This window comes from Rhodobacteraceae bacterium S2214, assembly GCA_025141675.1.
GTDB lineage: Bacteria > Pseudomonadota > Alphaproteobacteria > Rhodobacterales > Rhodobacteraceae > Yoonia.
Genome location: CP081161.1, coordinates 2,668,415 through 2,726,085 on the forward strand (window position 1 = coordinate 2,668,415; position 57,671 = coordinate 2,726,085).

The following is a 57,671-nucleotide window of genomic DNA, read 5'->3' on the forward strand; positions in this document are numbered from 1 at the left end:
TTTTGGCGAACCACGCATCCAATTGGTCGACGAGACATCATTGATCCACTTCTCAATGGTTGGCGCGTCACCCGAGGAAGCACAGCTCCGCGCGAAAACGCTGCTAGATGTCTTCATGGACGAAATCGAAATTCTTCGTTTGGATGAGCTGCACAGCCGCGAGGAATCCGCCCAGAACGCACTTTCAGGATACGAGGCTGCGGTAGATGATCTGCGTAATCAGATCGCCAAGCTACAAACCGAAAGTGGGTTGGTGTCATTTGCACACTACGAAGATCTTGTAAAAGAACGCGATACGCTGGCCCTGAAGGTGGATGACACCATTGCACGGCGTCGCGGGATTGACGCGCAGATGATATCGCTGTCCGAAAAACTCGGCGTGTCACCACAAATGGCTGCGACGAACCTGCGGCTGCATGCTGATCCTGAATTCCAGGAACTGGCGCGAACACTATCGGAAAACCGCGCGACGCTCGCTTTAGCCCGTGGCCGGTTTGGCCCACGTCACCCACAAGTCACTAACGCAGTCCAGAAATTGTCTGGCGCAGAAGCGCAAATGCGGTCACGTGGCGCGATTTTGTTGGGTAACGACGCAATGACAGCAAGCAGCGCGTTGGACGTGTCACCTGATCCCGCACGCGGCGCTTTGCTTGCCGAACTTGTTGAACTGGCAGGCCTTTGTGAAAGTCTTGCGACCACCGAAGCCACATTAATCGCACAACGTGATGCTGCCGACCTGCGTATAAAAACCATGGCGCCGCTTGCGTCGCGCCTTGATGATCTGTCGCGCGATTATCAAGTTGCGGAAACAGTGTTTAGTTCTGCCTTGGCCCGCGTGGATACAACAAAGTCGGACGTTTACGCGTCTTATCCGTTGGTTCAGGTATTGGCCGATGCTTCATTGCCGATCAACCCGACATCCCCGCAGCCGATGATCGCGATTGCCGCAGGCATCACAGCCACATTGATGATCCTGATGGGTCTGACACTGGCTTGGCTGCGTCGCCCGATGATCGACAAGCTTTTGGCGCGGCCAGCGGTGTAACCCAATGACCCTGCCCGAACGTATCGCGTCAAAGACGCTTGTCTGGACTTGGGGGTTCTACGCATTTGGTAGTCTCTATGTCGTGGGTCCGGTACTTGCGTGGATCTTGGGGGCACTTGCCGTCCTTGGCCTGTATCTGGGCCCCGCCATGCGCGAAGACCTGCGCCCGACCGGTCCTATTCCCGCGATGATCTGGCTTTGGATCGCAGGAATGAGCGTGATGCTTGTCGCGCTTTGGGTCGGTCACCTTGACTGGAACTTAGGTTTGAAAGGGACAATCAAGTCCAGCATCGGCTGGGCGAAAGGCTGGGCCCTGCTGGCGCTGTTCCCATTTGCAGGTGCCATTCTTCAAATCAATCGTGACGTGTTGATCCGTGCCCATTGCCGATTGGCATTGATCACGTTGATCATCACGCCAATCCTATTTGTGGCACCGATGATTGGCCTGCCCGAACGTATCTTCACGTCCCCGCTCAAAGCCGTTGGCGGCCCAGGGCCAGAATATTTCACTGTCTATTTCTACACGTTGGACCCGTCCACTTGGACACCGCGTTGGCAGTTCTACGCGCCTTGGTCGCCGTTTGCCGGTCTGCTCGGTGTAATCATGGTCCTGTTCGCCCTAGAGGAAAAACATCGCGGCTGGTTGATTGCCGGATGTCTGGCTGGCGTCGCGATGATACTGCTGTCCAAATCGCGGATGAGTCTTGTTGCCTTGGTCGTGGCCAGCGTCGCCCCCCGCATGATGCCATTGCTATTGCGGACTTGGGCGTGGATGATCGGTGCTGCAATCGTAGGATCAATGGCCGTTTTCTGGACACCGCTGAACAACGCGATCACCCGCTTCTGGTCCGCATTCAAATCATCACGTGCTGACAGCACGCGTGTGCGCGAGACCTTACAAAGGATCGCACACGAACGGTGGGAAGCGGAAGCATTCTGGTTCGGCCACGGCAAAGTCGCCTCCGGCACACATATCGTTGAATACATGCCAATCGGGTCGCATCACACGTGGTGGGGCCTGCTCTTTGTGAAGGGGTTGGTCGGCTTTCTGGCGATGGCTGTGCCGTTCGCCGTCCATCTTTGCATCACGCTGAAGGACGCAGCAGTTCATCCGCAGGGCCGTCTACCGCTTGGGATAATGATCGTGTTTCTGATCTTGTCGATGGGCGAGAATATCGAAATCGAAGCCTATCTGATGTGGCCTGCGCTGATGTTGCTTGGCATCCACCTGCGCGAGATGGCCGAACGGGCCCCACAGATCAGCCCGTCTGCGCCTGCCCCCGAATTCCAGCCTGCCTAGATCCTAACAGGCTGGCGCGTGACCTGCATCGGTCAGCAATGCGCCCCACCCTTCGGCAAAACGCATCTCGGCTTGCGCCACACGGTCTCTGGCTGCCTGCGCACGCGCGTGATCCGGCATATCGCAGAGCATACGCAGCGCGTCGGCCCAAGCCGCGACCGAAAACGTGTCCACCGCAACAGCACCAGATGCCGCATGATCGCGTAGACCGTCCGCAGTTGATACCAATAGAGGCCGTCCCGCAGCCATCGTTTCCAAGGCCACCAGGCCATAAGGTTCACGCCGCGACGGCATCGCCACGGCATCAACGGAGCGTAACGCCGCAACTGGGTCCGCGACATGGCCATGAAACACGATGTTCGGATCGCCGTCAGCCAACTGATGTAGCTGTTCCCGATCAGGGCCATCCCCGAAGACATCCAGCTGGACACCCTGCAAAGCCGCAGCCTTGAAAGCAGGGATCAACAGATCAAACCCCTTTTGCCCATGCAACCGACCGATTGCACCGATCCGTGTGATCGGACCAGCTGTCGGTGCGACAGCCAGAAAATCGTCTAGCGCGACACAGGACGGGATCAGGGTTAGCGCCTCGGGCGTGATGCCAATGCCGCTCACAAGCCAATCCTGTTGCGCCTCACTAATCGTAATAACGCGATCAAACACAGCCATGGAAATGCGCAACATTGCACGGAACCGTTTTGGGTGGTTCACCTCGGCTTGCGCGAAGGCGGCACTGTAGTGGTGTTCAACGTGAACAAGCGTGGCCTTGGGATTGCGGGCACGCAGGGCTACGAAAAACGGCAGATTCTTCCATGACAAAACGATATGCGACACGATCACGTCCGCATCTGTTTTGGGTGGTACGGTCGGTCCGGCGGGCGTTGTCAGAATGTCATGCGTTCCAAGGGCGGTCATCTGCGCGGACCCTTTGATAAAGTCCAGCATGCGCATGACGCCGCCCGGGCTGGTGTCGTCGATCAGATGGCAGAACCGAATCATGATGCGGCCTTGCGCAATGCCCGATCAATCAGCCGCTTGCCACCCAGCACCATGACAACGCTTGCCGCCAAAGTGCTGATGGTTTTGCGTGGTTCAAAGAATAACGGATGCAATGATTTCGCAAATCCCTGCATTTGCAGGCGCAGGGCGGCTTTTCCGTCGCCAAGGCTGACGGCGCGGCGGGCCAGATACCGACGCTGATAAGCCTCTGCTGCTGGCAACCATTTTTGGGCAAATTCGGGCGCGATCATGCGTACTTTATCAGCCATCTTGGTCCACGTCGCAAATTGCTTGTCCAGATTTGCGGACAACCCGCCCGACACAATGCGGTATCGTGTCAGCGGTTCCGACAGTCCGCCAAATCCCCAAGCGGTGGTCAACGCGATACGTATCCAGCATTCGATGTCTTCGGATTGGCGCAGGTTCTCGTCGAAGTACCACATGCGCACGTCGCCCTTGGGCTGGTATCCGATGTCGTGCAGCGTTGCTGCACGAATGACCGGTGCGGACCCGTTTCCGACCGGATTGCGCAACAGGATATGATGTGCGGCAACGTCAGCTGTGCGCGGCGCTTGGATGATCCCAAGGCTGCGGTTTGCTTCATCAACGAGCAAAGACGCTGAATAGCTCACACCAATTTCGGGATGATCCGCCAAATAAGCCACGTGGTTTGCCAGCTTTTCAGGTTCCCATAGATCGTCACCGTCACAAAAGCCGATCAATTCACCTTCTGCCGCAATGATACCGCCGTTGCGCGCACCAGCGAGGCCGCGATTGACTTGGCGAAACAAACGGACCCGCGGATCAGGCTGGGCTTCGACCCACGCAGCAGTGCCATCCGTGGACCCATCATCAACAACGATGATTTCGAAATCTGTGTAAGTCTGCGCGAGCAGCGAAGACACTGTTTCAGGAAGCGTTTTTAACGTGTTGAACGCGGGAACAACGATACTGACATGGGGCATAACAAAACAACCTTTTACGCAAAGAATGATCGACGCAGCGGCGCCGGAATAAGTGGGGCAAACAGACAAGACACAAACGTCGCGGGACCACGATGACCGTCGCCCAGAAACGCGAGCGGAGACAGTTTGAAACCCGCCAAAGCCAACTGAAACGCCGACTTGGGCGGGATGTTCAGACGCAATGCGCGACGCGCCAAGTAACGCAGGTGCAGGGCTTCGGCGCGATCACGTTGTGCATCGGCAATCTCATGCCCCGCGCTCGCAACCGCCTCGCGCCAACCTTCGTGCATCTGCATCAGGTTGGCCGACAGTCCATTATTGCTGGCACGGTACCGCACCAAAACGAAGGGCGTCGCAACCAGCGTTTTGCCGGACGCTACGAACCGCACCAAGAATTCAAGATCCTCGCTGTAGCGCATGTCTTCGCGAAACCCCTTTAGTTCAAGGAAAGCCGCACGGCGCACACACAAGTTCGACAAGGTGCAAACCGGATTTTCGCCCAACAGGTCTTCAAGGGATGTCTGGCCCGCTTTGACCGTTGATGTAGTCGTATCCGCAGCGCTGCTGTCCTCAAAAAATGCGATGCGCCCATAGATACCGTCTGCCTCGGGGGAAGTCGCGGCAACCTGCGCAATATGTGACAGTTTTTGCGGTACCCATATATCATCTGAATCGAGAAACGCGATCCAGTCCGCATTTGCAGACGCTGCGCCGACGTTGCGCGCAATGCTTGGACCTTCATTGGGCTTGCCGATCACGTGAATGCGGGGATCAGACGCCGCAGCGGCGTGCAACATGTCGAGGGTTGCGTCGGTCGATCCGTCATCAACGCAGATCGCTTCCCAATCTTGTTCGTCCTGGCTTTGCAAAGACGCCAGCGTTTCCGCTAGCGTTTCGGTCGCATTATAACAAGCGATAACAACAGAAAAACGCGGCATAGTCAGGCCTCCATTCGGCGAATTGATAGAAACAATGGAACGCTTGCGACGAGCTGAACCAAACAAGAAATGGCGAGGTAGCCCCAGGCAATCGCTTCAAGGCCCAGCGGAGACAGGAAATATGTCGCGGTCAAAAGCGAAACCGTCAGGCCGGTTGTGACGGCCAGTTCGGTCAGCGCGCGATCTTCGGCCCGCAGCCATTGCGCGGTCCCGGACCAAACCATCGTCGGGATCGCAGCCAGACAAAGGATCGATACGATTGGTGAAATGTAGGCCCAGTCTTCCCCAAGCAAGAACGGCACGTAGTAGGGTGTCGCCAAGGCTTGCAGGATGACAATTGGGGTTGTGAACAAAAGCCCCAACCAAACCGCTTCGCCTGTCGCGCGAGCGCGGTTCGTAGCGGCGGCGATTGTGGGAAACACCACGCGCGAAAAAGCTTTCGAGATTGACGTCGCAAGGCTTAGACCTGCGTTAAACGCGAAAAAGTAGATACCAAGGGCTTCGGCCCCCAGCGTCGCGCCGATCACCAGCTTGTCCCCCTGCAAACGCAGGGTTTTGATCACTTCGCTCCCCAAAAGGCATGCGCCAAATCCGACGAAGTGACTGACGGGTGCCGCGTCCGTTACCGGTGCTGGCACGTCAGGGTGCAGACGGCGCATCCCGATCAGCCAGACCGGCGCCGTCAGAACGCGGGGTAAAATCAACGCAAGCGGGGAAGGAAACACCATTGCAAGTCCGGCAGTCAGGATGTTCGCTAAGACAACCTGCCCCCCCGCGACACCTGCAGTGCCTGTCAGTTTCCCCGCTCGCATGGCCAGCGCGCAATGTACAATTCCGGCTGGCATCACGAGGTATTCCAATGCCAAAAGAGCGATCATAAGTGGGATCAGGGTTCCGCCTGACCACAACCAAATTCCCGCAGCAAACAGACATTGGACAGCAAACAGCCCAATGCACCATAAACGAAACAAGCGACGTGCTGTGGTTACAACCGCGGGCAGCGCTTTGTCAGGTGCGGCGATGATCCGCTGCACGACCCCGGTTTCCGTGAGTGATTTCAGGATGTCGCCTGCGGCAATCGCAGCTGCGGCAAGGCCGATGGCCTCTGCCTCCATGACACGCGCCACGACGATCACAACCGCAATGCGCGAAATCTTTTGGATGATCTCGGATGCACCATTGGTCAGGAGCGACGTCAAAAAGTGGCGATTGTCTGGCATAATATCCTCGTGGTTAATACAGCCAGATTTATCATAAGCATTCGATTCAATCGCATGTCTGTAAGGTTGGTCTTGTGGCGATTCCGCACCGTTTCCTATACAAACGGATAGTTCAGACCCAAGTATGCTGAGTTCCCTCGCAGTTTTGATGTCCCTACGTTAGGGTAAGAAAAAAGCGTGCGAGCGGAATACATGCAGACGACCAGATTGATTATGATTGTCGCGATGTCGTGCCTATTGGCGGCCTGTGCATCGCACACGGTTCCAGGCAACCGCGAAGACGTTGACGCCGGCCAAGCCTATCAAGCCCGCTATCGCGGTCCCGACACAGGTGGTGCCGAGGTCACAAGGTCGTCGTATCTTGATATGCTCAAATGTACGGATGGCGCGGTGGTTTCCGATAACGACAGTTATGATGGAAAAGGAACGGCTGGCATCGGGTCCATTACAGGTGGCAGTCCTGAGGTGCTTTCTGTTGGCGATCTGTTGCAGGTTTTCATTGAAGAAGACGAAACGCTTTCGGACACATATGTGATCAATGAAGATGGAAATGTGCGTATCCCCTTCTTGCGCTCTGTTCCTGCAGCCGGGCGCAGTCCACGTTCCGTCGAAACGGCCATTGCCAACGCATTGATCGCTGACGAACTTTACACCATCGAACCACGTGTTTCGGTGATCCTGAAGGATTATGCCGCAGCCACTGTTTTTGTGGCTGGTGCCGTTTTTGAACCACGTCAGGTGATTGTCGGCGGGGCCAATGCCCAAACCCGCGACGTTGAACGCCAGCAGGCACTGGGTGCCGCTACCGCGTCACGTCGCCTGTCGACAGCGCTTCGCAACGCGGGTGGTATCCGTCCGGATGCCGACCTTTCCAAAGTTGTTGTCATTCGCGGCGGGGACCGCACCGTCTACGATATCCGGGAAGCCCCGCGCGGCGGCGCCTTTCCAGATCCAATTCTGATTGCCGGTGACCGCGTCGAAGTGCCGTCTCGTCAGTGTTTCCAAGATGAACTGGTCGTTCCAAGTTCTGTCACCCCTCCGGGCGTCAAAGTCTTTTTGTCGAACCTTGCCGAAACAGCGCTTGCCAATAACCCAGCAGCGGTCCCGGATGCGCGGGATATGCGGTACGGGACGCGGTTCTTGCAGGCCGTCTTTGGCCTGAACTGCGTTGGTGGATCCAAACTGACCAATGCCAACCGGCGCGCTGTTCTGTTTTCCCGCAATCCGATCACCGGCGAATCTGTGGTCATTGATCGGTCCATCGAAGACCTGCTGCGCGATGCGGAACGAGACGAATTTAACCCCTACATCATGCCGGAAGATTCGATTTCCTGCTACGACAGCGCGACCGTCAGCTTCCGCAACCTTGCGGCCGCATTCGGCGTCGTTTCAGCGGCTGTTTACGTCATCAACTAAAAGCGGCGGATCGGGAACTGGCGATCCGTTTCCCGGATTTCAGGCATCGGTATAATGGACTTTGCAGGGCCCAACTCGACGCATCATCGACAAACGCGGTTACGGTAAAGGCCTTGCGCAATGCCCCCGTCACTCATGACAAAAACGAAAAAAGCCGCTCAATGCGGCTCTATCCATTCACATCAAAAGTGATTGTGGCGGAGGCTCAGTCCGCCCCACAATCCACCTAAACTACTACTATACTTTAATATAAAACGAACAATCAAAAAAGATACCACAAAAAATACCCCATCAATTTTTGTGCGCCATTACTGAGGAAAGAATGAATTGGACCTGTCGCGCTTTCGTGCCGCCCCAAGTGCTCGTTTATGCCGCTTTCCGTTCGAAAGCGACGGGGCTTTTCCAGCCCAGTGCTGAGTGTCGGCGGCGCGGATTGTAGAAGCCATTGATATATTCGAAGATGGCCATCTCAGCCTTCCGCCGCGTCTCCCAAGGATGCCGCCAGATCAGTTCAGCCTTGATGGTTTTGAAGAACGTTTCGACCGCTGCATTGTCGTAAAAATTGCCCTTGCCGCTCATAGATACCCTGAAGCCGTGTTGGCGCAGGGTCTTCTGATAATCATGGGAACAGTATTGCGATCCACGATCTGTGTGGTGGATGCAGCCTTTGGGTGGTTGCCGGAACGCGACGGCCATCTTCAACGCTCGGATCGCGAGGTCACGCTTCATGCGGTTACTCACAGCCCAGCCAATGACGCGTCGGGAATGAAGATCCAAGATCACGGCCAGATATAACCAGCCCTCGCGCGTCCAGACATAGCTGATGTCACCAGCCCATTACTGGTTTGGTTGATCCGCCGTAAAGTCACGATCTAATAGGTTTCGCGCAATATTGAACTTGTGATCGCTATCCGTCGTAACCTTGTGTTTACGGGTTCTGACGACAGATATGCCATTCTGGCGCATCAAACGGCCAACACGGCGGTGCCCGACATCTAAACCGATCTCCTTAAGTTCTTCGGTCATGCGCGGGCGGCCATAGCTGCCTAAGCTCAGACGCGACTGTTCTTTGATATGAGCCAGTGTGACCAAATCAGACCGCTGTCTGCGGCTGGCAGGTCGGCTGCGGAAGGCCCGCAACCCGCGAGTGCTGACGCCAACAACATCGCATAATCGGTTGGCCGGGAAGTTGGCTCTGTGTTCCTCGATGAACCTAAACTTCATTGCTTTAGGCCCGCAAAGAACTGGGTGGCTTCCTAAGAAACAGCCATGTCAGCCTCCGGTGGCAATTCGTGTAAATCATACCCAAACGACTTGGCGCGACGCTTCAGATTGCCGAGCACGCGATGGCGGTATCGCTTCTCGTAATGGGATGCGCCGGGGTCTCTGTAGGTCATGCCGTGTCGGAGAGTGTTGTAGAACAAAACTGCAATCTTACGCGCTGTCGCGGTGACGGCTTTAGCCTTGCCTGCCCGTGCTGCCAGTCGGCGGTAGAAAGCCCCTAGAGCAGTATCGCTACGCCCGATTGTGACAGCGGCCAACCTAAGTAGCGCCGCAGCGCGGCTGGATGATCGCCGTGTCCGCGATGACAGCACCTTACCGCCAGATATCTTGTTACCCGGTGCCAAGCAGAGCCACGACGTGAAGTGCTTGGCACTCGGCCAGGCGCGTAGGTCAGTACCGCATTCGCCAACCAATTTGAGTGACAAAGATGGCCCCATCCCATGGATCTCGGTCAGATCAACACCAAGGACACCAAACAGCGCGGCCCGGACATCAAACGAAGGCGTGCTGACTTGCTTGGTCTTTGTGCGCGGGCGTGGCAGTTGACTGGGATCATGTTCGGTATTTGCACCCAATGCCGCGAGCGTCGCCTCAAGATGGCGATCACATTCCAGCATCTTGGCCTGATAGAAGTCATAGAGTTCGACCGACTGGGTCAGCCCGAAGATGTGTTCGGGGCGATCATTCCCATTGAGCGCGGCTTTGATTGTCTCTTTTGAAGCCTTGCAACGTACGTCGCGATACCCGGCTAACACGTCCAAATCACGTTCGCCCGCGACAATCGCACGGATGATCTTCATCCCTGTAATGCCAGTGATGTCAGACACAACATGATGCAGTTGGAGGTTCATTTCCATCAGGGCCTTCTGCATGTGCTGGATATGAGCTGCAGCGTATTCAACTAACCGTTCTCGCTGCCGCAGATACGCCCGCAGAGTGGCGATCTCGGCAGATGGTCGGAAGCTGCCGCGCAACAACCCATAAGAATGCAACTGTCGCAACCAACTGGCGTCACTGACGTCGGTCTTACGACCCGGCACGTTCTTGGCATAACGTGCATTCACCAGAATGACCTCAAAGCCGTGTTGTTCGAGGATCTCGTATGCTGGGATCCAATACACACCAGTGGATTCCATGGCGACACTCGTGACACCATGCCATTTGAACCAGTCAGCCAAATCATGCAGGTCATGGGTGAAGGTGCCAAACGCACGCACTGGTGCGTCCGTCACGTCGGGATTGACTGCCGCCATGTGTTCACGCGAACCGATATCAACAGCCGCAGCGCCGACGTTCACCGTCTCGATCGCTGGGGTCTTGCGGGTCTTTTGCTTTGCCATCTTTGATCCTCCTGTTGGCAACAGAAGGGCGTGGGCTATGCAAATCCGTCATCTTCCTAACCGGGATCACCGCACATCGGCGTCACCACTCTCAAGTTCGCATCAACCCATGGACCACGTTTTTTAACGGGGTTCCCGACTACACCAGGACCACCAATAAGCGAACGGCCGCTGCCCTTCATGGCGCAACTGTAGCACAGGCTGTTTCTACCGCGCACAGGCGGGCTCCAACCCGGAACGGTTTTTTAAGATCTCCCTCTCCTCCTTGAGAAGACGGTTCTCGCGTCGAAGCCGTTCATTCTCTCTGGCGAGGTCCAAATCCTCTTTCGAAACCACATCCGTGTCTCGGTGCGCTGTGATCCATTTGTTCAGCGTCGACATGCCCACGCCAAGATCAGCAGCCACCTGCTTACGCGTTAGCCCACTGGTCAATGCAATCCGCACCGCATCTTGGAGAAATTCGTCCGTACGTTTTAGTCCTATAATTAGTCTCCTTTGGGGCAATAAATGCTAGCAAAGGAGCAGCATCAAACCGTGACAGGTCTATTTCCTTCAATCTTTGAGCTCGAACGCGATTGTGGGGGGATAAAATGCAAAAACTCGCGAGGGCCTTATGGCTGTCGCGGGCATCTAAGAAATTGGAAGACTTAAAACTGCCCTCGACTACGTACCAGCCAAGGTACGATGGATCAGTTGTCAACATGTCTGCTCAGCCGGTTTCTGTATTTTAAGCATTGGTTGCCAATATTGTCTGACGACGGGCACTAAGCTGATGTGTAGATCGCACGAGCTTACACGATAATTACACACGAGCTACATACACATTCAAAATTACGCAAATAGAACACCCTCATCGAGTGAACGACTATGATGTGGACCTATTATGGAAATCAATAAGCTTGACCGTACCATACGCGTAATACAGCCCCCGCAGGACCGTTTAGGGACCCCGCAAACTTCAGAATTTTATGGTCTAAAGGTAAAGAACGTTATGTGTGTCGCACGCGACAAAGCATCGTTTAACACCGTCCTAGCGAACCTAGTGCGTCTACGTTTTGAGGTTGCTTATACATCCAGCTTAGAGAGCGCGTTTCAGGACATTTCAATTGACCCTAGCGACTTTGGACTGGTTGTCATTCGTATGGACTGTACAATGACAGATCAACGTCTTGAAAGTTATGTCCGTCTCCTGCGTATGCTGGATATTCGTATTCCTATCTTGATGATAGGCGACACCGCGCGGTCAGAGAATACTTGGAAACATCCGACGATTTATGCCGACTGCGTTACCTCAGAACCCCAAACGATTCAGGCGCTCATTGCGGCCGTCCAACTTGCTGTCGAAGCCGACGCAAAATGGGGTAGCAGATTTGAAAGTCTTCGATTGAAAGCACAAAATCGGATATCGCGACCATTTGAGGCATAATTTTATGCGAAACTACGCATTCTAAAACTGACCTTACAGACAAATCCTAACTACTCATCATGAACCAATGCCGAGACTACTCCGACTGGGGCGTTCATTGATCATCTTTTGCTCAATGAACGCCCTATTTTTTCTCTTAAATCTCGTAAGGTAAGAGGTTTATTCAGTAATGTCAGATTTTCGCAGTCTTTCAGTTCTTTACCTTCGAATTCAGCCAGGCCTGTTATGATGAACAGTTCGGGTGTGTTTTCGATATATTTGACTGCAAGCTCTAGGAAATCGATCCCGTTCATCTTCGGCATCGCCAGATCCGCAATGACTGCGTCAAAAAATGGCCGTTGTTTGCACAGGTAAGTCAGACATCGACATGGGCATGAAAAGTAAGTGGTATGTCCGCCCATTAGCTCAACCGCTTCGACAAGCTCTGCGCCAAAATCTTCTTCGTCATCAACGATCAGGGCTGAGAAAGATTTACCCGCAAGATACCCTGTCATGGTATAGAACCAAGCGACCTGGTCACTGGAAACCGAATTTCTATGCAGGTTCCAACGTCACAATCAAGCGCACGAATTTCTCCATCCATGGCCTCAACAACAGTGCGACTAAGATACAACCCGATGCCAGTGCCGTTTTCATGCACTTTTGTGGAGAAAAATGCGTCGAACACACGCTCTTTGAGGTGGGTTGGAATGCCAGGCCCAGTGTCATCTACAGTAATGATCAATAAATCTGCCTCGACAACGAAACGAATACACAACAAACGATCAAGATTGCTTTGGGTACGCATAGCCTGCCGGGAATTCGTAATCAAGTTCAGCATGGTTTGTTCAAACAGAATTGGGCGGCCAGAAAGCCTCAGATCATCATGGTCGTAGTCAAGAACGATTGAAATGCTATCCAGCCTTAACTGCTCTTGGAGCAGATCTATTGCAGATCGCGTGCGGGCAATAGGATCAAATTGGGATTCGCCTTGGTCGCCGATTTCGAGAACAAACTTACGAATTCCTTGGATAACCTTCCCAGCTCGCAAAGCCTGTTTTTCGACGCGTTGCATTTTTTGGATCGCGTACTCTAAAGGCAGGTCGGCTGTTCCTGCCCGTTCTAGAAAATTCCCCGCTGACATAGAAATAATATTGAGCGGCTGATTCAATTCATGGGCAAAGGAACTCGCCATTTCTCCCAAAGCGGCAAGACGGGACGCTTGAATGAGTTTCGCTTGCGAATCTCGAAGCTCGCTCACGTTGCGGGCAATATAATATTTTTTGTTCTGCTGCACATTTTCTACTTCATCACTCTGCCCTTCTGAAACGATTGGTAACTGACTGGCAACTAGATGCATGAGCTTCCCATTCTTTGCTCGGATATCTAAAACCAGATCGGCTGGATCGCCGCCAAAACTCTGCGCGAACTTACTAGACTGGCTCTCAACCATATCCGACAGCGACTTTCCCAACGTTTCTTGGCGACTATAGCCAGTTAAAGCGCACAGAGCAGGGTTCCACTCTATAACTTGGTCGTAATCGTTGATGGCGAGGATCGGCGAAGACGCCTTTGTAATCAGTGCTTCGAAATTGTATCGCGCGCGGGTCGCGCCACGTTCTGCATTTTGAACGGCTTGGCCAAAGCGCCCTAACCAAATCGAAATCTGTCTATCTTCGTAAAAATTTTCATTTAGCACTGTGTTACTTGATGTACCGTCGCGCAGTGAGTTTTCTGCAATCAACGCAAACCTTTCGATCCACCTCCGAAAAAGAAAGTAAATAAGCTGACCGCCTACAACGATCACCATCATGAGATAAAAAACCAGCGCAAGGAAACGCAGCCAATTATGGAGCAGTCGTGTAACGTTTTCGTGTTGCGAGATCACCATATCGCGCTGAATTAAAGTCGAACCATCGGCCCAAGTACTTTCGCTTAGCATTGCCTTGTACCAAAGTAGCATATCCAAGAAAGAGACGTGTGATCCCTTGCTCCCCGCGAAGATGTCCAAGCCTCCATGGCAAAAGCAATTGATACAAACACAATCATCTTCTGCCCCCTGCCCAATCAGAGAAAATTCTTGCCTGAAAACAAGAAAACCCACCGTCATTATGGGAACCAAAATGAGTAGGCCAATGCCCGCCTGAAGGATATTGGTGTAGGAGTTATTCCTTTTTGAGTGTTCGGCAACCGGGAAATTTGGGCGCACTATGATGAGTGTGTTAACTAACAACGCGGCGATCATTGCGTTCAAAACACCATTGAGAGCGAAGTATAGCGACACTGATATCGCGAATATCCATTCCCCATCACCCCAGATGGTCGTCACTAGGAATGACGCAGGGATGCCGAAAACAATCCAGTAGATTAAGACACACGCAGTTATGCGACTGGCCAGTATTCTTACTCTGCTTGTCAGTACCACGACAAAAAGTAACTCAAGGAAGAATAGCAGTGCCACCGGCCAAGAACCTAGACTTGTTGCTGCGGGTGCGGCACCGATCAAGGCGGTCAACAATCCCCATCTTGGCCCTAAAGTTGCCAACGCCGCCCAAACCCCAATGGATCCGAAAAAGTGGTACGTGCCGGCGACAACACCGAAATTTTGGTAGTTACCCCAAAATGCAAAGGCGCAAAATACCAATCCAAGCACAGTGCGTGTAGCCAATTCGTGGGTCTTCATCAACTTATGCAAATTTATCTTGAGCCAGAGGTTTATCAGGTCTTCAGTCCTTATGCCAAGGGGCGTGGACCGGTCTAACGCGCTTACGAAATAAAGATAAATAGCCAAGCCGCAGAATGTGTAGATTCTGTGTAAAAAGCTGAAATCCGCCGCCTTTATATGAAGGTTATGTGAAGATATTGCCGATGAACGATCATCGACTGGACTATCACTATGCTATCCCCTCACATTATCTCATACGTCATTCACGTCTGAGACGCAGCTGGGGGCTCAATGAAAAATAGAGTTGATATCTTACTTGTTGAAGATGATATCGAGCTTTCTGAGGAGGTCACTGAAATGCTTGTCGCGCAGGGTTACAGTGTCGAATGCGCACGCACGCGGTATCAGTATGATCGCAACGCCAAATCTCGGAGTTTCAGCCTCTATATCGTCGATCTCTTGCTGCCTGACGGGCATGGGCATGACATCATCCGAAAAATACGAGAGCGCGGCAGAGCCGGCGTTGTTGTTTTGTCAGGTAAAGTCGAAGAACTGGATAAGGTTGTCGCGTTAGAACTTGGCGCTGACGATTACGTCGAAAAGCCAATCGCACGCACAGAATTTTTGGCGCGCATCAAAAGCCTGATCCGGCGGTTGGCCTGTCCCGAACCGACAAATGCTGGCCCAATGTCAGATGGATCACGCACACTTTTTGGTGGATGGCTGACAGACTTTGCCACCCGGAAACTGTACGCCCCATGCAAAGCTGAAGTTCAGTTAACGAAACTAGAGTTCGAACTTTGGGTAGCCTTGCTAAGCGCCAAGGATCGCGTGCTGACGCGTGATAATTTGATACATGCGATCCGGGGTGGCGATTGGGCTGGGAATGATCGCTCTATCGATGGGTTGGTCAGCCGACTTCGGCGTAAAATGGGCGCATACCATGATGTCGACCAGTTGTTCGAAACCAGTCGAGGCGTAGGTTACATGCTCCGCAGCCCGCCTTCTGGGCCTGCGCATCAATCTTAAACATGACACCTGTCTTGTCTCACCACGCAAAAAGACAGTCGAGACATCGACTGATGAATCTCACCTAACATCTACCTGTCTCAGAATGGTTCCCTGGTTCAAAACAATCTCATCCTCCGCAAAGAGAGACATAGCAATGCAATCGCGTTTGTTTGATCTGTTAGAGAACATTGCGGCCTATGGGCCAATTACGCTTGATGCATTGGCCGAACGTAGTGGTTTTAGCCGCTCTGCCACCTTTCGGGGCCTCAAGACGTTGCAAAACGGCGGGTGGGTCCGGCTACGCCTGAACGGTCGAGAGTACGTTTTGACGTCCAAGGTCGAAGCAAAATTATGCGCCAAAGTCGAACCAAGACCGGAAATTGAAAAGCTGACCCAGTTTCTCAAGACATGCATAGATTTCCGCACTTTTCAGACCCATATTTTTCAGCAGAGAACGACGTCAAAAGCCGAACTCGTTGATGACAGTGTCTATGGCACGGGGGATCAAACACTGGTCTCAGATTGTTGCGACTTCTTATTGCGGGTCATGCAATATGCGCGTGTTTCTGTCGGGACCGATCGTTTTGACGACGCTCAACGTACAAAAGCCGACGCACTTTTAAACAAGCTCAAGCGGTGCAGCTTTGTGCGGTTGTCAGAACATCGCTTTTTGTGGGTTCCGATTTTTTCCAAATCAGCAGACGTTTTCTTCATTTGTTTGTCCAGCCGGGACTGTCGTCAAGTTGAAGGCGCAATTGGCAACAAGCTATTGAAACAAATCAACCTAAGCGAGCATCTTGGGGATTTGAGAACATTCCAAGACATTCAGGTTCGAGCCCCCAAAGACTGAGCTGGTTTTCGCCTTTGTCGTACTGCTATTCCACTTAGCGAAATAGCGTACTTTGATGAACTATTGCTCCATATTAACAAGGTATTGGGCCATGGCGAAGGGTTAAACCGAAAGCCATGATGAGTCCAAAAACCACTCAAGGGAACACACCATGTCACTAGCTAATGTATACGAGCTGCAAATGCTCGACCTGATCAACGCAGAACGCGCGGCCGTTGGGATAGATCCACTCGTCATCAACTCAGAGCTGAATGCATCAAGCGAAGATCATAGCGCTTGGATGCTCGAAAACGACGTCTTTAGCCATGGCGGCGCAGGTGGGTCTACCTCGCGCGAACGTATCGAAGATGCGGGTTACGAATTGGAAGGCAGATGGCTGACAGGCGAAAATATCGCATGGGTCAGTGAAGCTGGCGACGACGGCTTCTCGGATGAAGTTGTGCGTCTTCATAATAACCTGATGAACAGTCCAGAACACCGCGCGAATCTTTTGAACCCAGAGTTCAAAGAGATCGGTATTGGTATCGAATCCGGTGAATTCGTAGATGACGGCCAACTCTTGGACACTGTTTTTGTCACACAAAACTTTGGCACGACAGCTGCGAATGACGTCATCATCCCAGAACCTGAGACTGTCGCGCCTGCACCGTCTGATGAACCTGCGCTTGCAGTTGTAGACGTGCCGGCTACGGTTGTCGATGAACCTACGCCTAGCACCGATACGGCTGCGCAAAACAGGCTCACGCTTGAAGATTTCCTATCTGCACGCGGCTTTATGAACCCAAGTTCTCTTGCGGCGAATGACACTGACGACACGACAAGCGATTTCAACGTGACCAATGCGTCATCCACAAGCCGTGTTGAGGTTGATGCCGTCGCAAGCGAAGAAGACGGTGTGTCCGTTGACGTCGAAGGTGAAGGCAATTTCTCTGGCGGAGGATCAGCGGCGGTCGACGACATGGCCATCGAAGACGCCGTATCTGGGGGAACCGTGGTTGCACCAACCCCGATCGAAGAAGCGCCAGTTGTCGAAACAGCTATGATGTCGGAACCGGAAACGTCTCCCACATCGTCGTTCGATATCGCGCAATTTATGGCATCGCTCGAATTTGGGATGGACAGCCTTTCTGTTGCAACCAATGAAACTGGCGGAGCAATGTCAGCACCGGCATCGGGCAACATCGGTCAAGACGGTTTCGATGATACTGGATTCGGCGCCTCAGATAGCTTTGTGTTCAATTTTGGTCCGAACCCCAGCGTTGAGACAGGATCAACAATGAGCCGCGCCATTCTTTCAGCGACGGCGAGCATGGAAGACGGTCCAGATGTCCAAGTTTTGGACATGACGGGCGATGTCAGCCTGACCGGCACCGCAAGCGTTTCTGGCGAAATGGAAACGATTGCGTCTGGCGATATGGCGATGAGCCTCGAAGACCTCGCAAGCTGTACGACTGCTGCATGTATCGAAGATTTTCTATTTTGAAGATCATATCGGGGGGCCGAAAGGCCCCTCGAACCTCTCACTCATCACAAAAGCTATCTGTCTATCCACCGCTTGGACATTGTAGGTATTCTCGGCCAGAAAAATGGGAAGACAAAGCCAATTGCATCAGCGCGACCGATCCAGCCTTGCTCCACCATTATGGGTTCAAGAATTTGGCCAGAGCTTTTGCCTTCGATGTCCATCAATGACCAGTGCGGGCCGGAGTTTCCAGGCATACAGGCCGGCCAATTCGATAGTATGTCCCCCGGTCTCGGCACCTGCGTAAAACCCTTTTTCTATCGCTGCGCTAAATGAACTATGATCAAGGTGAACAAGGATTGTAAGTAAGAGCGAACATGGTGAGTTTTGCGATAATAGTCGCGCCATTCATCTATAACCACTTGGCGCTTTGTCCCTTTCGCCGTCGACCCGCAGAAGTAAACTTTTTAGAAACCCGCCGTTGGGGTAGTCGTAGCGTAATGAGAATTCATTCGCAGAGCGGACCTCTAGCCTGTTCTGCGACGCATTGCCGTGTTTGCAACGGCAGTTCAGGTCCGGAAAAAGTCCAAACCTATATATCAGTCACGGCGCAAGAACAGGTTCCCGCGTTGAGACAATTCCGTTTTCCGGCGGAAAGGATGTTCCGATACAACCATCTCGATGTCTTCAATGTTGGAGACTTCGTCTGCGATCAAAAGGCATCCTTGCTTGCTTACGTGGTCAAGCATCGTCTTGAGCGTCGAGCGGCGTGCTTGCCGAGACAGCATGTGCAATGTCCGATCAATCAAAACGATGTCGAATGATCCATTCGGCTCGTAGGAGGCAACGTCATCGACAACTCCCTCGATAGACAGATTTTCCTGTGCAGCCACCGCTTTGAGGTCGCGGATACTATTTTTCGAGATATCTACTCCGACTACGCGATGTCCCTTTCTAGCAATAAAGATTGCATCCCGACCTTGCCCACATCCGACATCTAAAACTCGAACGCCTTGGTGCTGAAGTCGGTCAAAGAAATCGACAAAAATTGAGTTCGCCCCCCCAATGCGTCACGGGTTTCGCCGTATAATTCATCGTAATCATAGGTCATGGAGTCAGCGTTAGTAGATTGCCCATCAAATTGCTAAGTGAAATATTCCGTGAACGGCGGCAAAGTCCGCGATTCGGTCATCGGCCTGCAAAATTGAACCAATCAGCCTTCGCAACTGTAGATAGGGTCAGGTTTGAGCCCACTTTACGGCATTGCTGCACGACACACGAACGTCTGCTCCTGGCATCCGTAGCGAAGCCGGACGCTCGGTCGGCTCTCATTCAATCGCGGCATTTATGAATTCTGAAACCAGCTTCAATCGCGTACGGTCTTTCGTGGCGATAAGGGACGTGTTCCGGCCTTCAGGCATTTCTTCGATTTCAATTTCGCAAAGATCATCTTTGATGAGGCTGCTGTTTTGTAAGAACAATGCGACACCAATTCCCTGCAACACCGCTTCGCACATCAAGGGGAAGGTCGTCATTGTGGCCATACGATTCAGCGATATGGTGTAGCGATCGCAGGCTTGGTCCAGCAAGCGGCGCGTGAGTGACCCTTTTTCCGGAATAATGACGGTCTCTTGTTTGAGCTCAGACAGTGAAATCTTGCTGCGCTTCGCGAAAGGGTGATCGCAGCGGCAATAGATCACATACTTCGCGCTTTCGATGTAGATTCTCTCCCAATGCTCATGCTCGGGCGCATCGGTGATCAAACCCACATCCGCAAGGCGGTTGCTGATCATCGATTTGGCATTTGTCCAATCGTAAAGCCCGAAATCGACGCGAATATCGGGAAACTGGCGCTGAAACCGAGCGATGATCTTCAGTGCGGGTTGCGGCGCATTTCCAATGATCTTGAGGCGGCCCTCTTTCATCGCATTAAATCCTTCGAGCCGCTCAGTCACCTCTGCGCTTAAGGCGACCATGCGGTCGGCGAGATCGTAAAAATCCTGTCCGGTTGGGGTCAGTTCCACTCCATCCCGTCCGCGCAGCAAAAGAAGGGTACCAACACCTCTTTCAAGGTTTGCAATATGTTGCGTGATCGTGGATTGGGTGACGCCCAACCGTACGGCAGCGGCAGAAAAGCTCCCCTCCCGCACGACATAGGCAAAAGCTTCGAATTGATGGTGATTGGGGCGCATGATCTTTCCTTTTGCCCCCGCATAGAACCCATCGGTTTCACTAATATGACGACACAAAACGTTTGTGCTCACTGCCTATGGTTTGGCTGTAGTATGGGGGAATCACATGTCAGATCTGCAGATCGCATCTGTCACCAAGGACTTTGGCGAGACGTCCGTTTTGAAAGGGGTGACCCTGGATGTGAAGGACGGTGAGTTCATTTCATTGGTGGGGCCGTCTGGCTGCGGAAAATCGACCTTGTTGCGGATCATCGCCGGGTTAGAAACACCAACGAGCGGCACCGTCGCCATCGGCGGCACGGATGTGACGCAGCTCCGCGCGGCGGATCGCAATCTGTCGATGGTGTTTCAATCCTACGCGCTTTATCCGCATTTAACCGTGGCCGAGAATATCGCTGTGCCTTTGCAGATGCGCCAGATGTCGGCGATGCAACGACTTCCGGTGCTAGGGAGTGTGATGCCCAGTGCGCGGACCCAAAAACAAGATATCGCGGAAGCGGTCCGAAATGCCGCCGAGATGCTGGAAATAGGCACCCTTTTGGACCGAAAGCCGGGGCAATTATCGGGCGGACAGCGGCAGCGTGTCGCCTTGGGCCGTGCGTTAGTGCGCGATCCGGCGGCGTTCTTGTTGGATGAACCGCTGTCAAACCTTGATGCTAAGCTGCGTGTGCAGACCCGCGCCGAGATCGCCGAGCTGCACCGCCGCCTGAAGGCGACATTCATTTACGTCACTCACGATCAAGTCGAAGCCATGACAATGTCCGACCGTATTGCGGTGATGATGGACGGCGAAATCCTGCAATGCGCAGCCCCCGATGTGATCTATGAAGACCCTGAAGACATTCGCGTGGCCGAATTTGTCGGCTCGCCCAAGATCAATATCTTGCCGGTGGAACGCAATGGCGCCGAGCTGACCGTTTTCGATGAGGTCTTGAGTTCTCAATTCTCCTTCGACAGCCCAAAAATCATGCAGTTGGGTCTGCGTCCCGAAGCCTTGAGATTAACCCCATCCACGCCACGTCTGACCGGGCGGGTCGTGCATTTCGAAAACCTCGGGTCCGAAGTTTTTGCCCAAGTTGCCCTCGACAGTGACGGATCGCGCGTCACCCTGCGCGCCATGCCGGCGCAGCGGCAAAGTTTGGGGCTGGGCGCGCAGGTTGGCCTGACCTTTGATTTAAGCACGGCGTTGATATTCGACGCAGAGGGCGCGCGGTTGCGTCGCGTCGAAGTTGCTGCCAACCGCGCACCCGAGGTGGCCTAACATGCCCGTTGTGGATCCTAGCGTCGCGGGAGTCGCCAAAGCCAAACCCGACAACAGGCAGGCCCGCGCGGGATGGGGTTTGGTCGCGCCAGCTTTGACGCTGATGGCTGTGATCCTGCTGGTGCCGATTATCGTGGCGGCTGTCCTGTCTTTCACCAATTATTCATTGGGCAACCCCGGTTTCGATTGGGTCGGAACACAAAACTACGAGCGCCTGTTCACCCGTTCGACCTACGAAAAGATGTTTATCGCGACCTTTACTTACGTGGTCACCGTGGTGCCCATTTCCGTGGGTCTTGGCCTTGGGGCGGCATTGCTTGTCCATTCGTTAGGCCGGATCGGGGACATCTATAAGACGATCTATTTCCTGCCGGTGATGGCGACCTTGTTGGCCATGGCTATCGCTTGGGAATTCATGCTGCACCCGACCATTGGCATGGTGAACCGCACGCTTGAGGTGGCCTGCGGGACGTGGTTTGAGGCATTGCCTTTCTTTGCCAATGGGTGCGCCGAGGGGTTCCCACTGTGGCTGGGGGATCGCGACTACGCGATCTGGGTGGTTTGTTTCGTCGGCATCTGGCAAGGGTTTGGCTTCAACATGGTGCTGTTTCTGGCCGGTCTGACGTCGGTCCACCGCGAACTTTACCACGCCGCCGAAATGGATGGGGCCCGTTCCGGCTGGGAGCGGTTCCGACTGGTCACATGGCCCGCCCTTGGGCCAACCACGGTGTTTGTCGTGACCATTTCCTGCATCCGCGCCTTTCAAGTCTTTGATACGATCGAGGCTTTCTGGCCCCAAGGCGGTGGGCCGAACAAATCCGCATATGTGATGATGTTCGCGATCTTTGAAAAGGGCATCCAGCAGAACCTGATCGGCATCGGATCAGCTATCACCATGTTGTTTTTGTTGTTCGTCATGTTTTTGACCCTCATCCAGCGCTGGCTGGTCGAACGTAAGGTACACTACTGATGACCCGCGACTGGTGGAAACATATGGTGCTGATCCTTGGCACGATTATCGTGCTGGCGCCATTCTATATGATGGTCAGCTATTCGTTCAAAAGCCCCGGCGAAATCGACCGGGGCGAAGGTGGGTTTTTTGGCCGCCAAGAGATGATGATTGACCCGCGTTGTGTCGCGTTGCGTCAGCCTGATCGCGCTGAAATCGAAACGGCGCGCGCGCGTTTCCCCGGTCAGGATGACGCCAGCGTTCAAGCCTCTCTTTTGGCCGAGACGGAGGCAGATTGTTCCGTGCGCCCGGTGGTGTTCAACTATTACAAGGCTTTCACCGAAGCGCCGCTTGTCCGCTACCTGCTGAACGGTGTCATCGTCACGGTGTCGATCTTTCTGATCCAGATCGTTGTCGCACTGCCTGCCGCCTATGCCCTTGCGAAGCTGAAATTCTGGGGACGCGATACGGTTTTTGGGTTGGTCCTGTTCTGCCTTTTGATCCCTGTCCATGCCATTGCCCTGCCGCTCTATATCGGGCTGGCAAAACTTGGGCTGACGAACACCTATGCCGCTCTTGTCGTGCCTTGGACGATCTCGGTCTTTGGGATCTTCCTGATGCGTCAGTTTTTTATGACCGTGCCCGATGACCTGATTGACGCAGCGCGGATGGACGGCATGTCCGAGTTGGCCATCGTTTGGCGCGTGATGCTGCCGACGGCGATCCCTGCGCTTCTGGCTTTTGCTATCTTTTCTGTCGTTGCCCATTGGAATGACTATTTCTGGCCGCGCATCGTTGTGACCGGAAACCGCGACCTGTTCACGCCACCACTGGGCCTGCGCGAATTCAAAGGCGATGGCGACGGGTCCTTCTTTGGCCCGATGATGGCCACGGCCACGGTCATCGTCACGCCGCTCATTGTCGCTTTCCTGCTGGCTCAGCGCCGCTTTATCGAGGGGATCACGCTGTCTGGAATGAAATAGGGTGGGATTTCTCCCACCCTACTCACTGCCCTTGCGGGCTTATCACCGGGGTCTGCCAATCGCCAAACCGTCAGCCCCACCAACTGGAGTAAATGTAATGAAACATACCCTAACTGCAATGGCTTTGGCCCTTCCTGCCACCGCTGTTTACGCCGAGGACAAGGTCACGATCGAGTTTGCCTATCCTTACAGCCACCTTTTTGATGTGACCTATGAGGCGATGATGCCTGCTTTCGAGGCGGCGCATCCAAATATCGAAGTGAAATTCCGCGCCACTTATGAATCCTATGAGGACGCCACCAACACAGTCCTGCGCGAAGCTGTTGCTGGCAACCTGCCAGACGTTTCCATGCAAGGCCTAAACCGTCAAGCGCCGCTGGTCGACAAAGGCATCGCACAGTCGCTTGCCCCGTTCATTGCCGCTGAGGCCGATTTCGAAACAGAGGGCTACCACGGCGCCATGCTGTCATTGTCGACCTTCGATGACGAAGTTTACGGTTTGCCATTCTCGATCTCATTGCCGGTTGGCTATTACAACATGGACATCCTGCGGAGCGGCGGCATCGAAGAGCTGCCAACGACATGGGACGAGGTGATCGCGGCCTGTAAGACCATGAAAGACAACGGCATCGACAACCCGATCTTCTGGGGCTGGAACATCACTGGCAACTGGTTCATGCAAGCGCTTCTATGGAGCCAAGACAGTGCCATCGTCGAGAACGGCCAAGTGACAATGGACAGCCCTGAAGCGCTGGTTGCCCTTGAGCAGATGCAGGAAATCTTCACTGAGTGTGAAATGCAGAACCTTGAATGGAAGGCCGCATTGTCGTCTTTCTCTGCGGGTGATGTTGGCATGATGTTCTGGTCCACGTCTGCCTTGGGCGCGGTTGAACGCAGCCAAGGTGATTTCGAACTGGTGACCGGCCCATTCCCGGGTCTGGGCGAAACGCCGAAAGGTCTGCCTGCTGGCGGCAATGCGGCAATGTTGACGTCAACCTCGGATGACCCTGCTGTGCGCGAAGCGGCTTGGACATGGCTGAAATTCATCACCTCAGGTGAAGGCGCTGCCGAAGTGGCCAAAACCACTGGCTACATGCCCCCTAACAAGGCGGCCAACGAGATCATTCTCGCCGACTTCTACGAGCAGAACCCAAACAAGCAGACTGCTGTTGATCAGCTTCCGCTGCTGCGCGACTGGCTGGCCTATCCGGGCGACAACGGCCTGGCGATCACGCAGGTGATCTATGACGGCATCGAACGCATCGTCACTGGCGACGCCACCGACATGAAAGAGCTGCAAGAAGAGCTGGTCGAAGAAATCGCTGACCTTCTGCCAAACGGCTAACCCAATTCCGGTCGCCCTTTTGGGGGCGGCCGGACCCCATTTAAGAAAGGCTCAGGTCGATGAAGCTTGTGCAGATTTCCGACATTCACCTAACAGTCCCCGGTGAACGCATGGGCGGCTTGAACCCCCATAGACGTTTTGCGCAAGCGCTTGACCATGTCCGCGCGCAACACAGCGACGCCACACGGATTATTATCACTGGCGATTTGACCCATTGGGGCGAACCTGCGGCCTATGCGACCCTTGTTGATGCGCTGACCGATGTACCTTGCCCCGTGCGCTTGTTGATTGGAAACCATGATGACCGCACCGCGTTTTTGGGCGCTTTTCCAGACTATCCCAAAGACCCGTCTGGGTTCATCAACCACGCCGAAACAGTGGATGGCACGCGCCTGATCTACCTCGACACGACCGCGACGCGCACCCACGCAGGCCATTTCTGTGAAGCGCGCCGCGATTGGCTGGAAACCGTGTTGAAAGACAGCACCCGCGCGCGCCTGTTCATGCATCACAATGCCATGCCGCTTGGACTGCCTGCCGAAGACAAGATCGCGCTTGTCCCCGAAGACCGCGCACCGCTGGCAGAGCTCTTGAGCACTTATCGCGACCGCATCGAGTATATTCATTTCGGCCATGTCCATGCACCCGTGCACGGGACGTGGTGCGGCATTCCCTTTGCCTCTGTCCGTTCCACCGGTAATCAATCCCTGCCTGACCTAACCGAGATGGAGCTGTTGCACGGTGCCCCCATGGCCCCGTCCTACGCTGTGATCCTTGCGGATGATATAGGCACCATCATCCATGACATTCCCTTTACCTGGGATGGGCCAGTGTTCAGCTCTGGTACGTCTTGGGAAGATTGGGCCAAACCAGTGGCGGCAGAATGAAGTTTATCCATCTGACTGACACCCACGTCATTGGCGAAGGTTTGCTTTACGGACAAGACCCCGCCGCGCGGCTGCGGGCCGCTGTGGCCTCAATCAATGCCGAACATGGCGACGCGGATTTCGTTGTCCTAACGGGTGACATGACCCATTGGGGCGACGCGGCAGCCTATGCGCGGTTTGCGCGCGAAATCAAAATGTTCAACATGCCAGTGCATCTGATGGTGGGCAATCACGACGAGACATCAGCTTTTGGCGAAGCTTTCCCAGAAACGCCCCGCGATTACAACGGCTTTGTCCAATGTGGCTTTGACACCCCGTTCGGGCGCTTTCTCTTGTTGGATACCAAGCACCCAGAAACCCACGCTGGCGCTTATTGTCCCGCGCGCCAAGCGTGGTTGGGTCGGCAACTGGACCAAACCGACGGCCCAATCGTTCTGTTCATGCACCACCCGCCACTTAAAACGGGCATTGCCGCGATGGATCAGATCATGTTGCAGGATGCAGAGGCCTTCTACGACGTCATTGCGCCCCACAAGGCACGTATCCGGCACATGTTCTTTGGCCATGTGCACCGCGCCATTTTCGGCAATTGGCGGGGTATCAGTTATTCCTGTATGCGCGGCCTTAACCACCAAGTCGCCTTGGAGTTAAATGGTGCGGGCGAGCGCATTGCGGCAAATTTCGAACCTCCGGCCTACGGTGTGGTGACACTCAGCGACGATCAGGTCTCGGTTCATTTGCACGATTTTGCAGATCGCTCAAAGCGATTTCTCTTGTGAAGCAGCCCTATCGGCTGCGCGGGACTGAACGCCAAGCGCCAGAGTACTGGAAAAGAACGCGCTGGCCTGCCGTTTGCACCAATTCAATGTTTCATAAGCCAGACGCCTTTGGCTTAAATACTATGATTTGATCCCAAGGACTCAGCGCAACGCTGGAGGAGACTTAGGGCTCAGGTCATGATCAAAACCAACGAGGTGAAACGTATCTTTGCCAATATCGACACCAATCAACATGAGCTCGTCAAATTCAGTCTTCGCCATGCTACTTCTCCTATATGCAGGTGAAACTAGGCTCAGCCTAACCTGCTGGGTGAAGCAGCGGGTACATCCCATTAGCGGACTCCCAGCACTCGATCGCGATGCTGCGATTGCAGCCCGCTTTGCCGACATTCGCTGCGTTCGCAAAATCAGGTGATGGGCGGATTCACACAATGCGGGACAAAACTAACCTTTAGCAATTTTAGGCCAAGGTCCGCTTTCAATGAGCTGCTCGCCAGCGCAAGGATATCAAGATTGGTAGTAGACCTTCGCTGTCAGTAGGCGAAGTGCCCTTATGAGCATAAATGCTCAGTCTCACTCAGTCTCACTCAGTCCCATGCAGCACGCGATCGGCTGCTACAGCTGCAGAAGTCCGATTATCGACTCCCATCTTTTGAAAGATCTGTTCAAGGTGTTTGTTCACAGTCCTCGGGCTCAAATCCAGGATGGTGCTGATATCGCGATTTGTTTTGCCAAGTGTCAGCCAATACAGAACCTCAGCTTCCCGGAGTGTCAAGCTCCATTGAGCAATAAGGAACTGTTCATTGGTAATGGTCCGCCGGCGGTTAAACTTCACCAGCAACTCGCGCGAAGCAGATTGGCCAACATAGGTTAGCTCAAATTCGTTCATTGCAAGCGGTGTAAGTTGCGACAGAGGCTTTCGCCTACAAGTGGTGAGCCATTGTTGTAAAGCCGCGTTATCCACTGCGTTCATTTCGAAAGTCTCCAACGCATGGTCAGACCCCCACGACAGGTCGCCGTCCATAGTGAAGGCCAAAATTGATCGGCCAGATCGGTCCAGAGCGTCACGCGCGCTCTGGAGAAGTTTGGAATTAGCGATGTGAATCCCTAGGCGGGCGATCAATTCATCAACCACAACGGGCTTCGTCACATAGTCAACACCACCCGCTTTCAAACCCCGCACCACATCATCAGCTTCGGTCAGTCCAGTCATGAAAATGATCGGTGCCGCGATGCTCAAAGGGGCGGCCTTGAGCCGCATGCACGTCTCAAAGCCATCCATTTGGGGCATCAAAGCATCCATTAATATCACATCGGGTTGCACCCGTTCGACCAGATCAATGGCCGTCTGCCCATCACGGGCCACGATCACCGACATTCCGTTTTCTTCAAGTGCTGCAGACACCATCGACAAGGTCTCAGGTTGATCATCTACCACGAGGGCAAGATTTTGGGCACTCGGATTAGAGCGTTTCATGTGCTTCACTTCCCAGAGCATCAACGATGCCATTCAAGTCAAATTCGGCGATGTAGCTGTTAAGCTTTGCAAGAAGAATGGACGGACAGGCACGCTCTGCTTCGAGATCGGCGATGATGCGCCGCAACTCACTGGCTTGCCCAGTCTGCGCCAGTTCGATCAAGCGCTCTGCCGTCTGTGGGGCAAGGCGAGCAGCGGCAGGCACTGCATTCTCTTCATCTGCCTGGGTTATCAAGTCTAACTTTAACAGTCCGGCCGTGCGGAAAATCAGATCATCCAAGCTGTAAGGTTTGGTGATGAATGCATCATACAACGTCAGATGCGGAGTCGGTCTTTCGGCGTCTTTGGCGTGGCCTGAAATCATGATGATCGGGATCATCTCAAGTCCATTGGCGCGTAGATGCCGCGCCAACGACCAGCCGTCCTGACCGGGCATATCGATATCCAGAATGAACAGGTTCGGCGTGATGTCGGTCAACATCCCAAGTGCAATCTCGGTAGAAGCCGCTACCACAACCCCAAATCCAAGCGGTTCAAATACATTCGCAACCAAAGTAAGGTGGTGGGCATCGTCATCCACGACCATGATCGTTTTGCGCGGACCGATATAGCCAACCACTGGCGTAGTTCGGGCGGTGGGTGGAATGCCGCTCTTGGTGGTGGGTTCTTGGGAAAGCGACGGCAGCATTAGGCGGACTGTAAAGGTGCTGCCTTGTCCTAAGATGCTATCGACCGTTATCTCGCCGCCCAGAATTTCAACCAACAATTTGGTAATTGTTAGCCCAAGCCCAGAACCTCGCGCGCTGTTCTGGCGCGAGCGCTGAAAGGGCTGCCAGATACGTGGCAAGAAATTGGGCGCGATGCCAATGCCCGTGTCGCGCACCTCGATCAGGGCGATTTCATTGCGATAGGTGATCCGCAGACAGACCTCGCCTTGTTCGGTGTAGCGTATCGCGTTGGACAGCAGATTGATTAGGATTTGGCGCAAGCGTTTTTCATCAAAGCCGACCCAAGCAGGCAGATTTCCATGGGTTTCAACGGTAAAGGTGATCCTGCGCGCGCGCGCCTCTTCCTCAAAGATTGATGCCACTTGTTTGATGAACATGCGCAGATTGATCCGGTCACGCATCACTTCCAACCGTCCCGCTTCGATGCGGGCGATATCCAGCAGACCTTCGATCAATCCTGCAAGATGTTCACTGCTACGTCGGATCGTGGTGACAGATTCCAACCGGTGTTTGGGGATCGACGGGTCCTTTTCCAAAATTTGGGCAAAGCCGTAGATCGCGTTCAGTGGCGTACGTAGTTCGTGGCTGAGCCCAGCCATATAGCGTGTTTTGGCAAGGTTTGCGGCCTCTGCTTTGTCCTTGGCATCTTGCAAAGCAATGTCGGTGCGTTCGTGGGCGCGGATTTCGCGTAACAGCCGGTCTGTCTGGCGGCGGGTCTCGGCGCGGGCGTTGCGTTGGCTTTCGTTGATCAGCAAGAACATCCAGACTGAGACGCCAATGACGATCACGACGCTGCCAAAGATAACCGTGAGGGCGGCCGCAAAATTCGGGCTGTTGGCATTGGCCCCGATCCAGAACAACAGGCCACCGAGCAACCCTGATATCAAACTAGTGAAAAGCGTGAATTTGGCAAAGCGCGATTGGATGGCCGCTGCGATTTTCGTGGCAAAGTTGCGGTCTATAAATTGCGTTACGTTGAAACCGATGCGGCCATGCGGTTTGCAGCTATCTTGGCAATTGCTGTCGAGCGTGCAGCACAGCGAACAGATGGGGCCCGCGTGGAACGGACAATGGGTCATGTCTTCGGCGTCAAAACGAAAGTCGCAGATAGAGCAACTGTGCAGCCCCGCGGGCGCGGGGCTGGTTTCGGGCCGCGCCAGATAGTATTTTCCCTTTGTCCAAAACGCGATCAAGGGCGCTGTCACAAAGGCTGTACAAAGGGCGATGAAGGTCGAAAAGGCCTGCGCTGTCTGCCCAGCGGCGCCCATCACCGCCAACAAGGACAAGACACAAGCTATCACCATCGCGCCGATCCCAACGGGATTGACGTCGTAAAGATGCGCACGGCGAAATTCGATGCCTTTAGGACTAAGGCCAAGGGGTTTGTTGACCACAAGATCAGCCACCAGTGCCCCGATCCATGCCACAGCCACATGCGAATAAAGGCGCAGCACTTGTTCGAGACCCTCAAAAACGCCAAGCTCCATCAGCAGCACCGCAATGCCCACGTTAAAGACCAGCCAGACAACCCGCCCCGGATGGCTATGGGTCAACCGCGAAAAGAAATTCGACCATGCGATAGAGCCGGCATAGGCATTGGTCACATTGATCTTGAGCTGGGACAGCACAACAAACGTTCCCGTCAAGACCAGCACAAGGGTTGGTGACCCAAAGACCTGATCAAAGGCGGTGTAGTACATATGCGTAGGGTCGGCAGCATCCACTAGCGGTACGGCGTTCTGGATGGCCAGCGTCACAAGGTATGACCCCGCCAACATCTTGATCACCCCCAGCACCGACCATCCCGGTCCCGCCGCCAAAAGGGCGGTCCACCATTTGCGCCGGTCTTTGCGGGTTTTGGGTTCTGGTAGAAAACGCAGAAAATCAACCTGTTCACCGATTTGCGCAATCAGAGAAAACACCACGCCGGACGCGGCCCCGAACATTAGTAAGGTTGATGTGCCTTTGCCCTCTTGCGCGCCCTCGAAGCCAAGCCACGTATCGATGTCATAGCCTACCATAGCGAGCAGCGCGAAAGGCAGGATATGCAGGATCACCCAAAGCGGCTGAGTCCATGTCTGAAAAGACGAAATCTTGGAAAACCCGTTGACTACCAGCGGGATGACCACCAGTGCGCTTGCGATATAGCCTAGGAAAATCGGCAGCCCGAACAAGAAATCCAGCGCCAGCGCGAGGATCGCGGCCTCGAGCGCAAAGAAGATGAAGGTGAAGGATGCATAGATCAGCGACGTGATCGTTGACCCGATATAGCCAAAGCCGGCTCCGCGTGTCAGCAGATCAATATCGACACCGTAGCGCGCTGCATAATAGCAGATGGGTAGCCCTGTTAGAAACAGGATCGCGCCGACAAACATGATCGCAAAGACTGCAATGTCGAAGCCGTAGGTGATTGTGATGGCAGCGCCAATGGCCTCCAGCGCGAGAAACGAAATCGACCCGATGGCTGTGTTTGCAACACGCGCATAGCTCCAGCGCCGGGCACGGCGCGCGGTAAAGCGAAGCGCAAAATCCTCCATCGTCTCGTTAGCGACCCACTGGTTGTAGGTCCGCTTTTCGCGGGTCGCTTCTAGTGCTGTCACCATTTTGTGTGTCTCTCACGCATCCAAAGAGATCATGCAGAGCAGGTTTACCCTCGGTCTGCGGCCTCCCTCCGGGTCAGCCATCTGTCCAGTTGCTCCAAAGCATAGGGGGCAAAACGCGCAGGCATATACGTCATTCGACGTATATCGATACCGCCCCCCCCTGAATGATCGTGCAATAGGGGGCGAAAAATGGAATCGCCCAAACTTTTAGCACTCAAAAAGGAATGGTCATGTCCGATAAACCAATCTCAAAAAATAACGCTGCCATGAGCCGCCGCGCCATGATGGCAAGCTCTGCCGCGTTTGGCGCTGCATTGTTTGCGCCATCGGGGCTGCGTGCGCAGGATTATGCAACGGCTGACGTCAGCACTACCGGCCTTGCGGTAACCGACGATACTGTGACGATCGGCATTCTACATTCGATCACAGGCACGATGGCAATTTCAGAGACCGGATCTGTACAGGCTGAAAAACTGGCCATCAAGCAGATCAACGAAATGGGCGGTGTTCTGGGTCGTCAGATCGAAGTGATCCAAGAAGACGGTGCATCGGACTGGCCGACCTTCGCGGAAAAGGCTCGTAAACTGCTCGTCAATGACAAGGTGGCCTCGGTCATGGGCTGCTGGACCTCTGCCAGCCGCAAAGCGGTGCTGCCTGTGTTCGAACAAAACAACGGCTTTTTGTACTATCCAACCTTCTATGAAGGCCTCGAGCAAAGCCCCAACGTCATCTACACCGGGCAAGAGGCCACACAGCAGATCATCGCGGGACTTGATTGGGTCAAGGAAACGAAGGGCGCGAATTCCTTCTATCTGCTGGGGTCCGATTACATCTGGCCACGCACATCCAACAAAATTGCGCGCAAGCATATCGAAGACTTCCTTGGCGGCGAGGTCGTCGGCGAAGATTACTATCCACTGGGTCACACGCAATTCAACTCTGTCATTAACAAAATCCGCCTGCGTAAACCCGACGTGATTTATGCCATTGTTGTTGGTGGGTCGAACGTTGCCTTCTATAAGCAGCTGAAAGCGGCTGGCATTGATATGACAGCCGAAGACCCGATCCTGTTGACCATCTCGGTCACCGAGGATGAGATTTTGGGCATCGGCGGCGAGAACATGGAAGGCGCGTATGCCTGCATGAAGTACTTCCAATCGCTCGATAACCCGAACAACGCAGCATTTGTGACTGCCTTCAAAGAGATGTGGGGCGAGGACATCGTGATTGGCGATGTAACGCAGGCCGCCTATCTTGGCCCATGGCTGTGGAAAGCCGCCGTCGAAAAGGCCGGGTCTTTTGACGTGGACAAGGTCCGCGAAGCCCAAATCGGGATCGAGTTGGACACAGCTCCCGAAGGTTACGTCAAAGTCCACGAAAACCATCATTTGTGGTCCAAAACCCGCGTTGGTTTGGCCAAGCCTGATGGACAGTACGAAGTGGTGTTTGAGACGGCTGATCTGGTTGAGCCTGACCCTTTCCCAGAGGGCTATCAGTAAACCGTTCTGGCGTAGCCCGTACTGCCAGGGCGGGCCACGCCACCCAACCTCACTCATTCGATACCCAAAAGGAAACGGCATGTTTTCCGACTTTACGACGGCCGAGCTCGGCGCGATTTTTGCGATGCAGGGCTTTGCCGGCCTGATCTTGTTCTCTGTTTTTGTGCTGATGGCGCTTGGACTTGCGATCATCTTTGGCCAAATGGGCGTGATCAACATGGCCCATGGCGAGTTCATGATCCTTGGTGCTTATGTCACCTACTTTGTCTCAATCTTCTTTGCCGATTACATGCCCGCCTTATTTAGCGGCTATTTCTTTGTGGCGATGCTGCTGGCCTTCATCGCCTCTGGCGCGCTGGGGCTGCTGGTCGAGTGGTCTATCATCCGCCACCTTTACAAACGTCCGCTTGATACCCTGCTGGCGACGTGGGGCCTGAGCCTGATTTTGCAGCAACTTTATCGGACAGCCTTTGGTGCCCGAGAAGTCGGCGTGACCATTCCAAGTTGGATGATGGGATCCATGCCTATCACGGACATGGTCGAGGTTCCAATAAACGGGATCTTCGTGATGATCTTGGCCGTGAGCATTTCACTGGCGGTCTATTTCATGATGTTCCGCTCTAACTGGGGCAAGCAGGTGCGGGCGATTAACCAGAACCGTGTGATGGCGGGGGCCGTGGGGATCAACACCGAATGGACCGACAGGCTGACCTTTGGCATTGGCTGCGGGGTGGCGGGTGTTGCCGGGTCTGCCTTTACGATGATCGGATCAACCGGACCGACGGCGGGGCAGCTTTACATCGTTGATACCTTCCTTGTTGTAGTCTTTGGCGGCGCGGGCAGCATTCTTGGCACCATCGCATCCGCTTTTTCGATCTCTCAGGCGCAGTCGATCATGGAGTTCTTCCTGTCCGGCTCTATGGCCAAGGTCCTCACGCTGTTGGTGGTGGTTGGCATCCTGATGATCCGCCCGCAGGGGCTCTTCTCCTTGAAGCTTCGCAAGTAAGGACGACTGGCTATGACCATTTCAAAAAACGCCCTGTTCACACGACAAGAATGGATCGGATTTGTCGTCCTGGCGGCGATTATTCTGCTGATCCTGCCGGCTCTCTTGGACAACTTTCGTCTTAATCTGTTCGGCAAATACCTGACCTATGCCTTTGTGGCGATTGGTCTGGCCCTGTGCTGGGGCGCTGGCGGGATCCTAAGCCTTGGGCAAGGCGTGTTCTTTGGGCTTGGCGGCTACTGCATGGCCATGTTCCTGAAGCTAGAGGCGTCGACACCTGAAAATACGTCAATCCAATCCACGCCGGGCATCCCCGACTTTATGGATTGGAACCAGCTGACCGAACTGCCGGGCTGGTGGCAGCCGTTCTACAGCCTGACGTTCGCGCTGGTTGCTGTTGTGCTTGTGCCTGTCATCTTTGCGCTGATCATTGGGGTGGCCATGTTCCGGCGGCGCGTGGGCGGGGTGTATTTCGCGATCATCACACAGGCCTTTGCCGCGATCCTAACTATTTTGATCATTGGCCAGCAAGGCTATACCGGTGGCGTCAACGGCATCACGGACCTGCGCACGCTGAAAGGCTGGGATATACGGACCGATAGCGCCAAGGAGATCCTGTATTACGTGAATGGCGTGCTGCTGCTGGCAGTGCTGTTTATCGCCCATTGCGTGCGCAAATCGAAACTCGGTCGCGTGCTGATCGCCATGCGCGATCAAGAGGATCGGGTGCGGTTCTCAGGCTATGATGTGGCCAGTTTCAAAATCTTTATCTTTTGCCTCGGGGCTGCTTTTGCTGGGATCGGTGGCGCGATGTTCACGCTGCAAGTGGGCTTTATGTCGCCGACACTTGTCGGGATTGTTCCATCAATTGAAATGGTGATCTTTTGTGCCGTGGGCGGGCGCTTGTCGATCCAGGGCGCAATCTATGGGGCGTTGCTGGTGAACTGGGCCAAGACCAGCTTTTCCGAAAGCTTCCCAGAGCTGTGGCTCTTTGGGCTGGGCGGATTGTTCATCGCGGTTGTGATGCTTTTTCCCAACGGGCTTGCGGGCATTTGGTCAGAAAAAATCATGCCCCAGATCAACAGGCTATGGACCCAACGCCGCAAGACCACTCCTCAAACGACAGCAAAAGAAGGAGCCGTGTCATGATGGCCCAAGAACGCTATTTGCTGAAGGTCGAGGGGCTGACCGTATCCTTTGACGGTTTCAAAGCCGTCGACGATCTAAGCTTTTACGTCGAACCAAACGAATGCCGTGTGATCATTGGCCCCAACGGGGCGGGCAAGACCACGGTGCTGGACCTGATCTGCGGGCGCACAAAGGCGACTGACGGATCGGTGAAATTCAAGACCCACGAATTGCTGAAAATGCGCGAAGACCAGATCGTACATGCAGGTGTGGGGCGCAAATTTCAGACGCCATCAGTCTACGAAGATCTGTCAGTATTTGAAAACCTCGAGATCAGCTATCCCAAGGGCTACAGCGTTTTTGGCGCGCTGACCTTCCAACGCAATGCGGATGTGAGCGCCCGCATTCAAGAAATCGCCGAGACGATCTTTCTTGCCGATCTGCTGTCGGAAAAAGCGGCGTTCCTCAGCCACGGGCAGAAGCAATGGCTCGAGATTGGGATGCTGCTTATTCAGGACCCAGAATTGTTGATGTTGGACGAGCCGGTGGCGGGCATGTCCGTCGCTGAGCGCAAGAAAACCGCAGAACTTTTGAACCGTATCATCAAGGACCGGTCGGTCATCGTGATCGAACACGACATGGGGTTCGTTGCCGACATCGCGACACGCGTCAACGTGCTGCACCAGGGCAAAATGCTGTCCGAAGGGTCAATGGCGCATGTGCAAGCCGACCCCAAAGTCATCGAAGTCTATCTGGGCCATTAGGGAGAACCGGCATGTTGAATGTGAATAAATTGTGTGCGGCCTATGGGGAATCCGAGGTTCTGCACGGTCTTGATCTAGATGTGCCCGCAGGCGAGATCGTCGCGATCATGGGGCGCAACGGGATGGGCAAAACCACCCTGATGAAAACCCTGATGGGCATTGTTGGTGAGAAATCCGGCGATGTCTCGGTGGATAGCACAGCTGTCACTGGCCTCAAATCGCACCAGCGTGTGGCCAAGGGGATCGCCTATGTGCCGCAGGGCCGGATGATCTTTTCGGCGATGACCGTGCAGGAAAACGTCGAAACCGGCCTGACGGTCACAGGGCAAAGCCGGGTGCCCGATGACATCTACGAATTGTTCCCGGTGCTGCTGGAAATGAAATCGCGTCGGGGTGGCAACCTGTCAGGGGGACAACAGCAGCAATTGGCGATTGCGCGCGCTTTGGCGTCCAACCCCAAGGTCTTGCTGCTGGATGAGCCGACTGAGGGTATCCAGCCGTCAATCATTCGCGAAATGGCCCGCACATTACGCAAAATCCGCGACCAAAAGGGGCTAACCATAGTCGTTTCTGAACAAGTGCTCAGCTTTGCGCTTGATGTCGCGGATCGGGTGATGGTGATCGAAAACGGCACCTTTGTGCATGACAGCCCCCGCGACGGCATCGACGAGGCGCAGGTCTCAAAGTTTCTCTCCGTTTAACAGCAAGCAAGAAAGGAAAACGCCATGGCGGACACACTCATTTCGGTGGACCTAAGCGAAAGCCCCCACACCAATGAAAACATCCACAACCGCTGGCATCCCGACATTCCGATTAATGTCTGGGTTGAACCGGGTGATGATTTCAAGATCGAGACCTATGACTGGACCGGCGGGCAGATCAAGAATGACGACGATGCATCCGATGTGCGCGATGTCGAGCTGGAACAGGTTCATTATCTGTCCGGCCCGATTGGGGTCAAAGGGGCTGCACCGGGCGATCTGTTGGTGGTCGAAATCCTTGATATTGGCGCCGTTGAAGAGATGAACTGGGGCTTTAACGGCTTCTTTTCGAAAAAGAACGGTGGCGGTTTCTTGACCGAACATTTCCCAGCAGCGCAAAAGTCGATCTGGGATTTTGACGGCATGTTCACCAAGTCCCGCCATGTGCCAGGCGTTAAATATGCAGGCCTGATCCACCCCGGCCTGATCGGCTGTTTGCCGGATCGCAAAATGCTGGATTTGTGGAATACCCGCGAAACCAAGCTGTTCAACACCGAACCCGACCGCGAGCCGCCCCTTGCCGCACTGCCTAACACGCAAAGCGCGCATATGGGGGCCATGAAAGGTGACGCCCGTGATGCCGCCGCCGCAGAGGCCGCCCGGACCGTGCCGCCACGTGAACACGGCGGGAACTGCGACATCAAAGATCTCAGCCGTGGCTGCAAAATCTACTTTCCAGTCTACGTGGACGGCGCGGGCCTTTCGATGGGTGACTTGCACTTTAGCCAAGGTGACGGGGAAATCACCTTTTGCGGCGCGATCGAGATGGCGGGTTGGTTGCATCTGAAGGTCGAGGTGATCAAAGATGGCATGGCGAAATACGGCGTCAAGAACCCGATATTCAAGCCATCACCAATCACGCCAAAATACGATGACTTTTTGATTTTCGAAGGTATTAGCGTCGATGAAACCGGCGAACAGCATTACTTGGATGTTCATATCGCCTACCGTCAGGCCTGTCTGAACGCGATCGAATACCTCAAGAAATTTGGGTATACGGGCGCGCAGGCCTATTCGATTTTGGGGACAGCCCCTGTACAGGGCCATATCTCGGGTGTGGTCGATATTCCCAATGCCTGTGCAACGCTGTGGCTGCCCAATGACATTTTCGAATGGGACATGATGCCCAACGCGGATGGGCCGACCAAGTATCTTGATGGCTCGGTCGATATGCCCATCGCGCACGATCTATGATCTTTCACCCGGCCCAAAGGATGGGCCGGGTTTTTCTCAGCGATAAGGACCAAAACCATGCCCGTCTACGAATACGCCTGCGCCGACTGTGGCCCGTTTGAAGCGATTGAACGGATGAGCAATTGCGCAGAACCCAACAATTGCCCTGACTGCGGGGCAACGTCGCCTCGCGTGATGTTGACCGCACCGAACGTCTCTTTTGTCAGTCAAAGCACCCGCATTAGTCACCTGACGAACGAACGCAGCGCAGATAGCCCCAAACGCACAAGCACCCATGGGCCGGGGTGCGGATGCTGTGGGGGCGGAAAAATGAAGAACAGCAAAACCCTGCATCGCCCAGACGGATCGAAGAGCTTTCCGACAAAACGGCCTTGGATGATCTCGCACTAGAACTATTTAGGTGACCGACCCACAATTATAGCGCCCCGCCTATTGGGCGCGAATGGAGGCTGGTCCGTACAGTAAGTCAAAGCTGCTCCTAGCTCTGGTCAACACATCTCGCTTCCAAGGCAAATGCGGCCTCAGTTGGCATCAAGCAAGATAGATGACCTGAGTTGGAGCAACGTCCGCACTCCAGAAGCCAAATAACGCGATATGGGCCGTCTCTTTAGCGGCGGTTTTGGACCACAATTCCTGAGCCATATCTGCGCAACCCCCAGACCAGACATCGGTGCGTCGCGCAGCATCGGTAGCGATGGGCTCTCTGCCGCCATTAGATCGGTCACAGCATTTTGCCTGCCTGGAGCTCGATCTACGACACGGAACGGCCCAAAGGGGCCGTTAGCGAGTTGGCATAACGCTGCGCTGCAGCTTCGCCAAAGCGGACATTGATCGTTAGCGCAGCATTTTGGGGCCTGAGGTCGGCTGTCTTCGAATTTGCAGGCGGCACTGATGCTTTCATCAAGCCTCAAGGCCGTTCTCAACGAACGCCAACACCTCGCGCTTCAAATTCGTTTTCAGCAAAGGTCCAAGACTGATCAAAGCCGCCTGCAAGTCTAGCATCTTGCCTAGCACGGCGTCGCGTTCTCCGCTCTGGTTCGTTCCAAAAGGCTTCAAGCTGACGCGTTAGAATTTGTTCTTCTGCCTTCTCACGTTCGGTTAGAATTGCGAGATAACCTGAGTGCACAGCGATTTCATCGTAAGGTGTTTCTTCAAAGTAATCGACGGCGAGCCGCAAAGCTGTTGTCGCAGTTTTGTTTGATCGGGACACGATATATTGTAACCAACGCGTTTCTTCTCGTGACATCCAAGCCGCATGATCAACTTGGATACGGCTTTCAAAGACCATGCCACGTAAAATATGAGACAGCCCTTCTGTAGTGAAATTTCGCGTATGAAACGTCTCAAGCATCCAAGCATAAAACCTGTCCAGCTTGGTGTCCAGGAATCGATAGTCAGGTTCTTGCTCGGTGCCGATTAGCCTGCCTTCCTTTCCAAGTCGCTTTTCAATCGGTGTCCCCGCATAAGGGAGCATCCGGCAGAAGCCAGCGACTGACCAACCGTCACCGACAAAAGCATCCAAGAAATCGATGTTGTTTCTAACTTGGACGAAATCAGACCACGGATCCAAAAGCATGAACCCAAAATCGAAACTCAGTCCCGCGTCACGCAGCATGTTGCCGGCGGCAATGTGTTTTTCAGGCTTTAAGAGCTTGTTCATGTTCTTTAGTCCGGTCTCGTCCCCGGACTCTACACCCATGTAAACATGCGTGAGACCACCACGTTTCATCTGAGCAATGATATCAGGCCGTAGCTCATCAGAACGACAGGACATTTTCCAGGCTACATGTCCGCCTATATCGCTCTCAGCAATGCGGTCTGCAATTTCACCGGCCCATTGCCGCGCCCTTGAACCGGTTGCTAGAAAGTCATCGTCTTGAAAGAGGAACAGTGCAACCCCACGATCATGAAACAGGTGACGCATTTCTTCGACGACGTCTTTCGGAGATCGTAGGCGCCGAAGGGACCCTTCTTGAGCCTCATAAAAGGGTCGGATGGAGCAGAAGTCACAATTCCAAGGACAGCCGCGAGACCCCAAGATCGCAGCTGTGGGTTGATCCGCACGCTCATAAGCAATGTCAGCGCGTTCAGGCCATGGCAACGTGTCGAGTTCCATGATTTGACCGCGCAGTGGATTTGAACGGACGTCGCCTGAAAGCAGTCTTGCCGCAAGCCCCGGTATTTTTGACCAATCCTGGTCTGTTGCCAACGCAGCTAAAAGGTCTGTCATGGTTGCTTCACCTTCGAAACGGATGACGCTGTCGATTCCGGGCGCGGCGTCCATAACGCTTTGATGATTGAAGGACGGAAAATGGCCACCGACTGAAATATGTGCTGTCACACCAGCTTCGCGTAATGCTTCAATGACGTCTGCAAACTGGCGAGTCATGAATTGAAAGATGAGTGAAAAGCCTATGAAATCCGGCTTCTTTTGACGAACAGCTTCTAGGATTGGCCTTGGATCTGCTTCGAATGTTTGAATTTCTGTATCGTGGCCAGCGGACTGAGCTGAGGACATTAGGTAACGCAAACCAAGGTTGTCTTGATCTTGGAAGCCAATGAAGAGGCATCTCAAATGGCGGGAAACGGAACTGTCTAGCATTGGATTTCTCCTGAACCGGTGAGATCGTGGCACGATCCCACCGTGTGTAAAGTAGGTTACCGTGCACGATCGAGCGCCTCTTTGAGAATGCCCTCCATACTGTCAAGTTTTTTGCGGGCAAACGCGACATCAGCAATCCGGCTTTCAAGCTGAACCTTAGAAAGGCGATCAAGCTCGAATGGGGCTGGGTCTGCAATCGGACCAATGCCACCAATGAAACCGCCAATGCCTCCGCCGGAAAATCCACCGCCGTCTGGCGCCGGATCGGCAACGGTTCCAATATCGATACCGCCACGAGCGAAAAGCCCTTCGAGTGCGTTTAGTCGCGCGACGATAAGAGTATTTTGGGCCACGAGTGACCTGACAAATTTGTCCATATCTGGCTTCCATTTTTTTGATTGAATTACAGCCCAGCGGTCATTATGTGACGTGAGGGCAGCGCAACTCTAGCGCGAAAAGAGTGTTCGCCCTATTGTGGTTTTCCGGACTTGACAAGTTGATTGAAGACTAAGCCGTAGGCATTGTAGTCGGAAATGGTTTCTACGGCCCTTAAGAGACATTCATTATATCGCGCTACGCCGCAGTGCGGCTTCGCTGATCCAGACATTTGCTGCGGCAGCACATTCGGCAATCAACGCACTCAAACCAAAGGGGACAAACCCGCCCGTAATTGCAATCGCAAATAGTCGAGCTACTAATGCGCAGCTCTGGAGAAACGGGCGGTCTCCGGCAAGCAGTTGCTACATTTATTTTTCGCCAATTCGCATCAGAAGACATAACGGGTTATCCTTAACCCGTTTTTTTGAAAAGAATTGAAAGTTTCAAATTTGAACCTAACAGTTGCCAAACCAGGTCACCTGATGGGACAGTATGGCATTTAGCCTTCACCTGAAAAGCGAGCATTTGGATGAAACAGCGCCAAAAAGGCCGCAACATCAGTCTCTGTTTATCTGGTGGTGGATTCCGTGCGACTTACTTTCACCTTGGGATGATCGATTACCTCCGCAGCACGGGAAGGTTGAGCCAGGTCAAAAATATCTATGCCGTGTCCGGCGGGAGCATTACAGCGGCATTTCTCGTTCTGAATTGGGACCGCTTCACTGGGACACAGGAAAGTTATGAAAAGGCCTGCGCGGAGCTGGTTCACTTTGGGCAACGTGATCTGAGAGGGCGGATCATACGTCGATGGATATTGTTCAGTCCACTTCGGTTGGTGCCATTCATTCGACACCGGTTTTCGCGCCTTGGGCTGTTGCAACGCTATTACGACCACCTGTTCAACAAAGCCGTGTTACGTGATTTGGCCGTGAGCCCGCAGCAACCTGCTCTGAAAGTCCTTTCCACCAGCATGACCACCGGGAATCTCTGCTCTTTTGACAGTGCGGGGGTTGAGGTCACGTTCGGGGGGGAGAACCGCCGTTTCACGACACAGCTTGTCCCGTTGTCCTTCGCAGTGGCTGCATCTTCGGCATTTCCGCCAATGTTTCCACCGCTCGAATTAAAGCGAAAAGACATCAATGCCAGCGCTGAGAAGTTCCAACTCGAAAGCGATTTCCTGACGGATGGTGGTGTCTATGACAACCTCGGAATACGCAAACTGATGCAGTCCGAACCTTCAGAGACGGGCGACCGGGTATGCCTCATTTCCGACGCCTCCGGTGCATTTGACTGGAACCCCGACAGCAGTTTTTCCTTTGTTTTCGACCGTACAATCAGGACTACCGATATCCTGATGAAGCGTGTGGCGGACCTGGAGGCAGACAATTGGTCTGCGTTGGCCGGTCCAGGTGAGCGGAACCTGATCTACGTCGGAATATCTAATGTGGTTTCAGCCGAGGATCACGGCGACGCGCAAACATCCGACGTCCAAAAAGCTGTGGCTCAGATCAGAACGGATCTCGATTCCTTTTCGGACATCGAAGTCACGTCCCTGATACGGCACGGCCATGAAGTCGCCAGAAAAGAGCTGGACCCTTCCGGTCAAGATACGCCACTCGTGGGAACCATTGCAAAAAATTACGGGCAGCGTCGACTAACCGGCGGCGCCATTCAAAGGAGCGTCAACCACCTTAGACGGTCACGGCGAAGACGCTTTGGCCTTTTTAACCGATCTGATCCGGCAAGCTGGGCGATTTCACTTGGGTTTCTGATCTTCGCGGCGCTGCCTTTGTTGCCAGCTTACGTGGTAAATCAATCACGGCTTGCAGCTGTGGAGGAAACAAAGCAACTGCGCGATGTCATTGAAGGGTTTTCCGAGCCATTCGACGTGAGTTTTGCGACGTCAAGGACTTACAACCCCGCGGCGAGACGCTTCACTGGCCAGATGGCGTCGTTGCTCACATATGGCCGGGCGACCGTGGCTTTGCCTCCGGATTACGACTTTAGCCCAATCGAAATGAATAGGGCCATTTTGCAGGACCCGAGGAACATCGTAGGGCTGATCAACATCAACGAAACAAGTCTGACCGATTTCCAGAACCTACTTGCCGTTGACGACGCAGATCGGCAAGGTGGCGTGCTGATCTACGTGCACGACTTCAACACATCGCTGGGCGATTCCATAAAGACGACAGCCTATCTCAACCAAGTATTGGAACTAAACGGAAAAATCGTCCTGTTTTCATGGCCGTCAGCAGAAAGTGTGATGCGTTACAGCGCTGATGCGCTGACGGCAGAGCGTTCGGCAACACATCTGGCGGGAGTCATACACGCGATCAAGGCGTCCGGGTATGAAACAATCAATGTGATGGGCGCAGGCCTGGGAGGTGACCTTGTTGCCGCCGCCTTGCCTCTACTTGAGAGCGCAGCCGATGAGGCACCCTTGCTAGACGAAGTTGTCTTTCTTTGGCCTCATCGAGACAGCGTGTCGCTGGAAGAAACAGTTGCCGCCGCCGCTGACGTTGCGGGCCGGTTCACGCTCTATACAACCCAGGCGAGGTGGGTGAGGTCGTTAAAAGTGTTATCTGGTGAAGGGAACACGAGCGCCCAGCGACAGACGAAAGGATTGACGGGAATCAACACGATCAACGTCCAAGGAGATATATGGCCGATTGATGATCTTCGCGAAACTTTGGCCGGCACCGCAGTCGAACTGAGACGTCAACTAAAGCGAGGACAGGATCAGACCTGGTCTATTGAGGCCGAAAAAGTTGAGGAGTAGACTTTAATCCAACGTAGTCGGCCCATTGCCGACATTAGCCCTACCTTCGGAATGCTGCGTTCGCAGCCCGCATAGCGGACCTTGGTCGATGTTGCAGGATTTCGGGATGTCCCGATGACTGCATCGCGGGACAAACCACCCTTTCGCTGCGGCTGCGCCAATGACCGGTTTCGGAAATTGACGCTGTAACAATCGACGATAAACATAAAGTCTACGGAGCTTCTTTCGCCCCCGTCATAAACGCCACAGCATCTGACATCGTATAGTCCTTAGGATCAATCACACACAGTCGTTTGCCAAGTCGGTGGACGTGGATTCGGTCTGCGACCTCGAAGACATGGGGCATGTTGTGGCTGATCAGAATGATCGGAATCCCGCGTGACCGTACATCAAGGATCAGCTCCAGCACCTTGCGCGATTCCTTGACCCCCAGGGCCGCTGTCGGTTCATCAAGGATAATGACTTTCGACCCAAACGCAGCCGCGCGGGCTACCGCGACACCTTGGCGCTGACCACCCGAAAGCGTTTCCACCGCTTGGTTGATGTTCTGGATGGTCATCAGCCCAAGCTCGGATAGCTTATCGCGGGCAAATTCTTCCATCTTTTTCTTATCCAGTTGGTGCAGAACCTTGCCCATGAATCCTGACTTGCGAATTTCGCGGCCCATGAACATGTTGTCGGCAATCGACAAGGCGGGCGACATGGCAAGGGTCTGGTAGACCGTTTCAATGCCTGCATGACGTGCGTCTATGGGGGATTTGAAGTTGACCTTCTGACCCTCCAGATAGACCTCACCGGCATCGGGGACCACGGCCCCAGACAGGGCCTTGATCAGCGATGACTTGCCTGCGCCGTTGTCGCCGATTACGGCCATGATCTCGCCGGGATACAGCTCGAAGTCGCAGTGATCGAGGGCCGTGACCTTGCCGTAGCGTTTCACAAGGTTTTTGCCGGACAGGATGGGTTGTTGCTGTGTCATGACGATACCTTTCTGATCCACTGGTCAAGCGCCACAGCGCCAATGATCAACATGCCGATCAACAGGAAGGTCCATTGCGGATCAGCCCCTGCCATACGCAGGCCCATTTCGAACACGCCCACGATGAGGGCACCGAAGAATGCGCCGAAAATCGATCCACGACCACCGAACAGAGATATGCCGCCAATCACCACCGCCGTGATCGACTGGATGTTCCCGATCACCCCGGTTGATGCCGATGGCGACACCGAGCTGAACCGCCCAATCATCACCCATGCGGCCACCGCGCAGATCAGGCCAGCCATGATATAAACTGACATGAGGGTTTTGTGGACGTTCACACCGGCCAGTTGAGCGGCCTCTGGGTCATCGCCCACGGCATAAACATGCCTTCCCCATGCCGTCGCCCGCAACGCATAGGCAAGGGCGACAAAGATCAGGATCATCAAGATCACACCAAAAGTGAAATTCGCCCCGCCGATCTGGATCTTGTTGCCCAAGAACAAAAGCGCAGGCGCATCGGCGCGCAGATCACTGCTGCGCAGGGTTTCGTTGCGGGAAAACAGATAAGTGGACGCCAGAACAATCTGCCACATGCCCAAGGTCACGATGAACGGAGGGATTTTGACCCGGCTCACAAGGAACCCGCTGATCGCGCCGATAGCGCCCCCAAAGGCGAGCCCGATCATCAGGCTCAGCTCTGCCGGGAGCCCATAACGAAATGTAAATTGCCCCATGATCACCGTACACAGCACCGCAATCGCACCGACAGACAGGTCAATCCCCGCCGTCAGAATAACAAGGGTCTGCGCGGCAGCAAGAACCCCGACAATTTGCACCTGTTGCAGGATCAAGGTCAGCGTGCCGGCGGAAAAGAACCGCTGGCCAAGGATCATTCCGAACAGCGCAATCGCTGTGACCAGAATGATCAGGGGAACAAGGGCCGGATTGACATGAAGCGCGTGCTGGACCTTGCCGATCAATCCTCTTTGTTCGTCGTCGAACTGTGCGAATTGCGTTTCGGTTTTGTCCTTAACCACGTCTTCGTAGCTTTGACTATCGGTCATTTGCGTCCCCCCAATGTCGTGTTTTACGAACGGCCGTTGATGGGCCAAGTTGGAAACGGGCAGCCGCGTGCCGCCCGTCTCGTTGGTTCTTTCAGGATGTTATCACACCTGGGCCGCAGGGCTTAGCCCCAGCAGCGATCCGTGCCTTCAGCGACGTCGATAGAGTCGACACCATCCGCAGGCTGATCGGTGACAAGGGACACGCCCGTATCTAGGAAATTCTTACCCGCAGTGTTTTCTGGCAGTGTGCCATCAGCCGCGTACTGGACAATCGCTTCGATACCCAAAGACGCCATCAACAGAGGATACTGCTGGCTTGTCGCACCGATCACGCCGTCAGCCACGTTCTGAATGCCCGGGCAACCGCCGTCCACAGACACGATCAACACGTCGTTTTCACGACCGATGGCAGCCAAAGCTTCATATGCACCCGCAGCGGCAGGCTCGTTGATAGTGTAGACCACGTTGATCTCAGGATCGACGGCAAGGCAGTTTTCCATCGCTGTACGACCGCCTTCTTCGTTGCCAGCGGTCACTTCGTTACAGATGATACGCTCGTCTGTTTCGTCGCCCCACTTGTTCACATCAACTGTGTCGATGCCAAAACCTGTCAGGAAACCTTGGTCGCGCAGAACACCAACGGTTGGCTGGCTGATCGCAAGGTCAAGCATGGCAATTTTCGCGTTTGCCGCGTCATCACCCAGTGTTGCTGCAGCCCACTGGCCGATCAACTCACCGGCAAGGAAGTTGTCGGTTGCAAACGTCGCGTCAGCTGCGTCAATCGGGTCCAGCGGTGTGTCCAGCGCGATGACGAGAAGGCCAGCTTCGCGAGCCTGTTCAATCGATGGCACGATAGCCGCGGTGTCGGATGCAGTGATCAGGATACCGGATGCGCCATTAGCGATGCAGGTTTCAATCGCAGCAACCTGTGCTTCGTTGTCACCATCAACCTGACCCGCGTAGGAGTTCAGTGTGATGCCAGCCGCTTCAGCAGCTGCGGTCGCCCCTTCGCGCATCTTGACGAAGAACGGGTTGGTGTCGGTTTTGGTGATCAGGCATGCAGAAGTGGCGTGGCCGTCAGCCATCGCGGAACCAGCGGATGTAATGGCGGCAAGAGCGGTGCCGATAAGCAACTTTTTCATGATGTCCTCCCAGACGGTTGATTGGTCAGGGCCTCCACCCCAACGAATTTGCGACCGGCACTCACCCATCGCTTGACCCTAGGAAACGCGATTCTCAGGCACCTGTCAATTAGTTAGTTAACTTTTCTTATTAATCTATTTACCTGCATTGTATGGCTGTTATGGTGGTGTAATGGAAGACGGGCTTATCAGATCAATCAGCACGGGCTTAAGCCAGAAGGGTGTTCGGGATCATAACGAACGGCTTTTGCTGTCGCTTCTGCAACGAAATGGTCCGATGCCAGGCAGCGACCTTTCACGATTGGCCGAGCTTTCCCCGCCCACTGTTTCAAGTATCCTTCGACGCCTTAAAGGAGAGGGGGTTTTGGAAACGGGAGAGCCGGTTAGGGGCAAGGTTGGGAAGCCGTCTATTCCAATGAAATTGGCGTCAGATGGCGCATTTTCATTCGGTCTCAAGATTGGGCGAAGGTCCACAGATCTGGTGCTCCTCGATTTGAATGGCAACCTGCGCGAAGAGCGGCAATTGACCTACCCTGTCCCGGTTCCTGATGACATCTTCGATTTTCTGGAAGTTAGCGTTCGCGACATCATAGATGATATGGAAACAGCGCACGCCGAGCGGATTTGTGGCCTTGGGATCGCGGCCCCGTTTGAGTTATGGAACTGGCCAGACCGGTCCTTGGACATGTCTGCGGCCTTGTCGCCGTGGGAAGGCATCGACCTGAAAGAGGAAGCCCAATCACGTGTCAGCTTGCCCGTATTACTTTTAAACGACGCCACTGCCGCGTGTCAGGCCGAGCACACCTACGGTCGCGGCAAAGAGTTTCGGGACTATGCATATTTCTTCATTGGAGCGTTCATCGGTGGCGGAGTTGTGCTGAACAATTCGGTCTTTGAGGGACGTCAGGGAAATGCAGGCGCGTTGGGATCACTTCGAAGTATTGGCCCTAACGGAGAAAGCATGCAGTTGGTCGATATGGCCTCGATCCACCAGTTGGAATTGCGCCTTCGTGAGGTGGATTTGGACCCCCAGCAACTCTGGTCGGACCCAGACAGCTGGCATACCCTTTCACGCTATGTTGACCCTTGGTTGGGTCAAACAGCACAAGAACTTGCCAAGGCCGCGCTGTCGACCTGCTCGGTCATAGATTTTGAAGCGATCCTAATTGACGGAGCATTTCCGACCAGTGTGCGCGATGATCTCGTGAGCCGAGTTCGCCGCTACGTCGTAACCCAAGATACACGTGGACTGATCCAACCTAGGATCGAAAGTGGCAGCATTGGCGGCAAGGCCCGCGCGATCGGTGCCGCAACCCGGCCGATTGGTGCGCAATTTATGATGCAAGCGAGCGTAGGGATGACGGTTTGATCGGCGCGTTTCAACAAAGCAGCCGTTCATACTCTTTGCAGCATCGGTGAGATTGGGCTCGGAGCCGCCCTTAGGTCGGTCGCAGCATCCGTGCAGACCTATATCCTGATAAAGACGTCGAAGACGGCCCATACCGGACCTTGGCCGACTGTCGCGTCGCTGCAATGCAGCTTCCCTAAAGCGGACGTAGACCCATGCGCGCAGCATTTTGGCATGCTGGATGACCGCATCGCGGGACAAATCACCATTTCGCTGCGGCTGTGCCAACGTCTGCTATTCAGTCATGATAGCGCCGCTTTTCAACGCGTGTTCATCCTCTGGAGACAATTCCGAATAGCTGCGAACGCTGCGCAGATCGCTGAAGAACGCGGCAAGGAACGACGCCGTATACCAGTCATTCATCACGTCGCCTAAGATCAGACGAAAACGACGGCCGATAGCTTGATCGCAAAGGTAGTCTCGCCCTCAAGAGTGAGGTCTGGGGATCGTGGAAACCCGACGGAGAAGGTAGAGGAGGCAGATATCAGGATGAGGACGAAATTTTGTGGGCAAAGCGGGCATGGCTGGATAAAATTCTCAAAATTTGCGGCCAGTCCCTAGTATATCAGGTGAGTTTCTCAAAATATAAATCAACCAAAAGTTATGATGAGACGTCTGGAGTTAGAGAAGTTTATGTTGGCTTGAAAAGGCATAAACAGGATTTCCGTTTCTGGTTTGCAAAAAAGGCGTCAAAAACGGTCTATTGAAGGGTGATTAGTACGGGGTTGGAATGGATTTAGTTGAAAAAATTGCAGTTGAAACTGATGAAGCCATGGACAATGGCGATAAAAATGCTCTGCTGGAAGCGATCCAAACCATAGACATTGAACTCTTGAGGGCTCCGGATGCCAGATCGGTACCTATTCTAAATTACTGCCGTGCAAACGCCTACTCGGCACTAAAACAACTAAGCCCTGACTACAAAGCAAACCCCTTTGGCTGGCAACAAGCGGAAGTAACCGAAGAAATTCTGTCATTGAGACGGGCGAGGAAATCAGAGGCGTTTTCTGAACTCGATCTAGTTCGACGTGCTCAAATACTCACAAATCTAGGCAACGCGCTCAATACTGTCGGGAGATCCATTGATGCAGTCTCAGCTTGGGACGAAGCGCTGGATCTAATTCCCACATTTGCCATGGCGGCAGGAAATCGCGCCTATGGCCTTACTACTTACAGTGCTGGGCTCTATGATACCGGTCACCAATGTATTTTCCTTTCTGAAGCACAAAAAGGCTACCAAGGAGCTCTATCTCCAAATGCGTTTTGGGATTCTGGCTTCCAAAGCGTAGTCGCTGACCAGTTCGCAACCAAGTTGGATGAAATCTCGGAATATCTGGCACAACATTGCCAACTAGATAACTTTGACCCATATGATTTCGACTTGGGGCAAACTGATGAAGAGCGACGCTTCAATCAATGGCGGCTTGAAAACAAACTATTTTTAAATCCATTGAACGATCTGGGAGGCTGGCCGGTGGCAGGGCAGGATGTTTTTCACTTGCCATCCCATACCTACGCTATCGGCGAAGAGCCTCGGTTCGTTAAATTCTTTGATCTCTTAAAGCAGGAATATGCTGCAGCATGTGTGCTGCTTTGGGAGGGACGTATCGCCGAATCTGAAGAACACCATGCGGATAAATCTTCTTTAATGTTCGAGCATCATGACTACTCAGTATCCAGCATTGGTATCGAGAAACAGAAAGCAGCCATGCGTTTAGCATATTCTCTGCTGGATAAAACCGCAGTATTCATCAATGATTTTTTCAAACTTGGCAAAGACCCAAGCCGCGTATCGTTTCGAAATATTTGGTTTTCCGACCGTGGATGCAAGCAGATTCATACAGCGCTGCCTCAAGAGAACTGGCGATTGCGAGGGCTATTTTCGTTGTCTCTTGATGTTTACGACACGGACTTGAAAACTATTTCTTCCCCCTTGGCGGCCCGGGCCAATGACGTTCGCAATGCCGCTGAACATCGGTTCCTCAGTGTTCATGAATTTGGCATCCCACATGACCGAATTCAGTTATGCGAGTATGTTTCAGAGGCAGAGCTCTACGAATTGAGTTTGCATGTTATTCGGCTCTCTAGGGCAGCCATCATGGGACTTTCTCTTTCAGTACATCATCATGAAAAATTTTCGAAAAAGGATGATGAGACAATCATCGTACCCACCGTTTCTCTTCCCAGAAGGCGGTTTCGCGGTTGAAAAATGTCTCAATCAAAATTTGATGCACTTTGAATCCGAGGCTCACTTGCACGTTTTGCTTCAATGAAGACTTGGGTTTAGCTTGAAGCAAGAAAAGACCAACTAAAGACGCATACAGCTTAGAAAGGTTTTGGATGACTCATCCAGATAGTGAACCCCCGCTAGAGGTACTGGCAAACATGATAGGAGAGCTCGTTCCGGGGCGTATTAAGCAAGTCGGAAGGCGGGTCAGTGTTGGTAGTTCAGGCGAAATTGACGCGACGAGTACTCAGATGAAAACTGCGCTATCCGCGCTTGTAGATCCTAAGTCAGATCAACTGGTGGATGCCGAAGTAGTTTGCGAGTTAGCCTATGCCTTGAGCAAAAATAGACAGCTTAATGATGAAATGGAGGAAAACGAGCAAAACCTTTTCGCCCATGTTGACCGGCGCTGGGATGCTCTTGCGGAACCACTTGTTAAGCATTTGACCGTGTCCTACTCCTACCTTCGAAAGCTGGTTTTTGATGCCTTTCCTAAATTGAAATTTGAACCTTCCTTTTTTGCCCAGATAGTTTCCGCGATTGGTTCTAACTACCTATACGATCTGGACGATTTGCTTTCTTTTTTGCCAGACATTGAACTTTGGCAGGCACGACAAATGATCGACGCGTTAGACAAAGCAAACCGATCCGACAAGGTTCTTTCAACCTCGGTATTTGCCGCTCTTGGCAAGAGCTTGGATTGGTCTCCTTGGATTGCGCTTCAAGTGATACTGCGAGCGAGACCTGACTACGCCGATCCAAATGCCGTTTTTGACATAGAAGGTGACAGGAACCGAGAATCTCAGAAAAAAATTGATGCACGCCTAGAAATTTCAAAGGCGATTGAGCCGTTATGCAAAGTTCGCAAGGCAGCAGCTATTCTCCTCGAGCTTTTCGGCAATGATGCAGGTTGGGCGGGGGGCAGCCTCTTATCTCGTCCAGCCGAAGTTAAGGGCGCATTTGTCGATGCGTTGTTGACTGCTACCTCCGGTGACATAGAACTGCGGCAGGCTGTGATTGAAGCACTGCTTTGGCTATCAGAGGGCCAAACTGCCGATCTCGCTCAATTTGCTGCGGTGTCCTTAGCCAATGCTGAAGATCAGGCGTTTATTGCCAAGCTCGAAGACCACCCAGTACAAATTGTCAGATTTTCTGCTCGCGCAGTTCGGGCGTCAAAGTTTGGTGAAACCCTAGATGCTTCTGCTCTCCCAACTACTGGTGGGCTAGTTCAAAGTTTGGTTGCTCTCGAGCAGAATAATTTGGCGTCTTCAGAGCCTGCAAGAACGTGGCTTGGCGATCGCGCAGTGGAGCAACTAATAGAACGCACTATCGCCTCAGTAGAAAACCAATTCGCTAAAGAATATGAGGCTCACGGTGACGAAGGTGAGGACCGTCTTCTTTCTACGCTATTCACAACGCTGGCGCTACGCTTCAGTGATTTGGATGTAACGTTAGAGGCGCTTGCTCGAGCAACATCTGCACCGTATCGGGCGTCAGTGAAAATGCTTTATCGTAATGTTGACCGCGCCGAGGAGGGAGGTATGGGTGTAAAGGGCGTTGGGAGTTTTTCAGCAGACCTATGCTTGATTGTTGATCCGATTGTAGATGGGAAACCGATGGGGCGACGTGTAACGCTTGTGCAGGCCAAACGACTCTATCGTGACAAAAAGGCAGCGAAACAGCCTAAGTGGAACAGCTCCTACAAGATTGATATTCAACAGCGCAAAGATCTTCTGGAGCAGACACAATCCAGCGTCTACTTTTTTCACGGGCCACCAACAAATGGGCGCGGTGTGCCGGTAATACCGGCTCAGCTAGTTGCTGACTTAGCTGGGCACCAAGGATCCGGAACCCAACTTTTTCACGGAACGGTAGGGGTGGCCTCCAGATCTTTGGCTGATTGGCTGACGTATGACGCGCTCGCCCTTCGGGTGGGCGACCCCTACGCTGATCTTGTTGAAAAGGCAGGAGGTCGACCTGGGTCGCTCCCACGCAGACTGTTAGATATCCCAAGGGTTGAGGTAGAGCTTTCTATTAAGTCACGCGAGGAAGGGTAACGGAGCTTCGTATTCTGACCAAAGCGCAAGCTGCTGGGCCCTTATGGGGCCCAGCAGCTGTTGAATGTCATTGAGAACTGACCCGGTATTATCACCGAGATTTGACCCGCTCTTAGATATGTATCGGCGGCTATGCTTTGGTCAATGTGGTTGCCTCCTTTGTGGTTTTCGCTGCGGTCTCTGAGCTGGCTTTGAAGCGATAGCTGTCGTTGCCGGTCTCCAAGATGTGGCAGCGGTGGGTGAGCCGGTCGAGCAGTGCTGTTGTCATCTTTGCATCACCGAAGACCTGCGCCCATTCACTGAAGCTGAGGTTGGTTGTGATGACGACGCTGGTGCGCTCATAAAGCTTGCTCAGAAGGTGGAACAGCAGCGCGCCGCCAGACGGGCTGAACGGCAGGTAGCCAAGTTCGTCAAGAATGACCAAGTCGATCTTGGTCAGCATCTCGGCCATTTTTCCGGCTTTTCCGAGCGCCTTTTCCAGCTCCAACGCGTTGACCAGCTCGACGGTCGAGTAGGTTAGTACTGCTTGCTGCAATTTCTGGACTAGTTGCTGCTTGTGCCAGCCTGAATGGCCGCTTTTGCCCGTCTGACACGGAATTTCGCAAACGCAGCGAATGACTGCTTCCCGCCCGATGTGTCAAACGGGCATGTCTGCTTTGGCGCTGGGAGCGGTCATTAGAAGCGTTTCGCAAGAGCGGCTGCAATAGGCCTTTCGCGCCTGCGAGTGATCGTCGATAAGCGATCACCTCATTAAAGCGGGACACAGCTTCCCAGATCATATCGCATTTCGCGCCCGCCATTATAGCCGTTGTTTGCGACGTCCGATGTGTTCCATCACCTCATCAACGAGCGCGATTTTGGCTTCATCAGTCATCTGAGGAACATCCGATGCGCGGTCGGTTCCTATATTTTCCAAGACGTCAAACCGCTGATCTTCGGGCATCGTCCCGTAATGGCGTTCCGTGATCTGTTCAGTTTCATGACCCATGTTCAATGACCAAGCCTTCCGTTCTTGATGGGTCAGTGGACGCGCGTCGCGCTCGGCTCCGATCGTGTGCTTGGCGGCATGCGGCGTATAGGGAACTGTTAGGCCACGGCTGGCCACTTTGAACGCATCCGTCACGGCATATGTCGTCGACATTATCGGGATCTGTTTCGCCAACTCCACTTTGTGCTTCAACCACTTGGCATCTGGGAACAGCGCATCGTCGTCTTGGAAGCCCAACATCCGAAGACGCTCAATCCATTCCACAACGATCTCCTCAAAGGTTTTGGCTATCGGGAACCAAGATATGGTGATGCTTTTGCCAGCTTTGGTCCGAGATACCGCTCCGTCCTGTATGATCAGTCGTTGCTCGATCTGAATGTGGCGCAGTTGAAGCGACGCAAGCGTGTCAGCCCGCAATGCTCCGAGAAACGCCGAGGCAAATATCGCACGCGACCGCATCTCCACAAGTGAACCTGCTGGCATGTCCAGCAGCAGCTGCTCGGCGTCTTCAATGCTCGGAAAGTCTTTCTGCTTCGTCTGTGCCGACTTCGCAAGGATCGCCTTGGGGACAACCAAGTAACCCCGAAAGTCACGGGGCAAGCGTCTATACCCTTCTTGGCCAATCAGCCAATCAAAAAACGAGCCGAGGTATGAGATCGTGTGTTTGATTGATGAAGCCGACATCCTGTCATCGGAAGTGACATTGGCGCGCCGTTTGAGGTCATCACGTACCGCTGCAAAATCGTCGATACGTAGCTTGCTGAACGACTTCCCCGACAGAAATTTTTCAAAATACCGGATCGCAGCGAGATGCTTTACGATGGTTTTTTCATCGTAACGTCCGGCATAGCTCTGCCATTTGTGAATGATGCGATCGTTCTCCGAGGAGTAGATCGCGCTTTGATTACCGACGTTAATCCAAATACCCCCACGCAAGTCCGTCTTTTCTTCGCGACAGCAGTCCGTGGGGATATTGGGATTGCGACAATCCTGAACGCTGTCGCAATCAGTCTCATGCGTTATCTTTTGGACCTTGGATGAACATGACGGACAAGCCGCCTGCAGCATGGGACGCCCATTCGCTGCACGGATTTTAGCCACGGCCTCCGGACCAGGCTTGACCGATGTTTGGCACGTCCGGCACCAAAACTCGGCAGGCAAAAGTTTGCGGCCTTTCAACGACCGTTGACGCTTAAGGAACGCGACAACAACAGCCCCACGGAACACATATGGCTTCTGCGCATCAGAGGGCATTAACCCTTCCCTCACCCAGTTAGAGACCGTATTGGCGGTAACGCCGTACGCGATCATCAGCTGCTCGACCGAGTAGACGCGGTTCTTCTTGAGGAACACGTTTTTGTAGGACTTTGCCATTAGCCCGCGCCCAACTTCGTTGCTGTGCGCTTTTTGCGTTCGGCTTTACGTGCCTTCGCTTCAAACTGAACGAGGTCGCTGAGCTTCCAGCGCGATGTGCCCGCGCTCAGCTTAACGGGTGTCGGAAACGTTGGCTCATTGGCCAACCAACGCCAAACCGATGCGCGCGAGACGTCGTAGCGTTTTGCCACTTCGCGATCCGAAAGAAAGCACTCAGCGCAGGTCTCGCACCGAGGTGTTTTCTTCTGACGAGACACACGAGCCGATTTTGCCGGGTTCGGCTCTGATGAGAACAGGTTCAACTGACTATGAGATGAAGTTACGGGCACCACTACACCCCCAAAACTTGCAGGCTGCCGAACGCAAATTCACTGCGTGTGGAAACCGTCAGGGTGCACAGACCCCATGATTGGCTCAAAAGAAGTGATGAAGGGACCATTATTTGCCCCCCACATTCGGGTCGACGCGGTGCGCTTCAACCCATTGATTGAGATCACACCCACGGTAAACGATCTTACGACCCAGACGGTAATAGGCAGGGCCCATCCCTTTGTGGCGCCATTGCGCAAGCTTGTCACGGTCACCAAGCAGCTCAAGCTCAGGGTCACCCAAGACATAGCTACGTTTGTTTTCAAATATGCCTGACATGCGCAAATTCCCCTCAATTGGTTTCTTTGAGGTTGGATTTACGTATTAAGACGCACTGAAGGTATTTTTAATACTTTACATCAAGCAGTTATCCGAAAACAGCAAACCGCTAACCGCTTTGGGAAAAACAGCAAACCGCTTAAGCGGTTTTAGAGTTTGAGCGCCTTAAGCCGGCTTTGGTACCGCAGATCGGATCTCATCTCGTCTATGTACTCATCACGTTGTCCCTTGCCCTGTTTCCAGAGCGATGGATCAGCTTTTACGCAATCCTGTATCGCGAGATCCGTCAAAGCCTTTATGCCGAAACGACCGATCGACGGATTCTCGGCGCAAAGCTCTTCCATGGCACTCAGCACCGCTTCAATTCTCCGATGGCGCTTGTCGCTAGACTTCTTTCCGCTTGCTGCGGTCCGATGTTTTTGCGCCTCCTCGAACGCGACCCCTTTATAGGCTAAGGGCTCAATCTCGTTTCTGGTAAAGTTCTCGCTCAGAAGACGCGCCGTTAGAAAGCCCAGATTGTAATGCTCCATCATAAGTTCAATGAAATCATTTGCGGATGGAAACGCATCTCGAATGGTCTGCTCCGGATCAATCCTGCCGACGCCATCTAGCATTTGGCGGTGAATTACCAAAGCATTCAGCGTGGCCTCTAGGTTATTCGCCAACCACGGATCTTCTATCGCGGAAGCGCTGTAATCGACCTCCAAACCTCCAGAAGGAATACCCTTAGCGAACATTGCCTCGACCTCGATACCAATGTGCTGGCCAATCTGGTCCTTAATGTATGAGAGTTCGCCAACCGGAGAGAATACGCGGTAGGGCTCGCGGAAAAATGTTTCAGCGAAATCAGTAATACTTCGGAAACTTTTGAGAGTTGCTTCGTCCACCAGCGTTGAGAGGGATGTCACTCCACTCGACAAAACAACTGAGTATAGATCTCCGCCATCATTCTCAGATTCGTCAATGAAAAGGTCCAACGTCATCTGTACCGCGCGTTCAGGTTCAGAAAGGCGAACGGGGCCGCCTCGATCGAGACGCTCCTTTAGTGCCTTCAAGTCGATCGGGCCGCCGAAGTCAAAAGAATGGTCGTCAGTCGGCTCAGGTGGCATGCTTGTCATTCCTTAGTTGCTCTTTTCCGCAGTGGTAACAAAGACAGACCAACGGTCCATCAGCGCTCTCCGCTTTTCTAACAAATCGGACCGAGCGTATGCGCGTTCAACCTCTGATCCAACGCGATGCGAAAGGCTCATCTCGGCAACCTCACGCGGCGCACTCGCCACTTCTGACGCCCAGTCCCGGAAGGTGGATCGGAAACCGTGAACGGTGACGCCCTCAACATTCATCCGCCGCAACAACATCAGCATCGACATGTTCGACATCGGCTTATGACGCTTTTGCCCCTCAAAAACAAAATCCGACTTTAGCTCACGTAGCGGCTCAATGATTGCCAACATCTCATCAGTCAGCGGTACGCGGTGCGCCTCACCGGTTTTCATCCGCTCTTCAGGGCAGGTCCACAGCCGTTCGTCAAAGTCGATTTCCGGCCAGCGCATGCCCAGAACCTCGTTCGTCCGCGATCCGGTCAGGCAGGTAAAGCGCAGCGCGCTTGCTGACATCGCATTGCGGGATGTCAGATCGGCATAGAACGCAGGCACATCCTGCCACCGCATTGCCATGTGATGTTTCGGCTTTGCTTTCACCTTGGGAAGAACCTGCGCATCTTTGATCGCCGTCACAGGGTTCTCGCCCGATCGCAATCCTTTGGATTTTGCGACGTCGAGAACGATTTTGATACGCTGAGACAGACGTCGAGCGGTTTCGTGCTTTTCGGTCCAGATCGGGGACAGGCACATCAGCACCTCTGGTTGATCAATACTATCAATCGGCATGCGGCCGATTTTAGGAAAGGCATAATCACGCAATGTGTTGATCCATTGCTGTCCATGTTTCTGGTTTTTCCAAGTAGGCATGCGGTCAATGTGAACCTGTTGGGCGACTTCCTCGAAGGTCGGCACCTCTTTGTGCGCATTGAAACGTGGGTTGAGGCCCTGTTTGGCCATGCGGCGGTATTCCAGAGCGCGTTCTCTTGCTTGGTTCAGCGTAACGATGTCAGCGCCGCCGAGACCAAAGTCTGTCCGCAGAGGGCCACCATTTTTATTTCTCTGGCCTTTGACGACAACCCGCACAATCCAGCGCCGTGCACCGCTTGGATCGACCACAAGGTACAAACCATTGCCATCGCCGTGCCGCCCAGCGCTTAGATTCTCAACGAGCTTCTTCGTTAGCTTACCAGATAGGGCCACAATACATACCACATTCCATACCACTCAAGGAACGAATATAGACGCAATTGAATGAAACTCAAGAAGATCGAAGAAAGAGTATAAACCTATACAAACAAAAGAAAAAAGCCGCTCAAAGCGGCTTCGTCAAATCGTACAAATACGTATTATGGCGGAGGCTCAGGGATTCGAACCCTGGGAGGACTTTCACCCTCGTCGGTTTTCAAGACCGGTGCATTCGACCACTCTGCCAAGCCTCCGCTGGGGGGCTTCTTAGGGCC

The 57,671-nt window shown here is 53.6% G+C and carries 46 protein-coding genes, 1 tRNA gene and 2 pseudogenes (1 of these 49 cut by a window edge); 24 read left to right on the top strand and 25 right to left on the bottom strand.

Features of this window, described 5'->3' with window-relative positions:
* Together K3729_13330 and K3729_13335 are read left to right on the top strand one after the other, a co-directional pair.
* Positions 1–1,045 carry the 3' portion of a hypothetical protein gene (locus tag K3729_13330; GenBank protein UWQ98426.1) on the top strand. The gene continues 392 nt to the left of window position 1, outside the view, so 1,045 of the gene's 1,437 nt are visible here — the last part of the coding sequence; the start codon falls outside the window, past its left edge; the stop codon is at positions 1,043–1,045.
* Between the two features lie 4 nt (positions 1,046–1,049).
* Positions 1,050–2,345: an O-antigen ligase domain-containing protein gene (locus K3729_13335; GenBank protein ID UWQ98427.1), complete on the top strand. Its 1,296-nt coding sequence runs from the start codon at positions 1,050–1,052 to the stop codon at positions 2,343–2,345.
* Positions 2,346–2,348: 3 nt separating this feature from the next.
* Here K3729_13335 and K3729_13340 read toward each other — a convergent pair whose 3' ends face one another.
* Genes K3729_13340 through K3729_13355 form a run of 4 tightly spaced genes read right to left on the bottom strand, consistent with a single transcriptional unit; the run spans position 2,349 to position 6,467 of the window.
* Positions 2,349–3,344, bottom strand: a complete 996-nt coding sequence (locus tag K3729_13340) for a glycosyltransferase family 4 protein (protein UWQ98428.1) — start codon at positions 3,342–3,344, stop codon at positions 2,349–2,351.
* Entirely contained in the window at positions 3,341–4,309 is a 969-nt protein-coding gene (locus tag K3729_13345) for a glycosyltransferase family 2 protein (protein UWQ98429.1), read from the bottom strand. Before K3729_13345 ends, K3729_13340 begins: the two co-directional genes overlap by 4 nt.
* 14 nt (positions 4,310–4,323) lie before the next feature.
* The gene (locus K3729_13350) at positions 4,324–5,247 is read right to left on the bottom strand and encodes a glycosyltransferase (protein UWQ98430.1); all 924 of its coding nucleotides are present in this window, start codon (positions 5,245–5,247) and stop codon (positions 4,324–4,326) included.
* A 2-nt stretch (positions 5,248–5,249) separates the two neighbouring features.
* Positions 5,250–6,467 carry an oligosaccharide flippase family protein gene (locus K3729_13355; GenBank protein UWQ98431.1) on the bottom strand — a complete coding sequence of 406 codons (1,218 nt, stop codon included), beginning with the start codon at positions 6,465–6,467 and terminating at the stop codon, positions 5,250–5,252.
* Positions 6,468–6,659: 192 nt separating this feature from the next.
* Here K3729_13355 and K3729_13360 point away from each other — a divergent pair, with 192 nt between their 5' ends.
* Positions 6,660–7,883 (top strand): polysaccharide biosynthesis/export family protein, encoded by a 1,224-nt coding sequence (locus tag K3729_13360; GenBank protein UWQ98432.1) that lies wholly within the window; start codon positions 6,660–6,662, stop codon positions 7,881–7,883.
* A gap of 366 nt (positions 7,884–8,249) precedes the next feature.
* Here the strand turns inward: K3729_13360 and K3729_13365 are convergent.
* From K3729_13365 to K3729_13375, 3 genes and pseudogenes are all read right to left on the bottom strand, one after another.
* A pseudogene (locus K3729_13365) lies at positions 8,250–9,137 on the bottom strand (IS3 family transposase).
* A gap of 2 nt (positions 9,138–9,139) precedes the next feature.
* A complete protein-coding gene (locus K3729_13370) occupies positions 9,140–10,507 on the bottom strand; it encodes an IS110 family transposase (protein UWQ98433.1) in 1,368 nt (455 codons plus the stop codon).
* Positions 10,508–10,714: 207 nt separating this feature from the next.
* Positions 10,715–10,951 (bottom strand): transposase, encoded by a 237-nt coding sequence (locus K3729_13375; protein ID UWQ98434.1) that lies wholly within the window; start codon positions 10,949–10,951, stop codon positions 10,715–10,717.
* 709 nt (positions 10,952–11,660) lie between these two features.
* Between K3729_13375 and K3729_13380 the strand changes: the two genes are divergently transcribed.
* Entirely contained in the window at positions 11,661–11,933 is a 273-nt protein-coding gene (locus tag K3729_13380; GenBank protein ID UWQ98435.1) for a hypothetical protein, read from the top strand.
* Between the two features lie 101 nt (positions 11,934–12,034).
* Here K3729_13380 and K3729_13385 read toward each other — a convergent pair whose 3' ends face one another.
* Both K3729_13385 and K3729_13390 read right to left on the bottom strand, forming a co-directional pair.
* Positions 12,035–12,427, bottom strand: coding sequence for a response regulator (locus K3729_13385; GenBank protein UWQ98436.1), 393 nt, complete (start codon positions 12,425–12,427; stop codon positions 12,035–12,037).
* Entirely contained in the window at positions 12,424–14,595 is a 2,172-nt protein-coding gene (locus K3729_13390) for a PAS domain-containing protein (GenBank protein UWQ98437.1), read from the bottom strand. The genes K3729_13385 and K3729_13390 overlap by 4 nt, the downstream gene beginning before the upstream one ends.
* Before the next feature lie 273 nt (positions 14,596–14,868).
* Here K3729_13390 and K3729_13395 point away from each other — a divergent pair, with 273 nt between their 5' ends.
* The 3 genes from K3729_13395 to K3729_13405 all read left to right on the top strand — a co-directional run bounded on the left by K3729_13395 (position 14,869) and on the right by K3729_13405 (position 17,921).
* The gene (locus K3729_13395) at positions 14,869–15,606 is read left to right on the top strand and encodes a response regulator transcription factor (protein UWQ98438.1); all 738 of its coding nucleotides are present in this window, start codon (positions 14,869–14,871) and stop codon (positions 15,604–15,606) included.
* A 136-nt stretch (positions 15,607–15,742) separates the two neighbouring features.
* Entirely contained in the window at positions 15,743–16,438 is a 696-nt protein-coding gene (locus K3729_13400; protein ID UWQ98439.1) for a helix-turn-helix domain-containing protein, read from the top strand.
* Positions 16,439–16,589: 151 nt separating this feature from the next.
* Positions 16,590–17,921 (top strand): hypothetical protein, encoded by a 1,332-nt coding sequence (locus K3729_13405; GenBank protein ID UWQ98440.1) that lies wholly within the window; start codon positions 16,590–16,592, stop codon positions 17,919–17,921.
* A gap of 578 nt (positions 17,922–18,499) precedes the next feature.
* Here K3729_13405 and K3729_13410 read toward each other — a convergent pair.
* Positions 18,500–18,967 (bottom strand): class I SAM-dependent methyltransferase, encoded by a 468-nt coding sequence (locus K3729_13410; protein ID UWR01058.1) that lies wholly within the window; start codon positions 18,965–18,967, stop codon positions 18,500–18,502.
* Between the two features lie 261 nt (positions 18,968–19,228).
* Positions 19,229–20,092, bottom strand: a complete 864-nt coding sequence (locus tag K3729_13415) for a LysR family transcriptional regulator (protein ID UWQ98441.1) — start codon at positions 20,090–20,092, stop codon at positions 19,229–19,231.
* Positions 20,093–20,198: 106 nt separating this feature from the next.
* Here K3729_13415 and K3729_13420 point away from each other — a divergent pair, with 106 nt between their 5' ends.
* From K3729_13420 to K3729_13445, 6 genes are all read left to right on the top strand, one after another.
* The gene (locus K3729_13420; GenBank protein UWQ98442.1) at positions 20,199–21,353 is read left to right on the top strand and encodes an ABC transporter ATP-binding protein; all 1,155 of its coding nucleotides are present in this window, start codon (positions 20,199–20,201) and stop codon (positions 21,351–21,353) included.
* A gap of 1 nt (position 21,354) precedes the next feature.
* Positions 21,355–22,323, top strand: coding sequence for a sugar ABC transporter permease (locus K3729_13425; protein ID UWQ98443.1), 969 nt, complete (start codon positions 21,355–21,357; stop codon positions 22,321–22,323).
* On the top strand, positions 22,323–23,285 hold the full coding sequence (locus K3729_13430; GenBank protein UWQ98444.1) for a carbohydrate ABC transporter permease: 963 nt from the start codon (positions 22,323–22,325) through the stop codon (positions 23,283–23,285). Before K3729_13425 ends, K3729_13430 begins: the two co-directional genes overlap by 1 nt.
* Before the next feature lie 97 nt (positions 23,286–23,382).
* On the top strand, positions 23,383–24,630 hold the full coding sequence (locus K3729_13435; GenBank protein ID UWQ98445.1) for an ABC transporter substrate-binding protein: 1,248 nt from the start codon (positions 23,383–23,385) through the stop codon (positions 24,628–24,630).
* A gap of 59 nt (positions 24,631–24,689) precedes the next feature.
* On the top strand, positions 24,690–25,517 hold the full coding sequence (locus K3729_13440) for a metallophosphoesterase (GenBank protein UWQ98446.1): 828 nt from the start codon (positions 24,690–24,692) through the stop codon (positions 25,515–25,517).
* Positions 25,514–26,296: a phosphodiesterase gene (locus K3729_13445; protein ID UWQ98447.1), complete on the top strand. Its 783-nt coding sequence runs from the start codon at positions 25,514–25,516 to the stop codon at positions 26,294–26,296. Before K3729_13440 ends, K3729_13445 begins: the two co-directional genes overlap by 4 nt.
* Positions 26,297–26,879: 583 nt before the next feature.
* Here the strand turns inward: K3729_13445 and K3729_13450 are convergent.
* Together K3729_13450 and K3729_13455 are read right to left on the bottom strand one after the other, a co-directional pair.
* Entirely contained in the window at positions 26,880–27,773 is an 894-nt protein-coding gene (locus K3729_13450; GenBank protein UWQ98448.1) for a response regulator, read from the bottom strand.
* Complete coding sequence (locus tag K3729_13455; protein UWQ98449.1) at positions 27,760–31,104, bottom strand: response regulator; 3,345 nt, start codon at positions 31,102–31,104, stop codon at positions 27,760–27,762. Before K3729_13455 ends, K3729_13450 begins: the two co-directional genes overlap by 14 nt.
* A gap of 230 nt (positions 31,105–31,334) precedes the next feature.
* Here K3729_13455 and urtA point away from each other — a divergent pair, with 230 nt between their 5' ends.
* From urtA to K3729_13490, 7 genes are all read left to right on the top strand, one after another.
* Positions 31,335–32,603 (top strand): urea ABC transporter substrate-binding protein, encoded by a 1,269-nt coding sequence (urtA, locus tag K3729_13460; protein UWQ98450.1) that lies wholly within the window; start codon positions 31,335–31,337, stop codon positions 32,601–32,603.
* A gap of 79 nt (positions 32,604–32,682) precedes the next feature.
* Positions 32,683–33,609 (top strand): urea ABC transporter permease subunit UrtB, encoded by a 927-nt coding sequence (urtB, locus tag K3729_13465; GenBank protein ID UWQ98451.1) that lies wholly within the window; start codon positions 32,683–32,685, stop codon positions 33,607–33,609.
* Positions 33,610–33,621: 12 nt separating this feature from the next.
* A complete protein-coding gene (gene urtC, locus K3729_13470) occupies positions 33,622–34,758 on the top strand; it encodes an urea ABC transporter permease subunit UrtC (protein UWQ98452.1) in 1,137 nt (378 codons plus the stop codon).
* Positions 34,755–35,501 carry an urea ABC transporter ATP-binding protein UrtD gene (gene urtD, locus K3729_13475; protein ID UWQ98453.1) on the top strand — a complete coding sequence of 249 codons (747 nt, stop codon included), beginning with the start codon at positions 34,755–34,757 and terminating at the stop codon, positions 35,499–35,501. The genes urtC and urtD overlap by 4 nt, the downstream gene beginning before the upstream one ends.
* An 11-nt stretch (positions 35,502–35,512) precedes the next feature.
* Positions 35,513–36,202, top strand: a complete 690-nt coding sequence (gene urtE / locus K3729_13480; protein UWQ98454.1) for an urea ABC transporter ATP-binding subunit UrtE — start codon at positions 35,513–35,515, stop codon at positions 36,200–36,202.
* Between the two features lie 24 nt (positions 36,203–36,226).
* Entirely contained in the window at positions 36,227–37,456 is a 1,230-nt protein-coding gene (locus K3729_13485; protein UWQ98455.1) for an acetamidase/formamidase family protein, read from the top strand.
* Positions 37,457–37,513: 57 nt separating this feature from the next.
* On the top strand, positions 37,514–37,846 hold the full coding sequence (locus K3729_13490; GenBank protein UWQ98456.1) for a zinc ribbon domain-containing protein: 333 nt from the start codon (positions 37,514–37,516) through the stop codon (positions 37,844–37,846).
* A gap of 529 nt (positions 37,847–38,375) precedes the next feature.
* On the opposite strand, the gene K3729_13495 is transcribed toward K3729_13490, so the two are convergent.
* Positions 38,376–40,058: a B12-binding domain-containing radical SAM protein gene (locus K3729_13495; GenBank protein UWQ98457.1), complete on the bottom strand. Its 1,683-nt coding sequence runs from the start codon at positions 40,056–40,058 to the stop codon at positions 38,376–38,378.
* 56 nt (positions 40,059–40,114) lie between these two features.
* Positions 40,115–40,435: a hypothetical protein gene (locus tag K3729_13500; GenBank protein UWQ98458.1), complete on the bottom strand. Its 321-nt coding sequence runs from the start codon at positions 40,433–40,435 to the stop codon at positions 40,115–40,117.
* Between the two features lie 530 nt (positions 40,436–40,965).
* On the opposite strand from K3729_13500, the gene K3729_13505 reads away from it, so the two are divergent.
* Positions 40,966–43,218 (top strand): alpha/beta hydrolase, encoded by a 2,253-nt coding sequence (locus K3729_13505; GenBank protein ID UWQ98459.1) that lies wholly within the window; start codon positions 40,966–40,968, stop codon positions 43,216–43,218.
* 211 nt (positions 43,219–43,429) lie between these two features.
* Here the strand turns inward: K3729_13505 and K3729_13510 are convergent, their stop codons facing one another.
* The 3 genes from K3729_13510 to K3729_13520 form a co-directional block, all read right to left on the bottom strand.
* Positions 43,430–44,197 carry an ATP-binding cassette domain-containing protein gene (locus K3729_13510; GenBank protein ID UWQ98460.1) on the bottom strand — a complete coding sequence of 256 codons (768 nt, stop codon included), beginning with the start codon at positions 44,195–44,197 and terminating at the stop codon, positions 43,430–43,432.
* The gene (locus K3729_13515) at positions 44,194–45,264 is read right to left on the bottom strand and encodes an ABC transporter permease (protein UWQ98461.1); all 1,071 of its coding nucleotides are present in this window, start codon (positions 45,262–45,264) and stop codon (positions 44,194–44,196) included. The genes K3729_13510 and K3729_13515 overlap by 4 nt, the downstream gene beginning before the upstream one ends.
* A gap of 122 nt (positions 45,265–45,386) precedes the next feature.
* Entirely contained in the window at positions 45,387–46,406 is a 1,020-nt protein-coding gene (locus K3729_13520; GenBank protein ID UWQ98462.1) for a substrate-binding domain-containing protein, read from the bottom strand.
* Positions 46,407–46,578: 172 nt separating this feature from the next.
* Here K3729_13520 and K3729_13525 point away from each other — a divergent pair, with 172 nt between their 5' ends.
* The 3 genes from K3729_13525 (at position 46,579) to K3729_13535 (ending at position 52,098) form a co-directional block, all read left to right on the top strand.
* Positions 46,579–47,775 (top strand): ROK family protein, encoded by a 1,197-nt coding sequence (locus tag K3729_13525; protein ID UWQ98463.1) that lies wholly within the window; start codon positions 46,579–46,581, stop codon positions 47,773–47,775.
* 769 nt (positions 47,776–48,544) lie between these two features.
* Positions 48,545–50,020 (top strand): hypothetical protein, encoded by a 1,476-nt coding sequence (locus K3729_13530; protein ID UWQ98464.1) that lies wholly within the window; start codon positions 48,545–48,547, stop codon positions 50,018–50,020.
* A 134-nt stretch (positions 50,021–50,154) separates the two neighbouring features.
* Positions 50,155–52,098, top strand: coding sequence for a hypothetical protein (locus K3729_13535; GenBank protein ID UWQ98465.1), 1,944 nt, complete (start codon positions 50,155–50,157; stop codon positions 52,096–52,098).
* 130 nt (positions 52,099–52,228) lie between these two features.
* Here the strand turns inward: K3729_13535 and K3729_13540 are convergent.
* From K3729_13540 to K3729_13570, 7 genes and pseudogenes are all read right to left on the bottom strand, one after another.
* Positions 52,229–52,612: pseudogene (locus K3729_13540) on the bottom strand (ATP-binding protein).
* A 285-nt stretch (positions 52,613–52,897) separates the two neighbouring features.
* Complete coding sequence (locus K3729_13545) at positions 52,898–54,460, bottom strand: hypothetical protein (GenBank protein ID UWQ98466.1); 1,563 nt, start codon at positions 54,458–54,460, stop codon at positions 52,898–52,900.
* Positions 54,460–54,651, bottom strand: a complete 192-nt coding sequence (locus tag K3729_13550; protein ID UWQ98467.1) for a DNA-binding protein — start codon at positions 54,649–54,651, stop codon at positions 54,460–54,462. Before K3729_13550 ends, K3729_13545 begins: the two co-directional genes overlap by 1 nt.
* Positions 54,652–54,898: 247 nt before the next feature.
* The gene (locus K3729_13555; GenBank protein ID UWQ98468.1) at positions 54,899–55,108 is read right to left on the bottom strand and encodes a MerR family transcriptional regulator; all 210 of its coding nucleotides are present in this window, start codon (positions 55,106–55,108) and stop codon (positions 54,899–54,901) included.
* 149 nt (positions 55,109–55,257) lie between these two features.
* The gene (locus K3729_13560) at positions 55,258–56,217 is read right to left on the bottom strand and encodes a hypothetical protein (GenBank protein ID UWQ98469.1); all 960 of its coding nucleotides are present in this window, start codon (positions 56,215–56,217) and stop codon (positions 55,258–55,260) included.
* 12 nt (positions 56,218–56,229) lie between these two features.
* Positions 56,230–57,411 carry a tyrosine-type recombinase/integrase gene (locus K3729_13565; GenBank protein UWQ98470.1) on the bottom strand — a complete coding sequence of 394 codons (1,182 nt, stop codon included), beginning with the start codon at positions 57,409–57,411 and terminating at the stop codon, positions 56,230–56,232.
* Between the two features lie 149 nt (positions 57,412–57,560).
* Positions 57,561–57,650: transfer RNA gene (locus K3729_13570), tRNA-Ser, on the bottom strand.
* Positions 57,651–57,671 lie beyond the last annotated feature (21 nt).

What these genes read in the sequence shown, in the direction of transcription:
- K3729_13335 (UWQ98427.1), top strand. Translation starts at nt 1,050, where the DNA reads ATGACCCTGCCCGAACGTATCGCGTCAAAGACGCTTGTCTGGACTTGG.
- K3729_13340 (UWQ98428.1), bottom strand. Translation starts at nt 3,344, where the DNA reads ATGATTCGGTTCTGCCATCTGATCGACGACACCAGCCCGGGCGGCGTC.
- K3729_13345 (UWQ98429.1), bottom strand. Translation starts at nt 4,309, where the DNA reads ATGCCCCATGTCAGTATCGTTGTTCCCGCGTTCAACACGTTAAAAACG.
- K3729_13350 (UWQ98430.1), bottom strand. Translation starts at nt 5,247, where the DNA reads ATGCCGCGTTTTTCTGTTGTTATCGCTTGTTATAATGCGACCGAAACG.
- K3729_13355 (UWQ98431.1), bottom strand. Translation starts at nt 6,467, where the DNA reads ATGCCAGACAATCGCCACTTTTTGACGTCGCTCCTGACCAATGGTGCA.
- K3729_13360 (UWQ98432.1), top strand. Translation starts at nt 6,660, where the DNA reads ATGCAGACGACCAGATTGATTATGATTGTCGCGATGTCGTGCCTATTG.
- K3729_13370 (UWQ98433.1), bottom strand. Translation starts at nt 10,507, where the DNA reads ATGGCAAAGCAAAAGACCCGCAAGACCCCAGCGATCGAGACGGTGAAC.
- K3729_13380 (UWQ98435.1), top strand. Translation starts at nt 11,661, where the DNA reads ATGACAGATCAACGTCTTGAAAGTTATGTCCGTCTCCTGCGTATGCTG.
- K3729_13385 (UWQ98436.1), bottom strand. Translation starts at nt 12,427, where the DNA reads ATGACAGGGTATCTTGCGGGTAAATCTTTCTCAGCCCTGATCGTTGAT.
- K3729_13390 (UWQ98437.1), bottom strand. Translation starts at nt 14,595, where the DNA reads ATGAAGACCCACGAATTGGCTACACGCACTGTGCTTGGATTGGTATTT.
- K3729_13395 (UWQ98438.1), top strand. Translation starts at nt 14,869, where the DNA reads ATGAAAAATAGAGTTGATATCTTACTTGTTGAAGATGATATCGAGCTT.
- K3729_13400 (UWQ98439.1), top strand. Translation starts at nt 15,743, where the DNA reads ATGCAATCGCGTTTGTTTGATCTGTTAGAGAACATTGCGGCCTATGGG.
- K3729_13405 (UWQ98440.1), top strand. Translation starts at nt 16,590, where the DNA reads ATGTCACTAGCTAATGTATACGAGCTGCAAATGCTCGACCTGATCAAC.
- K3729_13415 (UWQ98441.1), bottom strand. Translation starts at nt 20,092, where the DNA reads ATGCGCCCCAATCACCATCAATTCGAAGCTTTTGCCTATGTCGTGCGG.
- K3729_13420 (UWQ98442.1), top strand. Translation starts at nt 20,199, where the DNA reads ATGTCAGATCTGCAGATCGCATCTGTCACCAAGGACTTTGGCGAGACG.
- K3729_13425 (UWQ98443.1), top strand. Translation starts at nt 21,355, where the DNA reads ATGCCCGTTGTGGATCCTAGCGTCGCGGGAGTCGCCAAAGCCAAACCC.
- K3729_13430 (UWQ98444.1), top strand. Translation starts at nt 22,323, where the DNA reads ATGACCCGCGACTGGTGGAAACATATGGTGCTGATCCTTGGCACGATT.
- K3729_13435 (UWQ98445.1), top strand. Translation starts at nt 23,383, where the DNA reads ATGAAACATACCCTAACTGCAATGGCTTTGGCCCTTCCTGCCACCGCT.
- K3729_13440 (UWQ98446.1), top strand. Translation starts at nt 24,690, where the DNA reads ATGAAGCTTGTGCAGATTTCCGACATTCACCTAACAGTCCCCGGTGAA.
- K3729_13445 (UWQ98447.1), top strand. Translation starts at nt 25,514, where the DNA reads ATGAAGTTTATCCATCTGACTGACACCCACGTCATTGGCGAAGGTTTG.
- K3729_13450 (UWQ98448.1), bottom strand. Translation starts at nt 27,773, where the DNA reads ATGAAACGCTCTAATCCGAGTGCCCAAAATCTTGCCCTCGTGGTAGAT.
- K3729_13455 (UWQ98449.1), bottom strand. Translation starts at nt 31,104, where the DNA reads ATGGTGACAGCACTAGAAGCGACCCGCGAAAAGCGGACCTACAACCAG.
- urtA (UWQ98450.1), top strand. Translation starts at nt 31,335, where the DNA reads ATGTCCGATAAACCAATCTCAAAAAATAACGCTGCCATGAGCCGCCGC.
- urtB (UWQ98451.1), top strand. Translation starts at nt 32,683, where the DNA reads ATGTTTTCCGACTTTACGACGGCCGAGCTCGGCGCGATTTTTGCGATG.
- urtC (UWQ98452.1), top strand. Translation starts at nt 33,622, where the DNA reads ATGACCATTTCAAAAAACGCCCTGTTCACACGACAAGAATGGATCGGA.
- urtD (UWQ98453.1), top strand. Translation starts at nt 34,755, where the DNA reads ATGATGGCCCAAGAACGCTATTTGCTGAAGGTCGAGGGGCTGACCGTA.
- urtE (UWQ98454.1), top strand. Translation starts at nt 35,513, where the DNA reads ATGTTGAATGTGAATAAATTGTGTGCGGCCTATGGGGAATCCGAGGTT.
- K3729_13485 (UWQ98455.1), top strand. Translation starts at nt 36,227, where the DNA reads ATGGCGGACACACTCATTTCGGTGGACCTAAGCGAAAGCCCCCACACC.
- K3729_13490 (UWQ98456.1), top strand. Translation starts at nt 37,514, where the DNA reads ATGCCCGTCTACGAATACGCCTGCGCCGACTGTGGCCCGTTTGAAGCG.
- K3729_13495 (UWQ98457.1), bottom strand. Translation starts at nt 40,058, where the DNA reads ATGCTAGACAGTTCCGTTTCCCGCCATTTGAGATGCCTCTTCATTGGC.
- K3729_13500 (UWQ98458.1), bottom strand. Translation starts at nt 40,435, where the DNA reads ATGGACAAATTTGTCAGGTCACTCGTGGCCCAAAATACTCTTATCGTC.
- K3729_13505 (UWQ98459.1), top strand. Translation starts at nt 40,966, where the DNA reads ATGAAACAGCGCCAAAAAGGCCGCAACATCAGTCTCTGTTTATCTGGT.
- K3729_13510 (UWQ98460.1), bottom strand. Translation starts at nt 44,197, where the DNA reads ATGACACAGCAACAACCCATCCTGTCCGGCAAAAACCTTGTGAAACGC.
- K3729_13515 (UWQ98461.1), bottom strand. Translation starts at nt 45,264, where the DNA reads ATGACCGATAGTCAAAGCTACGAAGACGTGGTTAAGGACAAAACCGAA.
- K3729_13520 (UWQ98462.1), bottom strand. Translation starts at nt 46,406, where the DNA reads ATGAAAAAGTTGCTTATCGGCACCGCTCTTGCCGCCATTACATCCGCT.
- K3729_13525 (UWQ98463.1), top strand. Translation starts at nt 46,579, where the DNA reads ATGGAAGACGGGCTTATCAGATCAATCAGCACGGGCTTAAGCCAGAAG.
- K3729_13530 (UWQ98464.1), top strand. Translation starts at nt 48,545, where the DNA reads ATGGATTTAGTTGAAAAAATTGCAGTTGAAACTGATGAAGCCATGGAC.
- K3729_13535 (UWQ98465.1), top strand. Translation starts at nt 50,155, where the DNA reads ATGACTCATCCAGATAGTGAACCCCCGCTAGAGGTACTGGCAAACATG.
- K3729_13545 (UWQ98466.1), bottom strand. Translation starts at nt 54,460, where the DNA reads ATGGCAAAGTCCTACAAAAACGTGTTCCTCAAGAAGAACCGCGTCTAC.
- K3729_13555 (UWQ98468.1), bottom strand. Translation starts at nt 55,108, where the DNA reads ATGTCAGGCATATTTGAAAACAAACGTAGCTATGTCTTGGGTGACCCT.
- K3729_13560 (UWQ98469.1), bottom strand. Translation starts at nt 56,217, where the DNA reads ATGCCACCTGAGCCGACTGACGACCATTCTTTTGACTTCGGCGGCCCG.